This window comes from Staphylococcus hsinchuensis (assembly GCF_038789205.1).
Classification (GTDB): Bacteria; Bacillota; Bacilli; order Staphylococcales; family Staphylococcaceae; genus Staphylococcus; species Staphylococcus hsinchuensis.
In genome coordinates this window covers 1382707-1440377 of record NZ_CP128355.1, presented here as the reverse complement: position 1 = coordinate 1440377, position 57671 = coordinate 1382707, and the positions used below count along the sequence as shown (strand labels likewise).

Here is a 57671-nt window from a genome sequence, read left to right as displayed (position 1 = left end):
GGCTCATTTGTGGTTAATTTAAAACAATAAAAAGAACCCTAAGTTCAATTAACAAGGACGATCGATTAACCGCGTTACCACCCTGATTAACTCAACTTAGAGTTCTCTCATTACAATTTATATTTTGAATAACAGTGATATAAATAACATACATATGAAAGGCTCTCACCATCCCTAACTCGCTTTGATATGTACCATGTTACTTACGCGTCTGTTATTAACGTGTATTATTTTTTATCTGTATCGTTATTCGTGTTTGTATTAGTATTAGCATTGTTTTGTTGTGTCTTATCAGTTGAATCAGTAGTTTGTTTATTTTCTGCTTCAGCTTTTAATGCCTTTTCTTCATCTGTTAAATCTCTTTCATTTAAATGATTTACATTTTCTTCTGTAACTTGCTGTGCATCTAAATCATAATTTAATAAATAATCCCAATCATCGTTTTTCAATAAGTCCAACTGTGCTTCAACTAGCATACGGAAACGTGATCTGAAAATCTTTGATTGACGTTTCATATCTTCTGTTTGGAAAGATAGTCGACGTGATTTCTCGACAGCATCATTCACAATACGGTCAGCTTCTGCTTGTGCTTTAGAAATTGTAGCTTCTGCGTCTTTCTTTGCAGCAGCTTTCGTTTCTTCACCACTTTGTTTCGCTTGAATTAGAGCGTCACTAACTGATTGATGCACATCTTTGTAAGACTGAATGTTCGTTTTCTTTTCTTCAATGACCTTTTCTAATTGAATCTTATCTTCTTTTAAACGTTCAATCTCATTACTAAGTTGCTCTAAATAACTTTGTACTTCAGATTCAGAAAGACCATTTTTTTCACGATTAAATGTTTTATTCTTAATTTCACTTGGTGTAAAAGGCATGTTTTATCCTCCCTATATCATACACTATTTCAGCGTTTCATTAAACGCATAAAATAATATTCTTTGAGTTGTGTGTTTGAAATAACTTAATATTGTGAATTTCGTGTCACGTCATCACTTATTACATACATCATACATTATAACATCATTTGAATAAAGTTTCGTATGAAATTCTCACTTTATCTTTTTTGGTTTTGCCACCTAGTTCAGTGATCTTTGCTCTACCAAAACCTTGAATTGACAATAAATCATCATTATCTAATTGGAAGTCAGTCTGCTCGATAATCGTGTGATTCACTTTCACCCGTTTTTTATCAATCAGTTGTTTCGCCACTGTACGCGGCTTACGTATAATTTCTTTCAGCACGACGTCTAAACGCAAACTACTTACTGTCGTATTGAAAGATTTCCATTGCTCATTTGATTGTATCATATCTTTAATTGGAAAAGAATTAAGTTTAACTTTAGCCCCTCGAATGCGTGTTAACTCTTGGATTATGTATGGTTCTAATTGCTTTGATACCGTCATTTGTATTCTATTATTAACGATAATATCACCCAATTGTTCACGCTCAATACCTAATGACATCAATGTTCCTAAAACGTGTTGGTGTTGAATCGTGACAAACTTTTGTGGGTAATCTATTTCAAGTAACGCAATTTCGAAATCCTCTTCTGGTGAATAATAATCAGGTGCAATGATTGCACGTTTACGTTCAGCAATTGGTCCACCAAAGAAATTTACTTCAATATCTTCAAAACTTCCCACAACTACGTTTAATATATATTGACCACGGGGATCTAAAAATGCTGTTAATACAGGTGCATATTGCTCACTAGCTTGGCGACATTTGTCTATGAGCATATCGATGATTGTATGTTCTTCTCGCCTAAAGTGTTGATAAATATCGATGTTAACCACTCCAATATAATATAAAGCACCTCCCGTTTAATCACGTAAGGTGCTCAATAAGTTTTCTTTTATATAAATCATACTATTTTACTTCAAATTCCTACATCATACTTTTCAAAATAAAATCAAAAATGCTTTCTAATCCCTTTTGGAAAAGTAACAATACGATAATAGCGGCAATAGATGATATATCTATCATACCTATCGGAGGAATTATCTTTCGGAAAGGTTCTAAAAACGGTTCGTAAATCTTTTGTAAAAACTCACCGAATTTACTTTCACGTGCATTTGGGATCCATGAAAGGAAAAAGTATAATATCATTCCCCAATAATACACCGATACCAAGAAAATAATAAATTTAAAAATAGTGCTTAGTAAACCAATATCCATATTATTCCCTCTATTCGCCTTGGTATTCCATGTTATCAATTTGGTCTGTTATGTTACCAGATACTTCTACGTTATCTGGCGTACATAGGAATATATCACTACCTACGCGTTGGATATCTCCACCAATTGCATATACAGTACCACTTAAGAAATCAATAATACGTTTGGCTGAAACTTTATCAATGCGTTGTAAATTTACAAGTGTTGCACGACGATTCTTTAATTCATCAGCAATATCTTGTGTGTCCGAGAATACGCGTGGTTCAAATAGACACATTTTTGAACTTTCTTGCATTTGATTGAAGCTTGATTGATTTTGATTGTTCATGTTCACAACATTTCTTGTGTTGTTTCTAGGAACGTTTTGGTTCATTTGATACTTCCTTTCACCAGTTGATGACTGTAATCTAGATGACTGTGATTGTGGTACGGATTGTATCGATTGGGATTGTTCAGAATCTACATTATTTGACGCTTGCTCTGAATGATTTGATTGTGCTTGCGCCTTATTATTATGCTTTCTGTCGTTGCGATCTTCCTCTGGTGGCGCTTCTAGTTCGTCATCTTCTTCCTCTACTACGAAAAAACCATTAAATAAATCTTTTAATGCCACGTGGGTCACTCCTCTTTTCCTACAAGTTTTGTACCAATTCTTACAAATGTAGCACCTGCTTCGGATGCGATATGATAATCATTACTCATACCCATTGAAAGCTCTGTACATGGTGCGTGTTTTAAATTTCGTTTCTTAATTTCATCTCTTTTTATTCTTAATGATTGAAATAAATCTTTAATATATGACTCATCATCTGTAAATGGTGCCATCGTCATCAGTCCAACCACTTTAATTTTTTCAAATTGTTCAAGTTCATCAATAAAATTGTCGACTTCTTCAAGTGTGATACCTTGTTTAGATGACTCACCTGAGACATTCACTTGCACAAAACATTTTATTTCGTGTTGCGCTCTTTTATTAATTTCACGCGCGAGCTTGAGTCTATCTAAAGCATGAAAGTAGTCAACATCATTGATGACTTCTTTCACCTTTCTTGTTTGCATTGTCCCGATAAAGTGCATAACCACGTCATCAGGTAATGCGTCATGCTTTTGTTGAAAACCTTCCAAACGATTCTCACCAAAATGTCTAATTCCTGCTTCATATGCATCATTAGCTCGGTCTATTGTAACATACTTTGTCACAGCAATCACGTTAGGCAATGTAGAAACCTCGCCTTTTTTACAATGTTCAGTTATTTGCTGATTGATTTGTTCTAAATTTTGTTTGACGTTCATGTTCGTAACACCTCATTTTCATTGTCCTATAAAAGCTAACATTCTTCCAGTATTCCCTTTCTCTACTCTATATGAGAAAAATAGTGATAAATCTTCGGAAGTGGCATATTCAGTAATATAAATATTATCATGTGGCACACCTTGTTGCTCAAGCAATAGAGCGTTCGCTTTCTTTAAATCAATGCGATGTCTATCTTCAGCAACTGTTTCAATATATTGTGTGTGGTCGATTGGTAAAGTTTCGAATTTACTTTTAATATCGTCATTTATTTCATAAGACATAGATGTTGCAGGTCCAATTACAACCTGTAAATCATCGTAATTAAAGTTAATTTGCTTTAACATTTCGCAAACAATTTGTCCTACTGTACCTCTCCAACCCGCATGTGCCAATCCAATGTAATGGTGCATTTCACTGTAAAAATAAATGGGTACACAATCTGCATAACACATAGTTAATAATAAATTTGAATCATAAGAATATATGCCATCGATACTATGTAATGTTTGTGTTAATGCATCAATATTTGATCCTCGATCAGCTTGTGTCACCTCTACCACATTATTTTCGTGTGTTTGAATCGGAAAAACCCATTGGTCTCTTGAGTAATTAATGACTGAAGCAAGTTGTTCTTGATGTGTCGTGATATTTTGACTGTCATCATCTATGTATCTCGCCATATTAAATGCGTTTTTAGGATAATCACTCAAACCGTCTTCTCTTGTAGTCATTCCTATTAGGACATTGTTAAGTGACTCGTCTTCATATTTTAAAATATGTGGATGTTTTTTAAATTTGTCTTGCATTAAAGGCACCTCCATTTAAATTTACCATCTTATTTATTTCTCACTCAGTAGTATATCACGGAAGATTATCAATAAAGTTAAAAGTATTTGATTTTAAAAAAAGTCATCAGATCATTTGACCTGATGACTTTTTCAATATGTTTCACACTTATAAGTTATGAACATTCAACTATAAAGTTATTATCTTCTAGTTCTTCTTGAACGTCTCTCTTCTCTATTTCTGATGAAACTAGGAATATCGTCATCATTCGTGCTATGGCTTCTTCCTTCACTTTTACTTGGTTGTGAAAGTGAATCAGATGATGATTTAGAAGCGAATGATGATTCTTCTTTAGCTGAAGTGGTTCCAGCAACGCTACCACCAAAGCCAGTGTTTGAAGCTTTACGTCCTTGAGCTGAAGGTTTATCTTCAAAACCTGTTGCAATAACAGTTACAACAATTTCATCTTGTAATTCTGGATTGATTACTGTACCAAAAATCATATTTACATCTTCATCAGCTGCATCTTGTACAATATCTGCTGCTTCTTGAGCTTCAAATAGTGATAATGATTCTCCACCAGTAATATTCATAAGCACACCTTGAGCACCAACAATTGATGTTTCTAATAATGGAGAAGAAATTGCTTTTTTAGCAGCTTCAACCGCACGATTTTCACCAGATGATACACCGATACCCATTAATGCTGAACCTTGGTTAGACATGATTGTCTTAACGTCTGCAAAGTCAAGGTTAACCTCACCTGATACGGCGATTAAATCTGAAATACCTTGTACACCTTGACGTAACACGTTGTCTGCTTCTTTAAATGCTTCCATCATAGGTGTAGATTTGTCAACGATGTCTAATAAACGATCGTTAGGGATAACGATTAATGTATCTACTGCAGCTTTCATTGATTCAACACCTGCAGCTGCTTGCGTTTGACGTTTACGACCTTCAAATCCGAATGGACGTGTTACAACACCAACTGTTAATGCGCCCATTTCTTTAGCAATCTTAGCAACTACTGGCGCTGCACCAGTACCTGTACCGCCGCCCATACCAGCAGTTACGAATACCATGTCTGCACCTTGAATTGCGTCCTCGATTTGTTCACGTGATTCTTCAGCTGCTTTTTTACCAATTTCAGGGTTGGCACCAGCACCTAATCCACGTGTTAATTTTTCACCAATTTGAATCTTAGACTCAGCTTTAGATAAGTTTAAAGCTTGTCCGTCAGTATTGATTGAAATAAATTCTACGTTATTCATACCATGATCAATCATTCGGTTTACAGCGTTGTTACCGCCGCCCCCTACACCGATGACTTTTAACGTCGCTAAATGATTAAATCCTTGTTCAAATTCTAACATTTGTATTTCCTCCTAGTTTTAATGGCCAATCATTCGAATAGTGATTTCATCAGTTTTTTAAATTTACTATCTTCTTGGTTATCATTTTGTTGAGGTTTACTTTCAGAGTCTTGATCGACTTCTGTATGTTTATCATATCCCTCATCTGAATCGGAACGAGTTTCTACTGAATCATTATCTGAAGGTTGTTTGCTTTCTGATTTGTTTGATCTCTTCTTAAACCAATCAAATCCTGATGATTTTGTCGTATTTGAGTTATCTTCAGATTCAATAACTTCTTCCTCGAATTCTTCACTGTCATGATTATTTATTGTAACATAATCAAGTAATTCATCGAAAGTAATGCTACTAGAAATCGTAGATATTGCAGAAGAATATTCAGGTTTTCTAATACCCATTTGTGATGGCGTATGTACTCTTACCTTTTCATTAACTAAATCTTGTAACAATTCTTTAATTCCTAATAAGTTCGATGATCCACCTGTAACAACGAATCCACCATTAACTTTCGTCAATTGTAATGCTTGCAATACATCAAATACTTCAAAGAAAATATCTTCAACACGTGCTTCCACAATATCTGCAAGATCTTTTTGAGTGAATTGTGCGTCTTCGTCTCTATCAACTTGATCCACACTAAACACATCTTGATCTGAAGCAGAATCATAAAATGCATGGCCGTATTGATGTTTAATCTTCTCAGCTGTTTCGTATGAGGTATTTAAACCTTTAGCGATATCTTCTGTAATATCTCTACCTGCCATTTCAACCGCGTCACCATCAACAAGTTCACCGCGCTCATAAAAAGCAAGTTGTGTAATATCTTCACCGATATCAATAACGCATGCGCCAAGTTCTTTTTCAGTTGCTGATAAAATAGAACCATAGTTATAAGCATCAGAGTATACATCTAATACATCAACACCACATGCTTCGACACATTTTATCATGTTTATTAAGATTGATTTCTGTATTGCAATGACACCAGCTTCTACTTCTAAACTGTGTCGTGCAATAAGTTCTTTTGGATCTGAAACTTCATTATCGCCATCTACAATAAATTGTATTGGAAACGCGTTTATAATTTCAGTTTCAGGTACGTCGTTCTTTTCGCGTATACCTTCTAGTACACTTTCAACATGTGTACCATCTAGTTCTGTATCTTCTTGAAATTCAATTTTATTTGATTCATCAAATACTTCAGTTCCGATAATTGGAAGTTTTAAAAACACTTCTTTAATATCTATACCGGAAGCAATAGAAGCTTTTTTTATAGTATCTTTGACTGCTTGTTTCGCAACGTCAAAGTCATCGATTAGTCCATTTTTTATCCCACTCGTGTAGGTTTGTCCTGTACCTATCACATTGATGCCATTGTGAAATTTCTCGCCTACTATTGTTTTAACACTTGATGAACCAATATCTATACTTACATAATAATGCTCTTCCATAGATAGGCACCTCCTGACAATTACTTATTAAAATTCACACTACCTATAGTTTACAATAGGTTGCAATGCTTGTGAACTATAAACACATACATTTGTCTAAATTTTAATTATTTTTGTCCGTTTTCTTTTTAATATTATTTAATGCATCTTGTAATTGATTTTTAGCTTTATCTTGTTGTTGAGATCCTTTTTCTACATTTTGATCTGTGGCTGATCTTGAATCATTTTCTCCAGCGTTACTATATGGAATAAATGAAGCGCCAACCGATAAATCTATGTAGCCTGAATTTTTAAGCTCTCCCGTTTCATCACGCTCTAATGATTGTGACATTTGAGGATAATATTTCATCTTGTTTCCGAAAGTATTCATATCTCCGACAATTTGAAGTCCATCTGTTGTATATATTTTAATTTGGTTAGTTGATTCTGAATCTTTATCGTAACTTACTTCAGAAATTGATGATCTAATATTAACTGGGATTTTTGCTAATTGTTTAATAATAAGGTTTTTTTGCTCATTATCAAACCCATCTAAAATCGGACCATCATCAGAAACATCGGATTTGTAATTTTCTAGCTCAGTTCCATCTTCAGTAATTGGAACATATTTATCTTTTTTGTTAATTAATCCAACGACTTGGTCTTCGGTAACTTCAACTGTCAATTTGTTGGGCAAATGCTTTGTGACTTTAGCTTTTTTCATTAATGTTTCTTTTTTAAGTCTTTGCTCAGCACTTGAAGTACTGTACGTATACATTCGCGAATTGTCATTCACTTTAAGCGCTTTTTTAATATCACTATTTGAAACATTGTGATTACCTTTAATTTCAATATTGTTAATCTTACTTAATGGTGTAAACATATAAATTAAAATTAACAAAATAATTAAAAGTAACACGCCAAATATAGAGTATTGAATTTGTTTTTGCCTCTTTCGACGTTTCTCGCGTTTTTCTTTTAAGTATTCGGAATCAAACTTACTAACTTTGTCAGACAATATATTTCACATCCTTTAGAAAGACGGTAAATGCGCTTTGAAACGATTTATAAATTTATTTCCACGCTCTTCAAACGTAGAGTATTGATCCCAACTTGCACATGCTGGTGAAAGTAATACAACATCATTTGTTTCAATAATTTCTTGAATTTTGTCTACAGCGTCTTCAACATCGATGGCTTTAATTACATATTTACCTTGGCTTTCACCCAGTTTAACAAATTTATCTTGGGTCTCGCCGAAAGCGACCATCACTCTAACATTTTCCATGTAAGGAATAAGTTCATCGAAGTCATTACCGCGATCTAATCCCCCACATAACCAAATAATAGGTTTATCAAACGCATTTAAAGCGAACTGAGTTGCTAATGTATTTGTAGCTTTAGAGTCATTGTAGTATTTATTTGTTTTATTTGTACCTACATATTGTAATCGATGTTCAATACCAGAGAATGTTGTTAAACTCTCAATAATCGCTCTGACTGAAACGCCAGCAAGTAATGCTGCCAATACTGCAGCTAAAATATTTTCTAAATTATGTTCACCTGGCAATACGAGATCATCCGTATGAATGATTCTAAATCCTTTAAATTCAATATAGCCATCTTTTACATAAATACCATCAACTTCTTGTTGAGTTGAGAAGTATAATACTTTTGAATGCAGTGATTCGGATTCAATTAAATGACGTTGATGATAATTACAAATTAAATAATCATTTTCTGTTTGATTCTCATAGATACGCTTTTTAGCATTTTGATAATTTTCCAATGATTCGTGATAATCTAAATGTGCGGAATAAATATTCGTAATGATTGCTATATGTGGTTTATACTGTTCAATTCCTAACAACTGGAACGAAGAAAGTTCAGTTACTAAGTAATCGTTTTCTGTTACCTCTTGAGCAACTTTTGATGCCACAAACCCGATATTTCCGGATAAACGACCTGTTACTCTACTATTTTGAAACATGTCACCGATTAATGAAGTGACTGTTGTTTTACCGTTTGTACCTGTTACACCTATAATTGGCGCTTCTGATACAAGATAACTTAATTCAACTTCTGTTAGAATTCTTAACCCTTTGTCCATAGCAGCCTTGATTAAAGGTACCGTATAAGGAATACCAGGATTTTTAACAATAATTGGGTCTTTGTCTAGCAATGATAGTGGATGTTCTCCACCTATTACGGTAATACCCATGTTTTGTAAATCCTTTGCATGTGAATCATGACTTAAATCTTTACCATCATTGACAACCACTTTTGCACCGAGTTTATTCAATAACTTTGCAGCTTCATACCCGCTCTTTGCTAAACCGACGATTAATACATCTTTATCTTCTAATCCAGTGTAATTCAACAATTTAATTCACTCCAATCCATAAACCTAGCAATCCTGAAATTAGTCCCACTGTCCAAAACACTGTTACAACCTTTTTCTCATTCCAACCAACAAGTTCAAAATGATGATGCAACGGAGCCATTTTGAAAATACGTTTTTTCGTTAATTTATATGAAGTAACCTGTAGCATAACTGATAAAGTTTCTGCTACAAAGACCAACCCAATAAATATAAGTGACAATTCTTGGTTTAACATGATTGAAATCGTAGCAAAAATACCACCTAACGCTAAACTACCTGTATCTCCCATAAATACTTTAGCTGGATTTAAATTGAAAGGAAGGAAACCAACTAATGCGAAAATCATAATAACACAGAAGATACCAATAGATGACGCACCTTGGATATATGACATAATCGCAAACATTGTAAATCCAATGATAGATAATCCAGTTGCTAATCCATCTAAACCATCTGTTAAATTCACTGCATTTGAAAAGCCAACTTGCCAAAAAACAATGAATATAACGTAAGCTAATGAAAGTGGTACCTCAATACCAATAAATGGAATATGAATACCTGTAGAAAAATCAGTTAAGTTAAATACTTGGCTCAGTATAAAAAAGATAACTGCAATCCCAATTTGTGCGAAGAATTTTTGTTTACTCGTTAAACCTTGGTTATTTTTCTTAACTACAATAATGTAATCATCAATGAACCCGATTAAACCAAAACCAATTGTCACAAATAATAATAAAATCATAGGATTAGAATTGTCTGTGAATATAATTGCGAGTAAAGTAGTAATAATAATACTTATCAAGAATGTCAGGCCACCCATGGTTGGTGTGCCGGTCTTTTTCATGTGACTTTGAGGCCCTTCTTCTCTAATACTTTGGCCAAATTTCATTCTTTTTAGAGTAGGTATAAGTACTGGGACTAATACAAATGTAATGATAAATGCAATGATTGCGAGTAAATAAATCATATTATGCTCCTTTTTATATTTAATTGGATTATGTCGAAATGCACTTGTCGTATACTGTAATTTTAGTAAATGACGAAGTATATCAAAAGAAGTAAGGATGGTAACTCTAATGAAAAGACTGGCCCGAAATGAACCCGTCAAATCATTAAATGTTACCCCTGACCTCTTTCAAATTACTCCTAGGTGTGCGCTGCGTTTTCAAAGTTCTGCTTTAATTATTTCCATTCTCGGTTGATTGTGTTTCGGTTGAATTGCTATTAGATGTATTCTCTTCGTTTGATTGATCTGTTTCATTTGATGGTTTTTCTTCAGATTGTTGGTCTTCAGAAGATGAATTATTGGTTTCATCTGCTGTGTTGCCTTCGTTTGAATCTTTATTCACTGATGCATCATCTTTCTCATCTTCTTTTGACTTATCTTTATCATCTTTTTTCGCTTTATCTTTCGATGACTTTTTAGGTTGTGGTTTAGTTTCACCACTTATTTGTTTTGATGAAAGTGTAACTTCAATTTTGTCATTCTTACCGATGTTTTGACCTTTATTTACAGATTGTTTTGACACAAATCCGCTACCTTTCATTGTAACTTTCGTATGCGTCATTTTTTCAAATGCGACTACTTCTTCTTTAGTCCAACCTGACATATCAGGCATTGTTAAATCTCCATCAGTTAGCAATAATACCTTACTATTTGGAAGTATCTGTTTATTCGCTTTAACAGACTGTTCTTGAACTTTTTCTCCGTTACCGATAACAACTGGCTCAAGTGATTTGCCGTTAATTGTGTTTTCTGCTTTATCTACGCCTTGGCCTTCTACACTTGGCACCTTACTATATTTAACGTCAGCTTTACCTTTTGATTTTTCATCTGTTTTTAAGTAGTTAAGTGTATTTTTCATGATTGGTTTAAATGCTTTACTTACACCCATTTCATAAGCTTCTTTATCATTTTTCTGAGCTAAACTCATACCAGCATAAACGATGACTTTTGGATTCTTCTTCGGAGCATCACCGATGAAGCTTACGAAGTATGGGTTTTCACCTTTAACATAACCGCCATTATCAGAGTCAGCTACTTGTGCAGTACCTGTCTTACCTTCCATATCGTAACTATCATCTCGATAGTTTTTAGCGTGACTATCTTTACTGTTAACTACTTTATCTAATTCAGTTCGAACTTTTTTAGCAGTATTCTTAGTAATTGGCTTGCCTGCAAACTGTTTTTTACCTTTATAAAATGTCTTATTACTTACTGGATTAGTAACACTGTTAACATACCAAGGTTTAAGCATTTTACCGTCATTTAAGAATGAAGATTGCGCTCTTAACATTTGTACAGGCGTAACTGTTGTTGATTGACCGAATGAAGTTGTTTTTTGCTGAGCTTCATTATCCCAAGCAATGCCACCTTCAGCTTCACTATCAAACATACCGTTTGTTGATTTACCGAAACCAAATTTTTCATACCAATGTTTCATCTTATCAGCACCAACGAGATCTTGTAAGTGCATCATTAATGTATTTGATGAGTAAGTAAAACCAAGTGTCATTGGGATATCGCCCCAACCGACTTTATTCCAGTCAGAGATTTCATCTCCCATAACTTTTCTAGGTCTCGCTTTATATTTCTTATTAGGTTTAAATTTACCTTCTTGAATTGCAGCTGCTAAACCAAATGATTTAAATGTAGAGCCTGGTTCATAGGTATTTTGATATAAATCATTTGCCCAGTTTTTACCAAAATCTTCACCTGTTTCAGGGTTAAATGTTGGTCGTTGACTATAAGCTAATATCTCTCCAGTTTTAGCATCCATAACTACTGCAAATAAGTCCTTAGGTTGATAGTGATCGACCATATCATTTAATGCTTCTTCGACGAACACCTGAATATTAGAATCTATTGTTAAATGCACGTCATCTCCGCGTTGTGGTGTCTTTTCTTTTTTAGAACTTGGAGCAATGTAACCCCAGATGTCGTGAATATAAGATAACGCACCTTTTTTACCTGCTAAGTTCGTATTAAATATTTTTTCAACACCCATAGCACCTTTAAGTTCACCGCTATCTGGGTCTTTTTGTGCAATACCAATTAGATGTGAAGCGAATTTACCATTTGGATAGAAACGTTCAGTTTCAGGATATAGCGTTATACCTGGTAAATGCATTTTTTCAATCTTTTGTTTATCTTTATATGTTAAATCTTGTCCTTTTCGACCAAATTCAACTTGGAATGCTTTTTTATTATTCAATCTTTTTTCTATTTCTTCTGGCGTCATGTCGATTACTGTAGATAGCTTTTTAGCTGTTTTCTTCTTATCAGTAACGTGTTTAGGTTTATCGCTACCTTCACTCGCCTTTTTATCAATGATTGCAACAAGTTTATATCTTTCAACGTCTTCGGCTAATATTTTGCCTTTTCTATCGTAAATTTTACCGCGTTCTGCTTGTTGTTGTTCTTTCACCATATACTTTTGGTTTGCTTTCATGATTAAATCTTGACCAGCTGCATGTCCAGTTAACATGATATAAGAATACCTTAAAACCAACGTAAAAAAGAGCAGTCCGAATCCAAGGATGAGTAGGACTGCCCCTATTTTATTTTGTTTTATAGGTAATTTTGGTTTTTTAAATTTAATTTTTCGCTTCGCCATTATTACGCACTACCTTTACATTATCGTTCTTAAGGCTCATACCTTGATCTTTAGCCTTGTCGTAAATGCGTTCATATGATGAGTTCTTTTTAATTTCAGATTCGATAGCGCTATTCTCACTTGCTTGTTTTTCGATTTTTGAATCTAAATCTGCAATTTTGCCTCGAGTATCATACGCATCCATTTTTAAAGATAGCATATAAATACTAATTAAAGCAATTAAAGTTATAAGTGATATGTATAACATCTTTTCAAATTTAGTAAGCTGTACAACGACTTTGCGTTTGACGCTCTTCTTTTCTTTTTGGGTATTCGGTTGCGAGTCCGGAATTTGATGTGCTGTATTATCGTACGGTTGATATATCTTTTCTACGGCCACTCTTTTCACTCCTTATTTTAATATTTCTGCTACTCGTAATTTTGCACTACGGGCACGATTATTATTTTCTAAATCTGTCTCACTTGCGACAATTGGTTTGCGATTTACTCTTTTTAACTTTGGCGTATATGTTTCAGGAATTACTGGTAAACCTCGTGGTGTTTCAGGCCCCTTTTCATATTCTTGAAACATTTGTTTACACAAACGGTCTTCAAGAGAATGGAAAGTGATGACCGATATTCTACCTTCTACGCTCACATGTTCAATCGCTTGCTCTAATGATTCTTCAAATGCCGCTAATTCGTCATTAACAGCAATTCTGATTGCTTGAAAGATTCTTTTAGCCGGGTGACCGCCTTTACGTCTTGCTTTAGCAGGTATCCCTTCTTTAATTACATCTACAAGCTCTAGCGTTGTTTCAATACTTTTAACTTCTCTATTTTGCTCAATTCGTCTAGCGATTTGTTTAGAAAATTTCTCCTCACCATAGCGGTGGAATATTCTTACTAAATCTTCAAATCGCCATTCATTTACTACTTCATATGCTGATAGGGATTGTGTTTGATCCATGCGCATATCTAATTTTGCATCTTGATGATAACTAAAACCTCTTTCAGGCACATCAAGTTGTGGACTCGATACGCCAAGGTCGTAATAGATACCATCCACTTTTTCAATATTTAATGATTTCAAAATGTTGTCTAATTCTCGGAAATTGCTGTGAATGAATGTTACTTTATCTAAATGGTCTTTCAAAACTTCTTTCGCATTTTCAATTGCTTGTGTATCTTGATCGATTGCAATTAGTTTGCCATTGTCATTTAACTGTTCTAGTAAATATAAGGCGTGACCTGCTCCACCTAATGTACAGTCCACATACACACCATCTTCTTTTATATTTAAGTAATCAATGGTTTCTTTAAGCATTACACTGACATGATGAAACACGTTAACGCCTCCGTTTAAAATTCAAAATCAATCAAATCTTCTGCAATATCTTCAAAGCTTTCTTCAGATTCTTCATAGAAATTATTCCAAGTTTCTCTATCCCAAATCTCAATTCGATTTGAAACACCGATAACTGTACATTCTTTGTTCAAATTGGCGTATTGTCGTAAATTCTGAGGGATGTTGATACGCCCTTGCTTGTCTAACTCCACCTCAACGGCTCCTGAAAAGAACATACGCATAAATTTACGTGCATCCTTTTTCGTCATAGGTAAGGTTTTCATGTTTTCTTCGATGACTTGCCATTCTTCTAAAGTGTAGCCAAACAAACATTTATCAAGGCCTCTAGTAATTATAAAACGTTCATTTAAGTCATATCTAAATTTGGACGGAACAATCATGCGTCCTTTTGTGTCCAACTGATGATCGTATTCTCCCATGAACATTTTATAATCACCTCACCTTCTTATATCTATAATTTACCACATCTCACCACTATCCTCCACTAATTATACAAAATTCCCCAAAATTTATCATAATACAAAAAAATAACCCGATTCATCTCGAAGATGAATCGGGCAAATCCCAACGCGCTCTAAGGTTTTATGATTATATGGTCAAAGGTGTAGGAAAGTGGAGGGTAGGTGGAGGGACTGAACACATCCAGCCCAAATTCATTTAAAATTTGGAGCGGATTCCATATTCTTTCTTGCAAACCACCCATTGGATGTAGCACATGTTTAATTTCTCTAAAATGTTTCATACTTACATCATTTTCTCTTTCAATATTAAGCAAATACCTTTTTAGCAAATAATCGAATTGTTGTTGATGAATTTCATTATTTTTAGCGAGTAAATTTTTATTATCATTATTATTCTCTACTTTGGATTCTAATGATTGATATAAGTTCGCTTGTTCTTCTTTTAAGGCACTCACACGCTCAATAAAATCTGTAGAAGCTCTAGCTCTAATAAATTTATCTTTATCTTCTACTATGCCATTTTCGATAATTTGTGCTGTATTGAGCTCGTACTGGGAAATTAATTTTTCAATTCTTTCATTTAAATAGCTAATACGTAGACGTGGCATTACGATTGGCAAAGGTATATTTAACAGAGTGAAAATATCATTTAACTCTGTCCAATATTTTATTTCACTTGGACCACCTACAAAGGCTACCGTGTTAAATAACCATTCTTCCATTAATGGTCGGGTCACAACGTTATTTGAAAAACGGTGAGGTTCTTCATCTAATATTTTGAAAAGTTGTTCCTTCGTATATTTCTCATCCGATTTAGACAAATAATAGTAGTCATTTTCAAACGTCAATAGTTGACGCTTCTCATCTTTTTCTAAAAATAGATGTACATTACTATCAGTTTGAATCATTTGTTCGATATTATTTGCCATCGTATCCTGCTGTGTCTTTCTAAATGTTGAATCAATTTGTTGATGATTTTCAATTATTGTTTTGAAAAATGGACGTTCAAATGATCTTAACTTTTTATTATTCGCATCAATTAATAAGAGACCGTAATCTTTGAACACTTCATGGATAAGCGCCTTAAACATATCAGACCAATAATCATAACGCTCGATAATATTTGTACATATCTCAATTAATGGCTTTGTATGTTTCGTTTCTTTTAATTCTTTAAAGAAACGGTTCAAACTATTTAATAATTCGTCCTTGTCCGGCTTATAATTGGAAACGCCATTTTCTGGTGGTTCTAACGTATGATATTTAACTTTTTTCAACTCTGCTTTCTGCCGATTGTATACATTGAAATGGTTAACTTCTTCGAAATCATGATCTTCTCCAGCTATCCAAAATACCGGTACAACATTGAAATCATACTCTTTTGAAAGTTGCTGACTTAAAGTAATAATGGAAAAGATTTTATGGAAAGTATATAACGGTCCACCAAATAGTCCAGCTTGTTGACCACCTATTACTACTTTAGCGCCCTTAGACAAGGATTGAATATGATCTTTTTGAAGTTCAGTAAGGTCTAAATCATTCATATAATCGTTAATAATATTCGCTAACTTTTGTTCCCTACCATTATTTTCGCTTTTTAATTTATTGAGATAATCGGTTGAATGCATCGCATTATAATGAAAAAACTGAGTAACCTGTTTATCGTCTTGTTTTATTTTAGAAATAAATTGATCTTTTTCATTAAGTTTCTTTATCAGACAATCCATTTATATATTTCTCCTTATGTAATCTGTTCTTAATTAGTATAAAGCGTAAGGCGTTTATTGACAATTTAACGGCTTAAATTGACTTTTAAAACTTAAAATCTTATGAATGTCTAAAAATCTAAACAAGTATTTATGCAGTGAAACTATAATTTTGGAAAATGAAGTAAGTTAGTTAAACAGTAATTATTGTGAAATTCGCTTAAAAATCATGTATAATGGTAATATGATAACGAAGGGGGAACGTCTATGAGTAATGTAAAACGTCTTGATATTAACTACAAAACAGACGAGCTTTTTAAAGACTTTAGAAATTTTGGAAATGAAAATTTATACTTTGTCGATGAACTTCGTGGTGAAATGATCGACGCAAGTTCAGAGTCACCTTTCTATGGAATTTATGTAGGTGATCGATTAGGTGCAAGGATGGCCTTATATAGAAAAGGCGAAGTCGAAGAACAGCACTTCCCTGATTTCGATGATTATAATATCCTTTGGAAACTCGAAGTATTAAAAAATTTCCAAGATAGAGGATATGGTACAGAATTAATTAATTTTGCAAAAGAACAAGGACGCCCAATTAAAGTGATCGCTCGTAACCAATCAAAAGATTTCTTCATTAAACATGGTTTTGAAGATTTAAATAAGAAGAATAAAGATGATCACGACATCTTAATTTGGACTCCATAATAGAGTTGTGCTATGTAATTAGCACAACTTTTTTACTTTATATATGCTTAACTTTTGTATATATAATGGTAGAAACGCGACACAGCCATTATTATTTATAGCAAATCATTGTTAAAATCTATTGATTTCGCTCTAAATGTACAAGCGAGTTTTTCTTAGAACACAAATAGTCCATCTAATTTAATAGATGGGGTTGTAAATGTAAAGACGTTAAATATTACATAAAATTGGATAGGTTAATCATTCCAAACTCCCATCATCCCCATAAAAATTTTTTTAATACAAAAAAACGACCAAGGTTATTACCCTGGTCGTTGCTTATATTAATTCAATCTTATAGTCCGAATGCTTTTGAGATTAAGCCAGCTGCGTTTTCGATGATTCCAACGATGCTTGTACCTAATTTAGCGTTGTCTCCTGCTTTACCTGCTTCGATTGCTGCTTTGATGTTTTCGATTAATTTTTCCATGATTAATAACTCCTTTATTTTTTATTTTAATTTAAAGTGTAACTTATAGTCCGAATGCTTTTGAGATTAAACCTGCACCAGCTTCAACGATGCTTACGATGTTTTTACCTAAATCTGCACCGTTACCTGATTTTGCCGCTTCTACTGTGTTTGCGATTGCTTCTGCTAATTTTTGCATGTTCATTACTCCTTACGTTTTAAATTTTTTAATTATATCTTATAGTCCGAAAGCTTTTGAAATTAAACCTGCACCAGCTTCAACGATGCTTACGATGTTTTTACCTAAGTCTGCACCGTTACCTGATTTTGCCGCTTCTACTGTGTTTGCGATTGCTTCTGCTAATTTTTGCATGTTCATTACTCCTTACGTTTTAAATTTTTTAATTATATCTTATAGTCCGAAAGCTTTTGAAATTAAACCTGCACCAGCTTCAACGATGCTTACGATGTTTTTACCTAAGTCTGCACCGTTACCTGATTTTGCCGCTTCTACTGTGTTTGCGATTGCTTCTGCTAATTTTTGCATGTTCATTACTCCTTACGTTTTAAATTTTTTAATTATATCTTATAGTCCGAAAGCTTTTGAAATTAAACCTGCACCAGCTTCAACGATGCTTACGATGTTTTTACCTAAGTCTGCACCGTTACCTGATTTTGCTGCTTCTACTGTGTTTGCGATTGCTTCTGCTAATTTTTGCATGTTCATTACACCTCTGTTTATAATTTTAGTTTTTAATTAATTATTGACCAGTTGCTTTTGAAATTAAATCTGAAGCTACTTCTGCACCTTTTGTTACGATGTCTACAATGCTAGTTCCTAATTTAGAACCGTCACCTTTGATTGCAGCATCTACAGTGCTTCTAATTGCATCGAATAAACCTTCCATTATAAACACTCCCTGTAAATGTTATCTTAATGACAATAAATGTTAAAAACGAAGCTGAATCATTAATTTGTTTAGCTATCGTTTCGACAACTATAATATAAAATATTTGAGACAAATTTTGGTCAATTATTCCTACTTCGGTACATTTTAGCAATTTCTGTACACGAAATTAGCGCAAAGTACAGTTTTGAATGCCTAACTGTATTTTACGCCATTCAGTTTCATGCAATTAAGTTAACGAATTATTAATTGAATTTTGCGTGATTGTAAATATCGTCATAATTTTCAGATTAATATAAGGTTTGATATGTTTTTCTAGATATAATCGGCTATTTCGAGTGGTTTTTCGTGTGGTTTACCAAATTGTAAGTAATTTGATTTATTAAAAAGAGTGTTGAGAAGGTTTTATATGATAAGTAATCGCTTTCATTTTCTTCATACCTTTTAAGTTAATGGATTAAACATTTTTTATACATTTAATATAAAAAGTGCAAAAATCTTTAATTTTATCCCCATTAACTCGAGGTTTGGCGTAACTTTGAATACATAAATTGACGCCTAACTGTTATAGAAGAACAGTTAGGCGTATATAAATGTGTTGAAAGGTTTAATTAATAACTTCATCGACGAATGCTTTATTTGCAGTAATGACTAATCCATCTTCTGTTATAAGTCTAGGAATGCCTTTTTTAGTAAATTCAGTATCAACTATATTAACAGTATCGCCAATATTTACTTCGTGATTCGTTCTATGTTTAAACTCTATATCTTTATATTGGTATATTTTTTTAATAACTTTAACTTTTAATGGTTGATATTTAAAATATTGAGCAGGTTTTTTAGATTTTGTTTTTTGTTTATTTAAAAACTCTGCCTTAAACTTTTGTCTTTTCAGTTTAGTATTTTTACTTGCATTAGGCATATTCATATTAACAATACATGGTTTATACTCATCGTGAATAATATTAATATTAAAATCAAAATCACATTGACTGAGTGTCTCAGAATCTAAATAAATATAGTTTCCTTCTTGTGTATATGGAATTTCTTGTTCATTTGGTTCATTATAAAGTTCCATTAATACAACTTTATTTATATGAACTTGGCTATTTTTATAAATCCTTATTACTTCTTTTAGAGAATGATCTATAAAATGTGTACCCTCATATACTGCAAACATTTCTTCTTTAACTGGTATACAATGACGTAAATGTTCAGGCATCGCAAAATAAATTTGATTATCTTTTACAAACTTATTAGCATTCCCACCTTTTGTTAACAATTTTACGTAATCATGTAACAAGTCATATTCCTTGTTTATAAGGAATTGATAAATATTTTTATATTTATCAGCTGTTATATAGTTCTTACCGTTTTTATTATATCTATCTAGGATAGCTAGCATTTCATCAAAAAGTTGATAAAATATTTCCTTATTTGGATGTTTTAAAAATCTTTTCCTATTAAACAGTCTTGCTATAAAATCGACTTCTATAATTCTGCTTAAAGCTTGAAACTCAGTAGATTTTGGTAAAGATAATTTCAACACTTCTTCCAATATTTCCAAGTTACATTCTGTTTTTTCTATAATACTTGTTTCACCTACAAGTGATTCATTTTGACTAAAGCGATTGACATGATATACAGGCATTGGATTCATAGAAGCGTTTCGACACTTTGAGATTGCTTCGATAAAAAATAGCTTATCTTCTCCAAATTTATAATGTTGAAACTGAATATGATTTTGTTTCAATATATCTGTTTTTATAATTTTTCCAGGAGGCCCTACCGCTCTGAATATTTTATTAATCTCATATGGAACGAGATGATTTGCTTCTTTATACGAAGTAAATCTTCCTAACTTCGTCACTGCTTTTTCAGTATGTTTGATACTGTGGCCAAAAGCCACATCTGCATCATTTGCTTGTGCCTGTTTAACTAATTTTGGTAATCCAGTTTCATCAAGCCAATCATCTGCATCGAGGAAGGTAATATATTTACCTTGTGCATCGTTTATACCAATATTTCTCGGTACTGCAGGACTACCTGTATTTACTTCCATGATCACTAATTTTAAAAAGTCATATTTATTTAAATATGATTTAATTATTTGTTGTGATTTATCATTTGAACAGTCATCAACAAATATCGCTTCTATTTGGTTTTTATCTATATTTAAATTATTAATTGATTCAATACAATTTTTTAAAAACAATTCCTTATTGTAGACCGGTACAATAATTGACAATAATTTTTCCAATTGTAACTTCCCTTCTTACTTTAAGCAATTTACAAATCCGAAATGAGTTAGTAATTTATTTTTTAATTTAACTTCCCACATTAAATTAAAATACACTCAAATATTCTTTGTTTTTGCAATTTTCTAAATTTTAATTAAAGTATTTATATATTAATAAAACCACCTAATATTGCCCTGGGTGGTTCAGTGAATATTGAACTAGCAAAGTAACAAAACGTCTTTCATATCATTAAAGTTATATAACTTTTACGATTCTTTATCTGAATTTGATTTACTGTTCTTTTTCAAGAACCCCATTGCTTTATCGATGTATTTTGAATAATCTTTACCTTTTTTCTTTTTAACTTGATCATTAACTTTATTTAATCCTTGCTCAAGTTTCCCGTTTTCGACATATTTATCAACTTGCTTTTTCACATCGTCTTTATTCACTTAAAATAACCTCCTATAAAGAATTTTTTATCATTTACCCACGTCAAACAATAGTAAAACGGGGTAATTTCATATCATTTTATATTAAACCGTCGCATATATTCAAATAATTTCATATACAGATAAAGACCTTTACAGGAGTATTTTATCAAAATGATGATAAAAACACCAAAATAGTGAAAAATCATATATATTTTTGAATCTCATAGTATTGCTTTATAAAGCTAGTTTAGATATAATAATATTTGTGTTAAAAAATCATGTCCTGGTAGCTCAGCTGGATAGAGCAATGGCCTTCTAAGCCATCGGTCGGGGGTTCGAATCCCTCCCAGGACGTTTATAAGTTTCCTATATTAGCTGAAACCCCATAACTAAAGGGATTCAGCTTTTTTATTTACTAACTAAGCCTAATAAAATACAACTAAATTCACATATCTTTGTCACGTGCATGACACAAAAATAACCACCTAGTCGTTTAGGTGGTTCCTCGCATATTCATATAATTTTTCGGTTGTTCTTAATTTTTGATTATCATATCTCGACTACCATTTCTAATTGAAGCTAGTGCATTATGACTAACTCCAATGTATTTATGAATTAAAAAACTTTTTATTACTTCCATCAAACTTGTAATAGTTTAGAGGTATTTACCCAAATTACCTTTGTCCGTTGTTTTTAACTTTTTAGTTTTTCTTAATTATTTTTAATTTTTTTATTACACTTCTCATTAGAAATATCGTTGCTAAAATATTAGTAACAATACTTATTATCGTTAGTATCTTATCTGTTTTATCCAAAAATCTCAGCCCTATTTACTAAAAGTAAAAATCCCAATTAATCAATATGAATCTCCGATTTTATATCAAAAGTTTTTAAATGATATTTAGTATGAGATTCACAAATGAAAGAATTAAAGTAATTATCATGATAATTAAAGTTGATTTCTGTTTCTTTTCTTGAGTCATAAATAATTCCCCTTTATTAAAATGAACCTTGAGTGCAATTAACTATTCGAATTCTATTTCTTTTGAGCTAAATGCAATAGGTTTTGTAAAACTAATTATACCACAATATTTATTGTATAAACTATTGTGTTAAAATTTAACTACAAATCTTTTATATGGAGGAATTAATTGTGTCTTTAATCCTTTATATCCTTTTAATTATTATTGGTGTTTTTGGATTTATCTTTTTAATAGATTATTTCTTTAATAAACGAAACTAACAAAACTGTAAGGTCTGTTTTTATTTGTAAATATTCATGTTTTAATGTAACTAACAAAAGTTTGTTAAAGGAGTGATTGTAAATGAGTTTAGCCGCTTTATTCATTTTATTTGTGGTAATTTTAACTATTGCGGTAGTTTTAGGCATTAAAAATGCTTAATTTTAGTTAGAAAGTTATTTGATAATATCGATAAGTTCTTTTTTGGCAGCTGCACGTGCAGGTACCCATCCGAATATTATACCTATGAGTGTGGAAACACCTACCGCTATAAGTATTGAACTAAAACTCACCACACTTGTAATATATTTTGGCGTCAATAAATCAATAAGTGAAGCGAATATTATTCCTAATGTTAGACCAATTACTCCGCCTAAGACACATAGAACCACACTTTCTATGAGAAATTGCAACTCTATATCTCGTGCTTTTGCTCCGAAAGCCCGTCTTATTGCTATTTCTTCGGTACGTTCTGATACAGAAATATACATGACGTTCATTACACCAATACCAGCTATAAACAGAGAAATACCTGCGACAGCGGCTACAAAATATGTAATTGCGTCAAACACTTTACCAATACCTTTTAACATGTCTTCAGTATCATTATAACTGTAGCTACCATTTCCGCTTCCAGACCCCTTTTTATTTAATTGTTTAACTACTTGATTAGCAATCTCTTTTTTAGAAGAACCATCTGTAACAGTTATTTGTAGGGTTTGCATTGCTTGGTTAAGGTTCACCAAATATCTATTAAAAGTTTGGCTAGGCATTTGAATTAAAGCTTCATCCATCGGGTCACTTTCAATACCTACAACTTCAAACCCTTGATTTTCTATAAAAATAATCTTTCCTATTGCATGATGTTTAAAGATATTTTTCGCAATATCCTTACTTATAATGACAACTTTCTTGAATAGATCATTATCCTCTTTACTAAAGCCTTGTCCTTTTTTTTAATATTTACTTCACCTATATGTTGAGGATTCGTCATTTTTGCACTATAACTTTCGTCCTTATCAACTTTCAATTTAGCTTCTGAAACGCCTTCTATTTGTTTTACTAAACTTAAATCTTCTTGTTTAAAAGGATTCTCTTTTGTATCTTCTCCATCCTCAGTCATAAAACTAATTGTAGCAATATTTTGAGCAGCCCCAGAATCTTCAAATTCCTTTGTTGTCGTTTCCTTAAATCCATTACCCAAAGACATAATCGTTATTACTGCCGCTATCCCAATAATAATACCTATCATTGTAAAGATATTGCGACGTTTATTTTTCAAAATCGATTTTAAAGAAATTATTATAATGTTAGTTAAACGTGTCATCCAACCACCTCTTCTCGCTGGATCTGCCCATCATGTATATGAATAATACGATTTGCTTTTTCGGCAACTGCTCGATCATGTGTTATCAATATAATCGTCGTCCTATATAGCTTATTTAACTTAATAAACAAATCAATAATATCTTTTGAGGTTTTAGAATCGAGTGCACCGGTTGGTTCATCAGCAATAATAAATTTAGGACGATTGATGATTGCACGTGCGATAGCCACGCGTTGTTGTTGACCGCCAGATAATTTATTAGGCACGAGATGTTCTTTTTCCACTAGGCCTACATCATTTAAAGTTTGTATCACTTGTGCATGAAATTTCTGTACATTATGTCCTGAATACATAAGAGGAATACATACATTTTCATAAATTGTGTTATTTTGTATTAATTTGAAGTTTTGAAAGACAAACCCTACCGTTTTATTTCGAATTTCGGCGAGTTGATTATCGGTACCCGTTTTATAATTTTCACCGTTAAAAATATAATCTCCTTCATACCCACGATCAATCAAACCTATAATATTGATGAGCGTACTTTTTCCTGAACCAGATGGACCCATAATCGCAATAAATTCTCCCTCTTGGATATGCAAGTTAACATCTTTCAATATATGTTTTTGTTCACTGCCATTTTGAAAGAATCGATTGATATTTTTAAGATTTATCATGATGATACCTCAACTTTGTCCCCATCATTCATCGTTTTCGCAGGTTTAACAATTAGCTTTTCACCAATTTTCAAGCCTTTTTTTACGAAAATCTCACCATTTTTACGTTCAATGAGAATATCTCTTCTTTCAACTGTATGATCCTTTTTAAGGACAAACACATCATGATTTCTATTAAGTACTGATCTAGGTAACTTTATCGTCTTTAAAGGGACTTTAATTTCTGTAGAATATCCTGAACGAATCGACGAACCGAGATCTCCAATCACAACATTATATTTTGAAAGATCGTTGTTATCACTATTAGAAGTATCATTTAATTGAATACCCGATAGCTGGTCGCTACTTTGACTACTCTGGTTCATATCATTATCTGCTAATTGTGTTGATTCTTCGTCGTACGAAGTTGGCAATTGAGAAATTTTCTTTATTTTTCCTACTGTAGATTTATCTGTACTTATAACCTTAATTTTTACTTTCTTTCCTACTTTCAATTTTTTTAAATCGAATTCCGAAACAGGTGTAAAAATTTGAGTTTCAAGTGACACTAACTTTAGTATTGGCGCACCTACAGCGATTTCTTCGTTACTATTTAAATCAACCTTTCCATTAAACGGGGCATATATATTGGCATTAACTTGTTGGTCAAAGTGATTTAATTGACGTTGTGCTTCAAACAAGGATGATTCATCACGATGTAACTTATTTTGTATAAGTTTACTATTGGGTTGATGGTTTAAACGTCTATAATCAATATTTATTTTATTTTGTGCATTATTTATCTTTCGTTGAAGTTCTTCACGGTGAATATTATTTATTTGGTAATTGATTAATGGCATCCCTTGTTTGACCGATTGACCATTCGTTACTTTCGTATTGATAAATTGCCCTACTTTAGAATTATTTCTAAATGTTTTGATGGCTTGTGGTGATGCTTTACCTTTTAAATTGATTGGTGGATCGTATGCTACTTTATATGTTTGATATACTTCTTGTTTATTTGATTCACCTTTACTTAGTTTTAAAATAAAAGCAATAATTAAGAGTATGAGAATTGATGCTACAATGATCCAAATATTTTTGTTTTTCATAGTTGTTTTCTCCATTCTTCTAATTCCATTGCAATAACATATACAACCTTTGTTATTCCAACTTTGTAGAAAATAAGTTATGCATTTATTTACTAAAGTAATTTTTAAAAAACAGACTACCACTTACCTCAGTAATTGTAGGTTCTGGTAGCCTGTCTGACTTAAATTATTTATTTTTATTTCATATTAATTGTCAAAACAGGAGGTAATCAACATTAAAATAAAAATAACTTAATCCGAGTTATGCAAGCTATATTAATTGAATGAAGCTCCTAAAATAGCTAGTCCCATACTTATAATTAAATACAAAATACCAAAGATGAGAGATGTTTTTTTACTAAATCTACACGTTGCAAATAAAATTAGTCCGAATAGATAGGCAGATAGTATAGTTTGTAAATTGATTGCACCTAAAATTTTATTTCCTTTATCAAAAATATTTAAGCTTGTAATTGTATAATCCGTTAAGGATAAACCGAAAACTAACTGTATAGTAATGAAAACCAGACTAAATATCGTAATAATAATGGATTTTAAAATAGCAGCCGAGAAAATACTCGTTCCTGAGACTTCATATTTCGCTATCTTAGAAATAATAACTATGAGTATAAAAATACTTAAAAGTGATACCAAACTAGAAAATATACCACCTATAATCGCACCATACATCATGATGTTTTTTGCATTGTCCAAATCTTTACCAACAATATCATTTTTTTGTAATGTCTTATCAAAATCTAAACCCATTGTAGTTACAACAGTTAACAAAATAGTAAGTATAATAAATATTAATAATTTTAATGCCCATTTACGATGTTGTCTTAAATTATAAAAGTGTTTTGCGAAAGGCAAAGAAGAATTTTCCAATAAATTGAACCTCCAGTATTTAATATTAACTTTACTATTGATACTAAAATTAGGTGAACCCTTTTAATACATAAATATCGTTGATAAAAACATGAACAATATTTCCTTATTCTATTACAATATTCATAATCATAATGGTTATGAGATTGATCTAGAAACCTCTCTCTTGGCTTTCTTCAAATAAACTATGTATGCGATATATATTTGTATAGTTAAGAAAGCAGAATTAACAATCCAATATAAGCCAATTGCAGATGGGAATATCATGCCCCACCATATGTAAATAGTTGGTGTTAATAATAGAGTGAACTGCTTTGATTGTCGTTCTTGTTTAGACTCTGTAAGTAAACTCGATAATGTTTGTGTGAATTTAAAAAAACCTGCAAGTAACGCAATATAAAAATCTGGTTCTTTCAATGAAAACCAAAGAAACTGTGTGTGTGACAAATTCTCACTATAATGTGGGTACTTTAATGCAAAAAATAGACCTATAATTATGGGTAGTTGCAAAATAATCGATATAAATGTAAAAGCATTTTTCGCATAACTAATTTGGTGCAGTTTATAAAGCTTATGTTTTTCCTTTTTTAATTTAATCATTTCTTTGAAAGAATCTGCAGACTTCATCTTGTTATCAATTTTTATTAATTCTGGTTTTAATCTCTTTTTCTTTTCACTATTAAAGTACATATTCTTAACGCTTATTAACATGAATGGTAAAAATATTATCCTCATTATGATAACGAGTAAAATAATCGCCAAACCATAACTGTTATTTAAATATTGACTTATATAATGCAATGTGGCATCCATCGGTGCAACGAACGTACGGTAAAAGAAATCGTTATGACTTTCTTCGTTTGAATAATCACAACCACTTAAAATCAAAACTACAGAAATTAATAAAATAAATTTCTTCATATTTTCACCTCAACTTTAATTACCTCCCACATTAATTTATCATAGTTTCAATTATTTTTATATCAACTAAAATAAATTTACTATATATTTTTATTACTAATGAGCGGAGTATATTTACTTTTAAAATGAGGATGCATATACTTACTTTGAAGAAAGGAGGGATCAATGATGTTTGAATTGTACAAAAAAATTAGATGGACTGGTATTTCAAAAAACACTGTGAAATCATTCATTAATGCTTTAATTCACGGTAATAATATTTGGACTGCACTTCAAATTGCCGGCGTAGTATTTTCTGGTGGTGTGGCAACAGCAATTTCTGTTATTGGAAGAGTTGCAATTGTAAAATTCGTTAAGCGCTATGGCATTAAAAAAGCGATTGCTTGGTAAAATATATAATATAACTAATATTGAGGTCTTCTATGTAAATATAGAATTAGAAGGTCTCTTATCATTTTTAAAGGAGTTTTATATGGGTTACATTTTAAAAAGGTATATTATCTTTAATATTTCCTATTATGTAAAGCGTAAGTTTGAATTTATAAAATACAAAAAGATTAGAGAACTATACAAACTTTTATTCGTCCTTTCATTATTCATATCGACTATAGGTATGTTGAGCTTAGGCTTAGTGCTTGGTAGCAGTTTTATACATAATATGACTGAATTGTTATTTTATTACCTATTATTTACATTTCTATCTATTGTTTATTTACCTATTTATTCAAGAACTATGATAATGATAGATCCTATGGATAAAGAATTGTTGTATAGAACCAAACTGTCAAATCAGTCGTTATTTTTACTCATTTTTATTACTGACGCAATAAAAAAATCACCAACATATGTAAATATATTTGCATTAGGTTTAGGTATTTCGATAGCAAGTCACGACACATTTATCAATATCTTAAAAATTATTGCTAGCATTTCCCTATTTCTAATTATTTCTTTTATCGTGCAAGTCCTTTATATCAATCTTAAAGTTAAAAGTATGAAGAGGTTGTTTAGTTTTCAATATCTTATACTAAACATAGTTATTGGCTTTTTATTTTCTATTATCGGATTTTACGTGAGTCAATTTTTTGTTAATTTCATCGCTAAACCATTTATTCAATTTATTATTCAAACTGCACATAACAAAACTTCTTTTTCTTGGCCCAAGTATTACTCAAATTTAAAAAGCAGTTTAACAGAGATTCATATACATACTGTACATATCCTTAATACAATTTCACCTCATTTTATTTTTTATAAATTTAATTTAATTGCAACGATTGAACTTTTAATTCTTTCTATATTGTTGGGTTATTTAGTTTTTCGACAAAAGATTGGCTTTTGGTACAGATACGATCATGAATTTATTAAATCAATTAAACCCCAAAGTTTACCTATATTATTTAATAGGAAAGATGTTTTAACTCACATCCAATGGAACAACTTATTTAAAAATATTGAAGAATGTCAGTTACATAAATCATTCTTTTATATCAGTTATACGATTTGGTTTCTTTTTGGTGGTAGTTACTGTTTAAGTTTATATAATCATCATCCTTTAGTTAATGCTTTTATAGTTATTATTTTAATCAACAATATAGTAAGGGATGCATTTTCTTCAGGTGTTGACTTCTTCACAAAAACGTTACGGTTCGACGCTGAAAGAGAGAGTATTGCACTATATAGAATGAGTAATACAAACTTTGAAAAGTTATATCATGCCAAAATCAATGTCATCAGAGAACTAGGTTTTAAAGAAGCGCTTTTAACTATCATCATAGTTTTAGTTTTTTTCGATTTTGATTTTTACTTAACTATACTTTCTACAATTGTAGTTTTAATCAATATGGTATTTATTCCACATTTGGAATTACTTCCATCTTACCTATCGCCACATTTTAATCATCAGCATTACTCTGAATTTGAAAGTTTTGAAGATCAACATATTATAAATGAAACATTATTTGGCAAAATAAAAGATGGTATATCACTTTCATATGCATTTATCTTTTTAGTCGGATTTATTGGAAATAGAAGTTATGAAGATATTCTAATTTTCTTGATATGCTGGTCAATTTGTATGTTAATTGCACTGTTTATATTTATTTTATTATCGAAAAAAGCAATTACTAAAAAATGGGAAAGCAGGGATCTCTATTTATAATATAAACTTCAAACAAATCGTGCTTGTTTGTCTCTCTAAATTTTTTATTGGAATTCTAATTGGGGTGATGTTGTATTATTTTTCGGGGATTAACCTTGGTCATATGTATCTAAATAATGACTTAAATTTTATTGATATTTTACTAAATAACTTACTGTATTTTTCTATTTCTACCTTTGGTTTCTTAACATTGGGTTTAGCAAACGTGTTTTTATTACTTTTGAACGGTGCACTGATAGGTTTTATTTTTGCGCATTGTTTCAAGACAAATCAATTATTACATGCATGTATTTATCTTGTACCACATGGTATTTTGGAAATATGCGTGCTGATACTCACTTAGACCTTTTCTTATTACATCATTTTAGTGGGCTATAATAGGTTTATTAAAAAAGACTCTGCCAAAAGTCACATAATTAAGTTTTTCACCTTCACTATAGGAGTTTCAATTTTTTTGCTAATTATTGCAGCGACGATAGAAACTTACTTTAAACCACTTTAATTTAGGAGGTTTCAATATTGTTAGAATTAAAAGACATAAGTAAAATTTTTGAAAGTGAGCATGATGTATTAAATAACGTTAATGCAACCTTTCGAGATGGAACGATAAATTGTATAGTTGGTAAAAATGGTGCAGGTAAAACAACCTTGCTCAATATATTAAGTAGTATAATAATGCCAACTGAAGGAGTTATTTACTATAACAATAAAAATATAATAGAAAACACAAACCTCAGAAAACAAATATTTTATATCGCAGTCAAACCATTTTTCTATGAAAAGTTGACCGCTCAACAAAATGTGGAACTCATTTGTAACTTGTATGAAGTACGTGTAACGCGAACTGAAATTAAACATACTTTCAACAAAGTTGGACTAGATGACGGAGATCGAAAGAAAGCTGTAAACACATTTTCTTCAGGAATGAAGCAAAAGCTAAATTTTGTTGCAATGTTATTGGTTAACGCGCCAATTGTTTTACTAGATGAGCCGTTTAATGCTTTAGATACACAAACTCAAGATTTGTTTTTAACACTACTTAAAACACTCGCTGACCATAACCATACTATTATTTTCACGAGTCACATTACAGAAACAATTTTCAAATTAGCTGAAAATATTTGTGTATTAAAAGAAGGACAATTTCAAACAATTGAATCTGCTTCAATATTTGAAAGCACAGAACAGTTAGAACAATGGATTAATAATCATATTTACGAAAATTTCGAAGAAAGTTAAATGCGAAAAAAGAGTCTGAACACTTACTAAATGTTTCAGACTCTTTATCAACTTGGCAGTAGATGTCTGAATTGAGAATGCACTTATTTCAAGCTTTTTCAATCCTAGTCATCCTTGCCGGAGTGGGACTACAAAATCTCCATTAGAAAATTCGATTTCTGTCCCACTCCCAAATTAAGTTAGATGTGGGAGTTATTATTTCTCAAATCATTTACTTATAATTCAAATGATTCACTATCAATTTCTTTATGCTCTCTATTACGGAATACGACAGTTGCCTTTTGTTCTGTTTCATCGATGCGTATTTCAGCATATGTTTCTTCAATATTACTGCGTGATTGTGAAATACTACCTGGATTTATAACATGTACGCCACCGATATTTTCATATTTTGCGACATGTGTATGACCATAAAATGCGAATTGGCAACCTAATGATTTTGCTTTTTCTGCTAATTTCATTCTTGTCGCATTTACACTATATAAATGCCCATGTGTATAAAAAGCTTTAACACCGTTATTCTCAGTAATCTCTTCATTTGGGAATTCCGGGTAAAAGTCTGTATTACCTTTCACGCGTTTATAATGGCTTAGTTCTGTATCATCATAAGCAAACTCAGAATCACCTAAATGTATAGCTACGTCTGCATCTTCATGTTCGTTTATAACATCAAATAAAATACCTTGTTCACTATGGTTATCACTGATTAAAATCCATTTTGTCATTATTGATCATCCTTAAAATGAGCTTTTAATTTTTCAATCGCTTTGGCACGATGACTAATTTCATTTTTATCTTCTGGTGAGATTTGCGCCATTGTTTTATTTTTTTCAACAACATAAAAGATTGGATCATAACCAAAGCCATTTTCACCAATTTTATTTAAAGTAATTTCACCTTCAATAATTCCTTCAAATAATTGCGTTTCTTCGCCTGGTGCACTCATACTTACTAAACAAACGAAACGAGCGCGTCTGTCTAATTCATTGTCTAAGTTTTCTAACAACTTATCGATATTCGCATCATCATCTTTACCTTCTCCAGCATATCTACCAGAAAACACACCTGGTTCACCATTTAGCGCAAAGACTTCAAGTCCACTATCATCTGCAATCACACGTTTGTTTAACGCACGTGCCGCAGCTTCCGATTTAAGTTTTGCATTTTCTTCAAATGTTTCACCGGTTTCTTCTACATCAAAGTCTTCAATGAGATCAGAAATACCGATTACATTATATTCTGGAAATATGACTTTAAACTCATTTATTTTACCTTTATTATTTGACGCAATAACTAAATCTTCCATTTATTTCGCTCCTCACTTTATAATACTATTCTTTCAACTTTTACAGTCATGTTTAACCATTCTTGTATAATACTTTCAATTTGTTCTGTATTACCTGTTGAGAAAAATTGATGTTTGGGTTGTTTTTTGTAACCAGCATGTTCATTACTAAAAGTTAATAATGCACTAACTTCACGTGCAGTTTCTAAACCAGATGAGATAACTACTTTTTCTTCGCCAAAGTATTCGTAAATGTATTGATATAGTAAAGGATAGTGTGTACAACCTAAAATAACAGTATCTGCTTCGCTATTTCTCCATTGTTTTAAAGTTTGATGCATAATAATACTAGTTATCGTCGGATCTTTATATCTCATTTTTTCAACGACTGGTACAAAGCCAGGGCATGCTACTCCTGAGACTTCAACTTCAGGATTGATATTTTTAATATGGTTACGATATGCCTCTGATTTTATCGTACCTTCTGTACCAAGAATTAAAACTTTTTTATTATTTGTAGTCATAATAGCTGTTCTTGCACCTGGCTCTATTACCCCAATAACGGGAATCGGTAAAATATCTTGTAAATGTTTTAAAGCAACAGCAGTGGCTGTATTACATGCTATTACTAACATCTTTATACCAAAACTCATTAATTTAGTAGCCAATTCTGTAGTAAAGTTCTTTACTTCTTCAGGTTCTCTTGGACCATATGGGCAACGTGCGATATCCCCAAGATAATATATAGTTTCATTTGGTAATTGGCGCATAATTTCTTTGGCTACTGTTAATCCACCAACGCCCGAGTCTATAACTCCAATCGGTTTATCCATTCGTCTTCATCCTTATTTATATTACTTGTTTTTTATTTTAGCATAGTCGACTTTTGAACGTCATTAAGCATGTTTATATTCAAATTATTATTGAATAGGATGAAGCTGTTATAAGCTATTTTTAAAAATCACTCGAAAATAACATTACCGAAAGAATAAAATAATTTTCTTCCAATGCTATTTTATATTTTCTATTACTCATTTACCTTAGTAGCTAGTTAGAGCCATGATCTTGAAATATACCTCATTTCCTAGAGTGTCTAGAAAATGATAATGAGACGTTATGGGAATATCTTTAATAAAAAAGCGGGAAATCATTACAATAATGATTTCCCGCTTTAAATACTTCCATATTTTTTATTAATTTACTTGATGGTCTGAACCGAAGAATGATTTGAACATATGGAATGAAGTTTCTCTGTTTAATGCAGCGATTGATGTTGTCAATGGAATACCTTTTGGACATGCATTCACACAGTTTTGAGAATTACCACATTCTTGTAATCCTCCGCCGCCCATTAAAGCTTCTAGACGTTCGTCTTTTGTCATAGAACCTGTTGGATGTAGGTTGAATAATCTAACTTGTGAAATTGCTTGTGCCCCAACAAAGTCGTTTTTAGGTGTTACGTTTGGACAAACTTCTAAACAAACACCACATGTCATACATTTTGAAAGTTCGTAAGCTGTTTGACGTTTTTTCTCTGGCATACGAGGACCAGGACCTAAGTCATAAGTACCGTCAATTGGTACCCAAGCTTTCATACGTTTCAAGTTGTCGAACATTCTTGAACGGTCAACTTGTAAGTCACGAATAACTGGGAACGTACTCATTGGTTCTAATTTGATTGGTTGTTCTAATTGGTCAACGATCGCTGAACAAGATTGTCTTGCTTTACCGTTGATAACCATTGAACAAGCTCCGCAAACCTCTTCTAAACAGTTCATGTCCCAAATTACTGGAGTTGTTTTTTCACCTTTACTGTTTACAGGGTTACGTCTAATTTCCATTAGACATGCAATAACGTTTAAATTTTCACGATAAGGGATTTCAAATTCCTCTTCGTATGGTTTTGATTCTGCATTATCTTGACGTTTTATGATTAATTTAATTGATTTTTGTTTTGGTTGTTGTTGCTGTTGTTGGTCTTGCACTTCGTTTGTTTCTTTAGTTTCAGGCATGATTATTTACCTCCTTTTGATTTAGCAGAGTAATCTCGCTTACGAGGCGGGATTAAACTAATATCGACAGGTTCGTAAGTAAATTTAGGTGCTTCATGTTTTCCTTGATAAGATGCCAACGTTGTTTTTAACCATTCTTCATCATTACGGTCTGGGAATTCTGGTTTGTAGTGTGCACCACGTGATTCGTTACGGTTGTAAGCACCGATTGTAATAACACGTGCTAACTCTAACATGTTCCATAATTGACGTGTGAAGAAAACAGCTTGGTTACTCCAAGTTTGTGTATCTTCGATGTCGATGTTTTTATAACGTTCCATAAGATCAAGGATTTTCTTGTCTGTTTCTAATAAATTCTTGTTATCACGAACAACTGTAACGTTTGCTGTCATGATTTCACCTAGCTCTTTATGAAGTTTGTAGGCATTTTCGTCACCTTTCATATTGAGCAATTCATTGAATTTATCTTGTTCAGCTTTAACGTGTTTTTCATAAATGCTGTCATCTAAATCAGTATATGATTTTTCGATGTTTGAAATGTAGTCAATTGCATTTGGTCCTGCAACTGTACCACCGTAGATTGCAGATAATAATGAGTTCGCACCTAAACGGTTACCGCCGTGTTGTGAGTAATCACATTCACCTGCTGCGAATAAACCTTTAATGTTTGTCATTTGATCATAATCTACATATAATCCACCCATTGAATAGTGAACCGCTGGGAAGATCTTCATAGGTACTTTACGTGGGTCATCACCAGTGAATTTCTCATAAATTTCGATGATTCCGCCTAATTTAACATCTAATTCATGTGGATCTTTATGAGATAAGTCTAGGTACACCATGTTTTCACCGTTAATACCTAATTTTTGGTTTACACATACATCGAAGATTTCACGTGTCGCGATATCACGTGGCACTAAGTTACCATAATCTGGATATTTTTCTTCTAAGAAGTACCATGGTTTACCATCTTTATATGTCCAAATACGACCACCTTCACCACGTGCTGACTCACTCATTAAACGTAGTTTGTCATCACCAGGAATGGCTGTTGGGTGGATTTGGATGAACTCACCGTTCGCATACATAGCACCTTGTTGATAAACAATTGATGCAGCTGAACCAGTGTTGATCATTGAGTTCGTTGTCTTACCGAAGATTATACCTGGGCCACCTGTCGCCATAATAACCGCATCTGAACCAAATGATTGGATTTCAGAGTTTGTCATGTTTTGTGCGACAATTCCACGTGCCATATTGTCATCATCTTTAACAATACCTAGGAATTCCCATCCTTCGTATTTTGTTACTAAACCGTCAACTTCATAACTTCTTACTTGTTCATCTAACGCATATAGTAACTGTTGACCTGTCGTTGCACCTGCATATGCTGTTCTGTGGTGTAAAGTACCACCGAAACGTCTAAAGTCTAATAAACCTTCGTTTGTTCTATTAAACATAACACCCATACGATCTAGTAAATGGATGATTTGTGGTGCAGCTTCAGTCATTGCTTTAACTGGTGGTTGGTTAGCTAAAAAGTCCCCACCATATACTGTGTCATCAAAGTGAATTGCTGGTGAGTCACCTTCACCTTTCGTATTAACCGCTCCGTTTATACCACCTTGTGCACAAACAGAGTGTGAACGTTTAACAGGAACAAGTGAGAATAAATCAACATGTGCTCCTTTTTCTGCAGCTTTGATTGTTGACATGAGACCAGCTAGTCCACCGCCGACAACAATAACTTTCTTCTCTGCCATAAAATGTCACTCCCCTAAATATAAAAACTATGTCTTCTTAAATTATAAAAATGCAAACGTAGCACTTAAACCGATATATGAAACAACGATAAACACGATTAATGAAACCCATGTGAATACGCGTTGTGATTTTTTAGATTGTAATACACCCCATGTTACTAAGAATGACCATAAGCCATTTGCAAAGTGGAATGTAACAGCAATTAAACCGATAATATATCCAATTAAGTTTAATGGATTAGTTAAAATTTCGTGCATCATATCAAAGTTTGGTTCTTTACCAAACAATAATTGAATACGTGTTTGCCATAAGTGAATTGCAATAAAGATAAACGTGATAACACCTGTAACACGTTGTAAAAAGAACATCCAGTTTCTGAATCTAGAATAATGTCCAATGTTTTCCTTTGCTGTGAAAGCAATATGTACACCGTAAACTGCATGATATAAAATCGGAATGTAAATTAATAAAAATTCCAATACAATTAAGAATGGTAAAGATTCCATAAATGCAGATGCTTGGTTAAATGCTTCTGCACCTTTAGTTGCTTGGTGATTGACAAGCAAATGCACTAATAAGAATCCACCTATTGGAATAACGCCTAGTAATGAATGTAAGCGTCTTAACATGAATTGATTTTTCGAATATGCCAAAAGGAAGCCCCCCTGTGAAACAATTAAATTATTTGGTGTTCTTTCTTTGAATTTGTAATTTACGTATACTTCATTCAACTAATTTCAGTTACTATAATTGTTTATGTCGTATGGTAATTGCAAAGAAATGTCGTTAATAAATATTATCTCTACGTTAATTGTTTGCAATATAGGGTCATGTAACTAAAAATTTTAAATGATAACATTTATCAATTAGTAAACGCTTCCATATACAAACAAAAAAAGAACGCCTGTTATTTGTTATTGTAACACTAAAATATAATTTTTTGGGCATGAGAATGATTCTCATGCCAAAAAATTGCCACATCTCTATTTTTTTAGTGCCTCCATCAGATTTTTAGCTACTTTTTCTGGTAGCCCACTCGCTCTAAAATCTTCAATTGTAGCTTCTTTCATCTTTTTTATTGAACCGAATGTACGCAGTAATTTAGTCTTACGTTTTGATCCGATACCATCAACAGTATCTAACACAGAATGAAGACCCGTTTTCTGACGTGTTTGTCTGTGGAATGTAATTGCAAAGCGATGTACTTCATCTTGTATTCTATGCAATAAGTAAAATGCTTGGCTATTTTTCTTCAATGGTACAATTTCTGCATTTTCACCATAAAGGATTTCAGATGTTTTATGTTTTTCATTTTTACGCAAACCAGCTACAGGAATATCTAATCCTAGCTCGTTTTCAAGCACATCGATAACGCCTGACATATGACCTTTACCGCCATCAACGAGTATTAAATCTGGCAATGGTGAGCCTTCGTTTAATACACGCGTATATCTTCTACGCACTACTTCTCGCATCGATTTATAATCGTCTGGGCCCTCTACTGTTTTAATTTTATATTTGCGATAACCTTTTTTATTCGGCTTACCATCCACAAATGAAACCATTGCTGATACAGGATCGACACCCTGAATATTAGAATTATCGAACGCTTCAATTCTTATTGGAGTTTGAATACCCATGGCCTCACCGAGCTCTTCGATTGCTTTTACTGTACGAGACTCATCTTTTGATATCAATTCGAATTTGTTTTCAAGTGTTACTTTAGCATTATGACTCGCTAAATCGACCATTTCTCTTTTCTTGCCACGTACAGGTTGTACAATCTTCGTATCAACAACTGACTGAATGACATCTGGATCTAACTGTTTAGGCACATGTACTTCTTTCGGTAATAAATGTTGATTTAAATCATAAAACTGTCCAATAAACGTATAAAATTCTTCTTCCGGTGTTTGTTGGATTGGAATCATCGTTGCATCTCTTTTGATCATGTCGCCTTGACGAATAAAGAACACTTGCACACACATCCAACCTTTAGAAACACTATAACCGAATACATCTCGCACTGTATTATCAGTTGTGGTCATTTTTTGTTTCTGTTTCTTAGTCAAATTCTGAATATGTTGAATTAAATCACGATATTCTTTTGCCCTTTCGAAATCAAGCTCTTCACTCGCAGCATTCATTCGTTGTTCCAAATTGTTAAGAATCGTTTTATCTTCACCATTTAAAAATTCAGTTATTTCTTTCGTCATTTGGGCATATTTATCTAAATCAACTGGATAAACACATGGCCCCATACATTGACCGATATGATAATACAAACACAATTTATCTGGCATTTTATCGCATTTTCTAAATGGATAAATGCGATCCAATAACTTTTTCGTTTCTTGCGCTGAATATGCGTTAGGGTACGGGCCAAAATATTTACCACTATTTTTCTTTACTGTACGGGTAACCATAAGTCTTGGATGCTTTTCTTTCGTTATTTTTATAAAAGGATAACTTTTATCGTCTTTCAATAGGATATTATAACGAGGTTGGTATTGTTTGATTAAATTTAGTTCAAGTAGTAGAGATTCGGTTTCACTCGAAGTAACGATAAATTCAAAATTGCGGATTTCTCCTACTAACCTAGTAGTTTTAGCATCATGTGCACCTGTGAAATAGGATCGTAAACGATTGCGTAATTTTTTCGCTTTCCCTACATAGATGACTTGATTTTGTCTATCTTTCATTAAATAACAACCTGGTTCCATTGGAACGACTGATAATTTTCGCTTTATTTTTTGGTGAGTTTCCGTATCCATCATATAATTTCCTCCTTTCTTTGAAATTGGTTATTGTAATATTTAATATGTATCGTTATAAGATTTGCATACATTTTCGTAATTTATTCAATATTGATATTCAATCGACACTCAATATTTTTTCTAAAAAATGGAAAACTGGGACATTAATTTAATTAATGTCCCAGCTAATCTTAATGAATTTTATAGATGTTTATCAATCACTTCAGCTAAGTTTTCTTTAGGTTGGAAACCTACGATCTTATCAACTGGTTCACCGTCTTTAAATACGAGTAATGTTGGAATACTCATTACTTCAAATTTGGCAGCTGTTGATGGGTTTTCGTCGACATCTAATTTTAAGATATCTGCTTTACCATCGTAATCTCCTGCTAATTCTTCTAAAACTGGCGCAATCATTTTACATGGGCCACACCAAGTTGCCCAGAAATCTACTAATTTAACGCCAGATTGGATATTTTCATCAAAGTTTGAATCTGTTACTTTTACAAGTGCCATATATGCCAATCCTCCTTAATATTCAAATGATGAGGAAATTATAACAGACTTTTTATAAATCTGCATACCTCTTTGCTCATTATTATTTTAACGTTGCTACTGTAACGCCAAAACCACCTTCACTAGGCATGCCGTTTCTAAATGATGACACATTTTTATGTTGTTTTAAATGATTTTGCACACCTTTTTGTAAAGCACCGGTACCCTTACCGTGAATAATGTAAACCTGTTCGTAGTTACTCAACACAGCTTGATCTAAATATTGGTCTACTGCAACCATTGCTTCATCGTAACGATAACCACGTAAATCTAGTTCCATTTTAATGCTTTGTCGATTTTGACGTTTAACCATTTTTGTTGGTTGTGGTTTTGTTTTCTTCGTTTTCTCAAGATCTGATAACGGTAATTTCATTTTGATAATACCCATTTGAACAACCGCTTCGTCATTATCTACAAGTTCAAGCACCTCGCCTTTTTGTCCATATGTGAGTACTTTTACTTCATCGCCTGCTTTGATTTCATCATATTTTTGTTTTTGGACTTCTTTTTTAATTGATTTCGCTTCATATTGATCATCTAGTTGCTTTTTCTTATCGATTAATTCGTGTTCTTTCACGTCAGCGCCTTTTTTATCACGTAATTGTCGTAATTCTTTTAATATAGTATCCGCTTCTTTAGTTGCTGTTTTCACGCGTTGATTAGCTTTTTCTTTAGCTTGTTCGATGAGTTGCTTTTGGTAATTCTGGTACTGACTATATTGTTTAGCTAAATCATCGTGTACACTTTGGGCTTCTCTTAATAGTTGATCTAACTCGATGCGTTGTTCGTCTACACGTTTTGAATTATATTCTAATGATGCAATCATTTCGTTAATTTCTTGTTCGTCTTGACCAATCATAGATTTGGCTTTTTGTATTATTTTAGTTGTTAAACCTAATTTTCTGGAAATATCGAAAGCGTTTGAACGCCCTGGCACACCCATCAATAACTTATATGTTGGACTTAGGCTATTTACATCAAATTCTACACTTGCATTCATAACACCTGTTCTATTGTAACTATAGGCTTTCAGTTCTGGATAGTGCGTTGTTGCCATCACAAGTGCACCAATTTCTTGGACATAGTCTAATATACTCATCGCAAGAGCCGCACCTTCACTTGGGTCTGTTCCTGCACCTAACTCGTCAAATAGAATAATGCTTTGTTTATTGGCATCTTGTAATATTTCTACAATATTTTTCATATGTGATGAGAATGTAGATAAAGATTGCTCGATAGATTGCTCGTCTCCGATATCACAATAGACATTATCAAATACGCCCAATTTACTACCATCTAATGTCGGAATTAACAAACCTGATTGAGCCATTATAATGATGAGCCCCAACGTTTTAAGGGTTACCGTTTTACCACCTGTGTTTGGCCCCGTTATGATTACGGTATTAACGTCTTCAGCAAATTCAATCGTATTTGCAACAACAGTTTCTTGATCTAATAAAGGATGAAATGCTTTAGGTAAATATACAGATCTTTCTTCTGTAAATTGAGGTTTTGTACCTTTAATATCACGTGCATAACGTGACTTGGCAGTTAAGAAATCAATTTGTCCCATAATTGATTCAGACGTTAAACATTCCTCTGCATTTTCGGCTACAAGTGCAGTGATTTCTGTTAAAATTCGTTCTCGTTCTGCCGCTTCATCATTTTTTAATCGACTAATTTGATTGTTCATCTCAACGATAGAAGTGGGTTCGATATATAAAGTTTGACCTGAGGCAGATTGGTCATGCACAATCCCTTTAAAATCTTGTCTATACTCTGCTTTGACAGGAATTACATTACGTTCATTTCTCACTGTGACAATCGCATCAGACAGTTTCTTCTGATTTGCTTGGCTTTTAACGATTTTATCAAGATTTTGTTTGATGCGTTGTGTCGTAGTTGAAATCTTACTTCTTATACCTTGTAATTCATAACTAGCATGATCATACAAATCATGGGCATCACATTTTTGATGAATTTCTTGATATACATTTGTTAATACCGGTAGTTGATTCATTCGTTCATCTAGAATAGGATATTTAACTTCTTCATCTTCTTCTAATAAGTTATTGTAGAATGTTTTATATTGATTTTGTACTTGAATAAGTCGTTTGATTAAATTAAGTTCACGAACATTGAGTACACCACCGATAGTTGCTCGGTGAATGTAGTGAGAAATTTTTGATAGACCGCTTAAGCTTGGTAAGCGATGTTTATTATAGATTTGTGCAATTTCATCAGTTTCATTAATCTGAAATTCCACCGTTTTAATATCTGTAGCTGGTGACATTGCTTTGATTTTTTCAACACCGATATCACTCATTGCTTCTTTTTCTACCAGTGCTTTAATTTTATCGAATTCTAAGACATCTAATGATTTCTGTCTCATACAATCCCTCTATTTCTTCAATTTAATGTTATTTTCAATGAAATCTTTAAAATCTTCACGAGATAAAGTATTAATAACACGCTCTTTATGCACAAATCCTTTTTGAGCAGTAGCCACACCATATTCCATAAATTCTAAATGATCTACATGGTGAGCGTCTGTATTAATCGTCAATCGAATATTCGGATGTTTACGTACAACTTCAGCGTTTAAATCTAATCGTTTCGGATTTGCGTTTATCTCTAATATTGTGTTTGTTGCCTCCGCCATTTCACACAATTTGTCTATATCAGGTTCATAGCCTGGTCTTTTACCTATAATGCGACCGGTTGGATGTGCAATATGACGTACATATGGATTTTTGCAGGCATTTTCAAGTCGTTTCATAATTTCTTCCTGAGGTTGATTAAAGCTTTGGTGAATTGCTGCAATCACATAGTCTAATTGAGCTAATACCTCATCGCTATAATCCAATTCTCCATTAGGTAAGATATCCATTTCAATACCTGAATAAATATCAATTTCATCATATTTATCATTGAGCGTTTTAATTTCTTCATTTTGACGTAATAGTTGCTCGACTGATAACCCATTCGCAACCTTTAAACTTTGTGAATGGTCAGTGATAACCATATATTGGTAACCCTTTTCAATATTTGCTTTCACCATATCTTCTATACTAAATGCACCATCACTAAAGGTTGTATGCATATGCAAGTCACCGTTAATATCGTCTAATTGAAGTATATTTGTAAGTGATTTATCAAATTCACTACCATCTTCTCTCATAGCAGGTGCAATCCAATTCACTCCATAATGTTCATATATTTCTGCTTCACTTTGATATTGAATCAACTCACCATTTTGCTGTTCTATACCGTATTCACTAATTTTTTCATTTCTTTCTTTAGCTAATTGACGAATACGAATGTTGTGATCTTTAGAACCCGTGAAATGTTGTAACGTATGATAGTACGCCGATGGTTCAATAAGTCTAAAGTCCACTCCAATTGTTTCATCGTCGTATGAAAGTTCGAGCGATATTTTAGTATGTCCTATCGCTACTTCTTTAACTTTATTTGGTATTTCTAACAATGCTTGTTGTACTGTTTCAGGATCATCGGTACTAATAATATAATCAATATCTTTACTAGATTCTTTAAAACGTCTAAAGCTACCTGCTACATTAAATTGATCAATAGCTTCAATCTCGGACAAATAGCTATCAATTTCTAGACTTAACCCAGCAATTTGGTCAATCGGATAACGATCTTTTTTAGCACCCAAAGCTTTAACAGCTTCTAATATATTTTGTTCTGTCTTTTTAGCAAATCCACTTAGTTCGCTCACTTTTCCTGCCTCACAAGCTTGTTGTAAAGCATCCTTACTATCGATACCAAGTTCTTTATATAACTTTGCTATTTTCTTACTACCAAGACCTTGAATTTTTAATAGTGGGATTAAACCAGCAGGTACTTCATCTTGTAGCGCTTCAAGAGTTGTTGATTTACCTTGTTCTCGATATTCATTAATTACTTCGCCTACACCTTTTCCAATGCCTTTAAGTTCCGTCACGTCATCAATTTCATCTAATGGACGTTCATCCGTTTCTAAACTTTGTGCTGCTTTACGATATGCAGAAACTTTAAAAGTGTTCTCCCCTTTTAATTCCATATATACAGCTATTTTTTCTAGTAATTTTATAATTTCTTTCTTTGACATGACATTCCCTCCATAAAAAAAGGGGCAACAACAATTACTGCTTTAAATTAACCAGTAAATCGAATATGCCCTTAAAGTAAAATATGTTCAAAATACGAAACATGACATTTTAACAATAGTGCTTACTATTATAGTTCGTTAATAAATTGGGATAATAACGGTATATGATTTACAAAATGTCTCGCAATTAATGAATTTGATAATTGTGATTGGAAAATATCTAAAGGATACAGTGATATGCAATATAAAAATATCACACTAAAAATACAAGAAGATATAAAACTTAATGCAATACCACCATAACGACTAAATTGTGTAATCGACAATTGCTTTAATACATAATCAAACGATACAATCATGCAATAACAAATTACTTTCGTTAAGATAAATATAATGACAAAAGCAATAATATGATTAAACCTTGTCTCAATTTCATCATAATGAAATGTATAAGTCATGTGATATGCATGTGTTATTGGAAAAGGAATAAATAAATCTAACCTCGCTGCGACTAGATTATATAATGTTGAAGATAGCCACAATGCAAACAATGTAGAACTTAAGTGTAAGGCACTAAGCCATAACCCTCTCCTAAAACCAATCACACCTATGTAACAAATAAACAATATAACAAGTAAATCAAGTAGCATGGTTTACTCTTGATTTTTTAATTTCTTAATTTCTTGTTGTAATTGGTAATTTTCTTCTTCTACTTGAACTTTTTCATGCATGATATTCACTGCAGTTAATATTGCTTTTCGTGTAGTATCAAGCCCTGTACTCATTCTACCTAACTCTTTAAGTCTATCATCTACTAAATGTGCAACATAGCGAATATGTTCAGGGTTGTCTTCACCGACAATTGTATAATGCTGATCGTTGATAGTTACATTAATTCGATTTTTAAACTCACCCATATTATAACTCCTGACTTTAAATATATTTCCGAACAATCTCATTCATTCTTTTAGTATTATACTATTTTAGAATATTTATCACGAACCATTATACACGAGTCATTATTATTTTGTAAGAGGTGTGAATTGTTATATTTAAATATTTTATTACTATTTTAACTAGAAAACTTTAATTTCCTTTTAACTATTTAACTACATTTTATAACTATTTCGTATATGAATTCACACGTGATATGATGTATATTGTTTAATTTAAAGTATATGGATTAAAGAGAGGCTAAACAATGACAAACGTTGTACTAAAATTATCCGAATCTGAGATACAGAAACTTATCTCTAAATTATCATTTGAACAAACTCATCTGCCACAAGGCATGAAAGCGAAAGTAAAACATCAAGGCACATCAATTTCGATTTACAATTCGAATAAGGTTATGTTTCAAGGCAAAGATGCTCAAACGATTGCATCACAATTATTACCAAACCATACATCTGAGAAACCATCGAAAGAGTCATCAATTAAAAATAACACTCCAAAATATAATCAATATCATTGTATCGGTAGTGATGAAGCTGGTAGTGGTGATTACTTTGGTCCTTTAACTGTATGTGCAGCCTACATTTCTAAAGAGCACGTCGAGTTATTAAAAACATTAGGCGTTGATGATTCTAAAAAATTAACCGATAAAAAAATTGTAGAAATTGCTGAACAACTGATTACATTTGTTCCCCATTCGTTATTAACTTTACAAAATGATAAATATAACGAAAGACAAAAATCGGGTTGGTCACAAGTTAAAATGAAAGCAGTGTTACATAACCAAGCTATCCTTAATGTTACACAAAAAATTGATAACGAAGCATTAGATTACATAGTTATCGATCAATTTGCACAACCAGGTGTTTATAAACGATATGCATTAACCGAAATACCTTTTAGTGAAAAAACAAAATTCGAAACGAAAGGTGAATCTAAATCTTTAGCCATTGCTGCTGCGAGCATCATTTCTAGATATGCATTCGTTAAATATATGGATCAAATTGCTAAAGAAGCTCACCTAGAGATACCAAAAGGTGCGAGTAAAAAGGTAGACCTTGCCGCTGCAAAAGTGATTGAACGCTACGGTATCAATTATTTAGATAACATCTCTAAAAAGCATTTCGCAAATCGTAATAAAGCTCAAAACTTAGTTCAACAAAAGCATAAATAATTATTATAAACAAAGTAACCCAACTTACTATATTTCACCCATAAATATAAAATCCCCCCGTTAAGGGTTTGTTTCCTTAACAGGGGGTTATTTATAAATTCATCTATCTAATTGTAGCACCAATTTCTTGTAAAGAAGTTAAAATTTCTTCATGTACTGCATTAACTTTTTCATCAGTTAACGTTTGTTCTGTATCTAAATATGAAAGTCGAATAGCAATTGATTTTTCATCTTCAGCAACATGTTCACCTTCATAAACATCAAAGACTTCTGCATTTTGTAAAATATCACTACCATGTTCACGGATAACTTGAATTAAACTTGATGATGGCATTTGACGATTAACGAGTAATGCAATATCTCTAGATACACCAGGATATCTTGGGATAGGTTGATAATTGATATATCCAACAGACACGTCCATGAGCTTATCGTAATTTAATTCGAATACATACGTTCTATCCAAGTCATTCTCTTTAGCAACACGAGGATGTAATTCACCGATAAACCCTACTGTTTCGTTATTCAACTTGACGATAGCAGTACGTCCTGGATGTAAACCATCCACTTCACCAGCTTCGTATTCAAATTGTATATCAAGCTTTTCAGCAATACGATCTACAACACCTTTAGCAACGAAGAAATCAATCTGTTCCTTCTTACCTTGCCAAGTATTCCAAGTATAATCACCTGTTAAAATACCACTTAAATATTCTACTTCATCAGGTAATTGGCCTTCCCCATTACTAAAGAATACGCGTCCTAGTTCATATAGGCGAACATTTGTATTTTTACGGGCCACATTGTAAGCTACAGCGTCAAGTAAATGTGGGATTAAACTTTGACGTAATACTGCATGCGCCTCACTCATTGGCATTAACAATGAAATTGTAGATCTATCGACTAACGCAAAATCTTTCGCACGATTCTCATCAACTAATGAGTACGTAATAGCTTGACTTAAACCAGCACCTTCTAAAGATGCTTTAATGACACGTGATTTTGATTGTCTATCTGTTAACGCACCATTTGTTACTTTATTGAATGTTGGTAATGTAGATGGTAATGCGTCATAACCGTAAATTCTTGCGATTTCTTCAATTAAATCTGCTTGAATTGTAATGTCTTTACGTCGTGATGGTACATACACTGTTAATGCTGAACCATTACGTTTTGTTTCAAATCCTAATTGTACAAAGATTGATTCAATTTCATCTTCTGATAGAGATAAACCGATTGTCTGATTAATTTTGTCTACAGTTATTTGAATTGGTGTCGTAAATTCTCCTAATTCACCTTTAGCTACACGTCCTTCTGTGACGGTGCCACTCGCATATGTTTCTAATAAATAGCATGCTCTGTCAACCGCTTCATCAACGAATTCTGTAGCGATACCTTTTTCAAAACGACTTGAAGATTCACTCTTTAAGTTTAATCGTCTTGATGTATGACGAATTGATACTGGGTCGAATATTGCCCCTTCAATCACTACATTCTTTGTATTCTCTGTAACTTCTGAAAAATCTCCGCCCATTACACCAGCAATCGCAATAGGTTTTTCACCATTTGTAATTACGATATCTGAATCTACTAATGTTCTTTCTTGGTCATCCAATGTAGTAATTTTTTCATTGTCATCAGCTCGTCTTACCTCAATCACTTCTGAACCAATTTGATCTTTATCGAACATGTGTAATGGTTGACCATATTCTAGAAGAACATAATTCGAAATATCTACGACGTTATTAATTGGTCTGATACCTGCTTTGATTAATCGCATTTGCATCCATTCTGGTGATGGACCAATTGTTACGTTTTTAACTACTCTTGCACTATAGTATGGAACTTTATCTGTGTTCTGAACATTTACAGACAATGTATTTGATGCTTCTTCAGATGAAGCTTTACTTGTTGTTTTAGGTTTAGTTAATGGTAAATTGTATAACGCCGCTGTTTCGTATGCGGTACCAATCATACTTAAAGCATCGGCTCTATTTGGTGTTAAATCAAATTCCATCACTTGATCATTTAAATAAAGTGCTGTTAACGCATCTGTACCTGGTTGAACTTTTTCTGAAAATACATAAATACCATTTTCAAATGCTTTTGGAACTAAGGCAGCTGGAATGCCTATTTCTTGAAGTGAACAAATCATACCTTCAGAGCGTTCTCCACGTAATTTAGCACGTTTAATCTTAATGCCACCAGGTAATCTACCCCCTACAGTAGCTACAATAACTGTTTGACCTGCATCCACATTTGGTGCACCACAAACAATTTGTACAGATTCTTCTTCACCGATATCGACTTGGCAAATGTTTAATTTATCTGCATCAGGATGTGCTTCGATTGATTCAATATAACCGACAACAATATTCTTTATATCTTTTGTATAATCGACGATATCATCGACTTCAATACCTGTGCGTGTAATTTTCTCAGCTAATTCATCGACAGGTTGATCGATATTTACGTACGTTGACAACCATTCTTTTGAAATAATCATTATTTTTCACCTCTATCTTCTACTGCTTTAAATTGATCTAAGAAACGAATATTATTCGTGTAAAAATGACGGATATCTTCTATACCATATTTCAACATAGCAATACGATCAGGTCCCATGCCAAACGCAAAACCACTATATTTATCTGAATCGAATCCTGCCATTTCTAATACATTTGGATGGACCATACCAGCACCTAAAATTTCAATCCAACCTGATTGTTTACATACGTTACAACCTGATCCACCACATTTGAAGCATGATACATCAACTTCAACTGATGGTTCAGTAAATGGGAAGTAACTTGGTCTTAGTCGAATTTCTCTATTTTCACCAAATAAGTGCTTTGCTAACAATTCTAACGTTCCTTTTAAATCGCTCATTTTAATATTTTCATCTACGACTAAGCCTTCAATTTGCGTAAACTGGTGACTGTGTGTCGCATCATCTGAATCTCGACGGTAAACTTTACCAGGGCACAAGATTTTCACCGGACCTTCGCCATTACGTTGTTCTAGCGTTCTAGCTTGTACTGGTGAAGTATGTGTACGCATTAAGATTTCTTCAGTAATATAGAATGTATCTTGCATATCTCTAGCTGGGTGTGATTTCGGTAAGTTAAGTGCTTCAAAGTTATAGTAATCTTGCTCAACTTCATAACCATCAACGATTTCGAAGCCTAGACCTAAAAATAAATCTTCAATTTCTTCAATCGTACGTGTTAATGGGTGTTTCGCACCAATCGCTACTTTACGACTCGGTAAAGTGACATCGATTGTTTCACTTTGCAATTGTTGTTCTAATTGTTGATTCGCTAATAGTTCACGGCGTGCTTCAATTTCTCCTTCAATCGTTTGTCTTACTTCATTTACCTTTTGACCATAAGCAGGCTTTTCTTCATTTGGTAAATCTTTCATATGTTTCATTAATCCTGAAACAGAACCTTTTTTACCTAAGTATTTAACTTTTACATCTTGTAATTCTTTTTCATTTTGAGCTTCATTTATGTCTACTAAAGCTTGTTGTTTAAGCTCAGTCATTGTCTCAGATTGTGTCATCCAAAATCCTCCTATATTTAAAATGTATGACTTAACATCTATATGTAATCATTAAAAAAAGACTTCCATCCCTGAAACTGGGACGAAAGCCTTCCGTGGTACCACCCAAATTTATGCATATGCATACACTTGATATCTTTGATAACGGAAATGATTTCCGACTTAAATTTCTTTAAATAACCAAAAAGATGAAAAAAACTAATCGCAAAGGAATCGCTTTCAGTCTATGGCTCTTCTCCCTTTCACACTTGCTGAATATCAGTTTACGTCTTTTTCTCGGTTTATATTTGTTTGTCTTTAGTCATAATATCAACTTTATTATATACGATTTTAAATGTAAGGGTCAACCTTTCAAATGATACATCATAATACTTCCAGCAATAGCTACATTTAAACTTTCAGCTTGACCATATATTGGAATAGTTAGATTTTTTGTAGTGTGTTCAAGTAAATCTTGGTTAACGCCTTCTCCTTCGTTTCCTAATAACAAGGCAAAACGATTTTGACTTTCAACTTGACGATAAGATACCGCACCTTCAACTGTTGTACCATACACATCACCATCAAATTCGTCCATGAATTGTTTTAAATCCGTCGTAATTATCGGTATATGGAAGACACTACCTTGACTTGCACGTAACACTTTATCTTGATAAGGGTCAGCAGTCCCCTTTTCTAGAACGATTAAATCTAACCCTACTGCATCAGCTGTTCGAATTAACGTTCCTAAATTACCTGGATCTTGTATGCGATCAATTAACAAGACTTGTTGATGTTCATCTGGTGCAAATTGCGGTTTCTCGATGACCGCGAATAAACCTTGAGGTGTAACTGTACCTGATAACACTTCAGCAACCTTTAAGTTAATTTCATACACTTCTTGGGCAGCTTCAAGGAGTTCACCATCAATACGGTCTATATCTATTATAAATAATTGGTTAATGACAATATTACTTTTGGCAGCTTCTTCAATGAGATGGATACCTTCTATTAACGCGTTTCCAGTTTTATCTCTTTCACGCTTCTTTTTTAACTTGTTTGCTTGTTTAATTTTACTATTTTGTGCTGAAGTAATAGATTCCATTTTCATACCTCATTTATAATTATTATCTTTTATTCCATGTTTACATTGAGCGACGGACATATGCTTTCCAACATAGAAGTCGGATATTCCACTTATATAATATATAAAAAAATCGTTCAAAAATTATTTCACAAATAATTAATGAACGATTATACAATAGCTTATACTAGCCATTAAAATTATTTAGATACAACTTCTTCACCATTGTATGATCCACAGTTTTTACATACGCGGTGAGATAATTTGTATTCGCCACAACTTGGGCATTCTGTCATACCAGGTACAGAAATTTTAAAATGCGTACGACGTTTATTTTTTCTTGTTTTTGACGTTCTTCTTTTTGGTACTGCCATGATTAATCCTCCTTATTTTTCAATTACGCAATAATTCTACTCGAATCCAATAATCTATTATACTATAAAATATTTAGATTCGCTATTACTCTTTGTCATATAATTGTTGCAGTTTTTGAAGCCTAGGGTCGACCTTTTGAGAACTTGCATCCTCATCGTCATTCTCATTAGCGATTTCGGCCGCTTGTTCTTCGTCAATAACTTCCCAACCATTACCTTCTGTCAACATTTGGTCACTATCTTCAGATACAACGCGCATTGGTTTCTCAATAATAACGAGTTCTTCTGCAATGTCTTTAAGATTAATCATACCATCTGATGCATCGTGATAATGTTCATCTTCTTCGTCATCACTACCAAATTGCTCGTATCCTTCTAAATCGAAAACTTCTTGAGAATATATATCTAAAGGTACATTAACAGGAACTAATGTACGTGCACATGGCATTGTATAAGTTCCTTTAATATAAATATCTGCAATAACTTCATTAGATTTCACGGTTAATTCACCGTCTACATTTATCTCAGATAAATCAATTAAATCCAATGTTTCTACAAGATGATCAAATTTCACCGTATGGTGGAATTCGAATGGTTTATCTTGGAATTTTCTTAATTGTGTTATCGACCATTTCATCTGGCTTCACCTCTAACAAGCACAAAATTTATTTTAACTTTATAGATATAAGTTGTCAAGATTTTTTCTTAACACATTATCATCTGTTACAATATCTATAATGAATACTGAAAGGAAGAAATGCAAATGAAAAGTGTCGCACTAATCACTGAATACAATCCTTTCCACAATGGACACTTATACCATGCAAAAAAGGCAAAGTCAATGACTGATGCCGATGTTTCTATAGCTATCATGAGTGGTCAATTTGTTATGCGAGGCGAACCTGCCATTTTTAATAAGTTTATTCGGACAAACATGGCACTTCAAGCGGTTGACTTAGTTGTAGAATTACCTGCACTTGCATCACTTTCAGCAGGTCCTTATTTTGCTACTTCAGGCGTTAAAATTGCGGATTACTTAGAGGCCAATCACTTAGTCTTTGGTAGCGAATCAGGCGATATCGACGCATTTAAATCATTAAGTACAGAATTGAGTCACATTGAACAGTCAACCGAATTTCTAAAAAAATCCAAAGAAGGTAAAAGCTATCCACGAATCATTGATGAATTAATGCCAGATACAACGTTACTTTCTTCTCCAAACAATATTTTAGGACTATCCTATGTCAAGGCGATCAACAACGAAGAGTCTGAAATGAAACCATGGACGATTAAACGCGTACACAGCGACCATCATAATTCAACTATTGCTAATAATACTTTTGCCAGTGGAACTGCGATACGCAAATCTATATTTGATGGTAATGAGCTTTGGCAACATGTTACTCCTTTCCCACATACGCTCATAAATTCAGCACCGCCTATCACATCTGAAGACACTTTTAATTTTTTAAAATATGCAATCCTCACTCATAGTGTAAACGAACTTAAACAAATTTATACGATGAGCGAAGGGTTCGAATATCGTCTTAAGGGATATATTAAAAAAGCCAACTCCTTTGGTGAATTGGTCAACATGTTGAAAACAAAACGTTACACTCATACACATATTCAACGACTGTTAATGAATGTTCTGTTAAATAATCAAAAAAATGACTATCTTGAAGTCATCCCTGCCGTTAGAATATTAGGTATGAATGCTACTGGGCAAGCTTATTTAAAATATTTAAAGCAATCATTTCCAGAAAGAAATTTTATTACTCAAGTGAACCAGAAAAATAATCATTTCTTTAAAAATGAAATTCATGCTACAGAAATTTATAATTTACTTTCACCACAATTGGAGCAAACTGACTTCAATACACCGGTGATACGAAAATAAACATTACCTGCAACAATTTTAAATAAAAAAGTACCAGCCTCTAATTAAATTTCCTCTATTTAGGGCTGGTTTATTATATTAATTAAATTTCTTGTCTAAGGCTTTAGCGACGTGTGGAGGTACAAAATTGGACACATCGGCTTTATATGCAGCGACCTCTTTCACAATACTTGAACTGATAAATGAATAATTAGTACTAGTCATCATATACATCGTTTCCACATCATGATTTAGTTTCTTATTCATTGAAGTTAACCGTAATTCATATTCAAAGTCACTTACAGCTCTCAAACCTCTTATAATTGTTTCTGCACCAATTTCATTACAAAAATCAACGAGCAATCCGTTAAAGTGATGCACTGTTACATTATCTAAATGTTTAACAGACTCCTCAATCAGTTCAATACGTTCTTCAACGGAAAAAGTACCCGACTTACTACTATTTCTTAATACACAAACATGTAACTCATCAAATCTGTTGGCACTTCTATCAATAATATCGATGTGACCGTATGTTATTGGATCAAAACTCCCTGGGATAACTGCTTTTGTTGTAGACATATTAATCTCCTTTTTCTAATAACAATGTATCTGTTAAACCATAATGATAACGCTTTATTTCTTGGAAAGGCGCTATTTCTATCTCTTCTTGATGCTTGAACTCACACACGATAATACCATTTTTCTTTAATAAATCAAACTTAGCAATACCTTCTAAAGCGAAATCAATGAGCCCCTTTTCATAAGGTGGATCTAGAAAAATGATATCAAACTGAATATCTCTTTTTGATAAAGCTTTTAATGCACGATCTGCATTATTCTTATATACTTCTGCATGAGATTCGATATTTAAATTTTTTAGATTACTTTTAATGACTTTAACTGCTTTGAAGTTTTGGTCTACGAAAATCATTTTCTCCATACCTCGAGATAAAGCCTCGATTCCTAAAGCGCCACTACCAGCGAATAAATCTAAGCCAATACCTGAAATATCCTGTAAGCTATTGAACATACCTTCTTTTACTTTATCCATAGTCGGACGTGTATTGCGACCTTCTAAACTTACAAGGGGTTTACTTTTATGGATTCCTGAAATTACTCTCATTTAATTTACACTTCCAATCTTATAACATATTATATATATTGTTTAGTTTAAAAGGAGGTCAACAAATTGAAACAATCATTCATCCCGTTAGGCGAAGGGCTAACAGATTTATTTGAATTTACTACGCTAATTGAATATAACCACCAACGCATCAATCATATCGTTTATTTCCATACTCCTGAGTCAAATAAACGACTTTCTTCTGTTGCCATTGTCATGGAACCAACGAGTGGCAAACATTTTCAAGCAATGTATATTATGGTCAATGCTTTAAATTACCCACACCCTGAACCTAATAAAAAATATAACATCATTAATAAGCAAGCAGAACAGTATAATGTAACTATCAAAGAAATAGATGTTCAACCACCTGAAACATTTCACCAAATTGAACTATATTTCAATTATTTAACGAGTGTAATACGTCTCCAAAGATGGATTCCACCCTTACAATAATTCATCTATACCGAGGCCATTAAAAATACTATACCATTATACAATTTCTAAACTGAACATCAGTCTAATAGCTTTCTATCCCCCGATCAAGCTTGAATTAGGAATATTCGTGGCGTTCACGTTCGTAGTTCTTTTTCAATGTCTTGTATGGGGATCCTTCAATTTGCATGACATACTTTAAGCCCATGAGTTTGCTTACAATTTGATCTGCATCTGATTCATTAATATACATAATGACGAAACGTTTTTGTCTATTACTATGAACGATATGGCCAAACTTTCGAATTTGTCTTTCATGTTTCATATGCTTCAAATATATAATTAAACTTGTCCTAGATATTATCTCCATATTTATCACTCCATCTATTAGCCCTTATATAATATCATGGTCACTCTTATTAATAAATGACAATCGTTTTAAAGTTTGTGAAACATTTGCTATATTTATGAATATACACATGTTAATAAAGGGGACTGACCATGGCAACAATCAACAAATTCTTTAAGCACACATTTCTTGGCATCACAGGCATTGTTAGCAGTCTTTTATTTATCTCCAAGTATAAAAATAAACCGAAACGTCTACAAATCCCACCGTTTTTCTCTAAACCAGCTCCATATTTTTTTGCTCATATTGGCGGAAATCACCACGTTCCTGGTAATACGAAACTAGCCTTCCATCATGCAAATAAACATAAAGTAGATGGTTTTGATATCATTTTAAGAATTACTAAAGATCATCATTTCATTGTATTTAACGATATAGACTTGGATGCTTCTACGAATGGGTCAGGTAAGGTTTCAGAACATACACTTGCTGAATTACAAACATTAGATGCAGGATATCATTACGTAGATATCAATGGTAATAAACCATTCGTAGGACACCCAGATGCTAAATTACAGACTTTGGAAGAGTTATTGCAAGCTTTTCCCGACAAGCGATTCATTATTCATATTAAAGATAATGAAAATGATCCAGAAGGACTTCCTGTCCCTGAATTATTGCTTGATATTATAAAGAAGTATCAAGCAGAATACCGGGTCTTAGTTACGAGCGAACATGTAAAACAACTCGAACGTTTCAAAGTCATCAGTGAAGGTCATATTGCATTAGGTGCGAGCCAAGGTGAGATATTAGAAGCCTTTGTAAAATATAGATTCGGTGCGAGCAATTTATTTGAAGCACGTAGTCACGCATTTCAAATGCCAATCGAAATACAAGGTATTAAAATAACATCACCAAAATTCATTTATTGGTTAATCGAACGAAACATTGTCCCTGGTTTTATTCATATTAATAATTTAGATTTAATCGATGATTTAATAGTGCTTGGCGTACATACTATTATTACCGATCGACCAGACCTCGTCGATCGATATAAACAATCAAATTACTAATTGAGAAAGACTAGAAAAAGCACTCAGTACAAATGTACTAAGTGCTTTTTTGAATTTAAAATTTGTCTGTGTTTTAGTTCTATACCGAACAGTTACATGAACCTCCAGTTGAACATCCGCTTTCATCTTTTTGGAAAAATGGATTTCCTGTTTCAATTTTTACATTATCTGAAACTGCATAAGCTATTTTAACAATGACTTCGTCTATTAAATTTTGCAGAGCTACTTCTTTTTGTTTGTATTCGATAACAACTGGTAACATTTCATAAGCACGTTTTCTCTTTCGTGTTTCGAGCATAATTTGACGATAATCGGGATGATATTTACCGAAACGCATCACTTCATCGTATTGACCTTTCGACTTCAGAAACGCTTGATATAATAAGTGCGCTTCTTCATCAGATTCTAAGTTGCTTTCAGCTGTTTTGAATTCCATGAAAATACGTGAAGACATGATCTTATCTCCTAGTGCTTCAATATCATCAAGTATTGTCAGTGTTTCTTCTGTAATCATCAAATGCGCTCCTTTCTATTTTTCCTTTACAAATATAAGTGTATAGTAACCATCCATTACTTCGCCACCCATTGAATTGTACTTGGAGTTAAGGATTCTTGATCTGTGTATGTCAGAGTTTAACCAATTATGCATAAGTGTAGGTACATCATTAAAGTCGTAGCCGACATTTTGGCTTGCAGAAGTGAATGAAACATGTTGATTATTTAATTGTTGTTTTAAAGCATTTTCTGTGAATTCAACACTTTTATTATCAGTGGCTTCATACAAGTTAAATGAGGCGATATGTGCTATTTTATTATTTATTGTTAAAGGTTTTACATGTTTTAACTTACGCATTTCATTTGTAATCTCATATAAAGTAATGAGTTGATTTGAATTTTGTTCATAAGGCACATCATTATTGTCATTCTTAATTTCTTTATTTCCTCCAGAAGCTACCATCCGATAAGGTTTAATCGTTGCTAGAGCATCACTATCTAAATAGCGTACAGCAACAATTTTATTAGATTGCTGATCCATAAATATTTGTGCGTAAGTATCGTCAAACTTTACTAATGCCTGTGTTTTCATATCTGAATCAGATAATTCTAAATCATAACGCTTACCGTTTGACTTCACTGTTGGTTCAGGATTTACACTGAATTTTTCAAAAACTTTAGATGCCTCATCATTAATATGTATTGGATCTACATGTGCCCCTTCTCCAGTTGCATAAACAGATTTAATAATTCCTTTTTTCGCTGAAACGATATAATAAGAATCTTTATTTTTAAATACGTAATTTTTATATTTCTTCTGATATGGATATACTCGGTCAGCTTGGCCGTAACGTTCAGTCAATTTGCTCACGTGTTGGCCTACCCACGTCCCCACACCTTTTTTAGGTTTTGGGTTATTTTCTGTGACATCACTCTTTTTCAAATCCTTCTGTTGATTCTTATTTGTCGTTGTTTCGTTTGGATTTTCTAGTACATCAAACTGTAAACGTGGTGAGTAAAATAAATAAATTATGAAACTCATCAATAGAAGTACACCAATAACTTTAATTATTAGCTTTGTCATCGCCCACCCACCTAAACATTCTTTCGTTTATTGTACATGTATCTTGTTCAAACAAGCAAGACAAGTCTATGTAAATTTTTTATAAACTTTTGATTTATTATTTTTTCAACTTTTACTAAAGTGACTAACATTTCAATTTCGGGTATACACATCAGTGTGAGGTGAAAGTTTATGACATCAATTAATATACAAGGTGCCAAGCAAAATAATTTAAAAAATATTTCAGTGGATATTCCCAAACATAAAATAACTGTTTTTACAGGACGTTCTGGTTCTGGAAAATCTTCATTAGTGTTTAATACAATCGCTGCTGAATCAGAAAGATTATTAAATGAAACATATTCTACATATATTCAACATCAGTTAACTCAATATGCAAAACCTAATGTAGATCATATTGAAAATTTACCGGTAGCTATGATTATTAACCAAAAGCGCCTAGGTGGTAATTCACGTTCTACAGTGGGCACAATTTCCGATATTTACGCGTCTGTACGCTTACTTTGGTCACGAATTGGTGAACCATTCGTAGGCTACTCCGATATCTTCTCCTTTAATAACCCGAAAGGTATGTGTGAACAATGTTCAGGTTTAGGTTATGTGGAAGATATTGATTTGAACGAGCTATTAGATTTTGACAAATCTTTAAATGAAGATGCGATACGATTCCCATCATTTAGACCAGATAGTTGGAGAGGTAAAAGATATGTATATTCTGGTTTATTTGATAATGATAAAAAACTCAAAGACTATACTAAAGAAGAGTTAGA

The 57671-nt window shown here is 32.7% G+C and carries 60 protein-coding genes, 1 tRNA gene and 1 pseudogene (1 of these 62 running past the window's edge); 11 read left to right on the top strand and 51 right to left on the bottom strand.

Features of this window, described 5'->3' with window-relative positions; all coding sequences use genetic code 11:
- Nucleotides 1-227: 227 nt before the first annotated feature.
- From QQM35_RS07240 to bshC, 16 genes are all read right to left on the bottom strand, one after another.
- Nucleotides 228-875, bottom strand: coding sequence for a DivIVA domain-containing protein (locus QQM35_RS07240; protein WP_251516295.1), 648 nt, complete (start codon nucleotides 873-875; stop codon nucleotides 228-230).
- A 145-nt stretch (nucleotides 876-1020) separates the two neighbouring features.
- A complete protein-coding gene (locus tag QQM35_RS07235) occupies nucleotides 1021-1797 on the bottom strand; it encodes an RNA-binding protein (protein ID WP_342610299.1) in 777 nt (258 codons plus the stop codon).
- Nucleotides 1798-1888: 91 nt separating this feature from the next.
- Complete coding sequence (locus tag QQM35_RS07230; protein WP_251516290.1) at nucleotides 1889-2179, bottom strand: YggT family protein; 291 nt, start codon at nucleotides 2177-2179, stop codon at nucleotides 1889-1891.
- A gap of 10 nt (nucleotides 2180-2189) precedes the next feature.
- Nucleotides 2190-2792, bottom strand: a complete 603-nt coding sequence (locus QQM35_RS07225; protein WP_251516288.1) for a cell division protein SepF — start codon at nucleotides 2790-2792, stop codon at nucleotides 2190-2192.
- 5 nt (nucleotides 2793-2797) lie between these two features.
- The gene (locus QQM35_RS07220) at nucleotides 2798-3472 is read right to left on the bottom strand and encodes a YggS family pyridoxal phosphate-dependent enzyme (protein ID WP_251943108.1); all 675 of its coding nucleotides are present in this window, start codon (nucleotides 3470-3472) and stop codon (nucleotides 2798-2800) included.
- Nucleotides 3473-3490: 18 nt separating this feature from the next.
- On the bottom strand, nucleotides 3491-4279 hold the full coding sequence (gene pgeF / locus QQM35_RS07215) for a peptidoglycan editing factor PgeF (RefSeq protein ID WP_251516283.1): 789 nt from the start codon (nucleotides 4277-4279) through the stop codon (nucleotides 3491-3493).
- 180 nt (nucleotides 4280-4459) lie between these two features.
- The gene (gene ftsZ / locus QQM35_RS07210; protein WP_251516280.1) at nucleotides 4460-5635 is read right to left on the bottom strand and encodes a cell division protein FtsZ; all 1176 of its coding nucleotides are present in this window, start codon (nucleotides 5633-5635) and stop codon (nucleotides 4460-4462) included.
- A 29-nt stretch (nucleotides 5636-5664) separates the two neighbouring features.
- On the bottom strand, nucleotides 5665-7086 hold the full coding sequence (ftsA, locus tag QQM35_RS07205) for a cell division protein FtsA (RefSeq protein WP_251516277.1): 1422 nt from the start codon (nucleotides 7084-7086) through the stop codon (nucleotides 5665-5667).
- 103 nt (nucleotides 7087-7189) lie between these two features.
- A complete protein-coding gene (locus QQM35_RS07200) occupies nucleotides 7190-8083 on the bottom strand; it encodes a cell division protein FtsQ/DivIB (protein ID WP_251516274.1) in 894 nt (297 codons plus the stop codon).
- Nucleotides 8084-8098: 15 nt separating this feature from the next.
- Entirely contained in the window at nucleotides 8099-9448 is a 1350-nt protein-coding gene (gene murD, locus QQM35_RS07195) for a UDP-N-acetylmuramoyl-L-alanine--D-glutamate ligase (RefSeq protein ID WP_251516271.1), read from the bottom strand.
- A 1-nt stretch (nucleotide 9449) separates the two neighbouring features.
- Nucleotides 9450-10415 carry a phospho-N-acetylmuramoyl-pentapeptide-transferase gene (gene mraY, locus QQM35_RS07190; protein ID WP_251516268.1) on the bottom strand — a complete coding sequence of 322 codons (966 nt, stop codon included), beginning with the start codon at nucleotides 10413-10415 and terminating at the stop codon, nucleotides 9450-9452.
- Between the two features lie 211 nt (nucleotides 10416-10626).
- Nucleotides 10627-13065 carry a penicillin-binding protein gene (locus QQM35_RS07185; protein WP_251516265.1) on the bottom strand — a complete coding sequence of 813 codons (2439 nt, stop codon included), beginning with the start codon at nucleotides 13063-13065 and terminating at the stop codon, nucleotides 10627-10629.
- Nucleotides 13046-13444 carry a cell division protein FtsL gene (gene ftsL / locus QQM35_RS07180; protein WP_251516262.1) on the bottom strand — a complete coding sequence of 133 codons (399 nt, stop codon included), beginning with the start codon at nucleotides 13442-13444 and terminating at the stop codon, nucleotides 13046-13048. The genes QQM35_RS07185 and ftsL overlap by 20 nt, the downstream gene beginning before the upstream one ends.
- A gap of 12 nt (nucleotides 13445-13456) precedes the next feature.
- On the bottom strand, nucleotides 13457-14392 hold the full coding sequence (gene rsmH / locus QQM35_RS07175; protein WP_285813480.1) for a 16S rRNA (cytosine(1402)-N(4))-methyltransferase RsmH: 936 nt from the start codon (nucleotides 14390-14392) through the stop codon (nucleotides 13457-13459).
- A 14-nt stretch (nucleotides 14393-14406) separates the two neighbouring features.
- The gene (mraZ, locus tag QQM35_RS07170; RefSeq protein WP_342610298.1) at nucleotides 14407-14838 is read right to left on the bottom strand and encodes a division/cell wall cluster transcriptional repressor MraZ; all 432 of its coding nucleotides are present in this window, start codon (nucleotides 14836-14838) and stop codon (nucleotides 14407-14409) included.
- A gap of 149 nt (nucleotides 14839-14987) precedes the next feature.
- Complete coding sequence (gene bshC / locus QQM35_RS07165; RefSeq protein WP_251516256.1) at nucleotides 14988-16601, bottom strand: bacillithiol biosynthesis cysteine-adding enzyme BshC; 1614 nt, start codon at nucleotides 16599-16601, stop codon at nucleotides 14988-14990.
- 246 nt (nucleotides 16602-16847) lie between these two features.
- On the opposite strand from bshC, the gene QQM35_RS07160 reads away from it, so the two are divergent.
- Entirely contained in the window at nucleotides 16848-17288 is a 441-nt protein-coding gene (locus QQM35_RS07160) for an N-acetyltransferase (RefSeq protein WP_251516253.1), read from the top strand.
- A gap of 334 nt (nucleotides 17289-17622) precedes the next feature.
- Here the strand turns inward: QQM35_RS07160 and QQM35_RS07155 are convergent, their stop codons facing one another.
- The 8 genes from QQM35_RS07155 to QQM35_RS07120 all read right to left on the bottom strand — a co-directional run bounded on the left by QQM35_RS07155 (nucleotide 17623) and on the right by QQM35_RS07120 (nucleotide 21336).
- Nucleotides 17623-17757, bottom strand: a complete 135-nt coding sequence (locus tag QQM35_RS07155) for a beta-class phenol-soluble modulin (RefSeq protein WP_251516251.1) — start codon at nucleotides 17755-17757, stop codon at nucleotides 17623-17625.
- Between the two features lie 43 nt (nucleotides 17758-17800).
- Nucleotides 17801-17935, bottom strand: coding sequence for a beta-class phenol-soluble modulin (locus QQM35_RS07150; protein WP_251516249.1), 135 nt, complete (start codon nucleotides 17933-17935; stop codon nucleotides 17801-17803).
- Nucleotides 17936-17974: 39 nt separating this feature from the next.
- On the bottom strand, nucleotides 17975-18109 hold the full coding sequence (locus tag QQM35_RS07145; protein WP_251516249.1) for a beta-class phenol-soluble modulin: 135 nt from the start codon (nucleotides 18107-18109) through the stop codon (nucleotides 17975-17977).
- Between the two features lie 39 nt (nucleotides 18110-18148).
- The gene (locus QQM35_RS07140; RefSeq protein WP_251516249.1) at nucleotides 18149-18283 is read right to left on the bottom strand and encodes a beta-class phenol-soluble modulin; all 135 of its coding nucleotides are present in this window, start codon (nucleotides 18281-18283) and stop codon (nucleotides 18149-18151) included.
- 39 nt (nucleotides 18284-18322) lie between these two features.
- The gene (locus QQM35_RS07135) at nucleotides 18323-18457 is read right to left on the bottom strand and encodes a beta-class phenol-soluble modulin (RefSeq protein WP_251516249.1); all 135 of its coding nucleotides are present in this window, start codon (nucleotides 18455-18457) and stop codon (nucleotides 18323-18325) included.
- A 40-nt stretch (nucleotides 18458-18497) separates the two neighbouring features.
- A complete protein-coding gene (locus QQM35_RS07130) occupies nucleotides 18498-18644 on the bottom strand; it encodes a beta-class phenol-soluble modulin (protein ID WP_251516247.1) in 147 nt (48 codons plus the stop codon).
- 607 nt (nucleotides 18645-19251) lie between these two features.
- Nucleotides 19252-20904, bottom strand: a complete 1653-nt coding sequence (locus QQM35_RS07125; protein WP_342610297.1) for a glycosyltransferase family 2 protein — start codon at nucleotides 20902-20904, stop codon at nucleotides 19252-19254.
- A gap of 246 nt (nucleotides 20905-21150) precedes the next feature.
- The gene (locus tag QQM35_RS07120) at nucleotides 21151-21336 is read right to left on the bottom strand and encodes a hypothetical protein (protein WP_251516240.1); all 186 of its coding nucleotides are present in this window, start codon (nucleotides 21334-21336) and stop codon (nucleotides 21151-21153) included.
- A 262-nt stretch (nucleotides 21337-21598) separates the two neighbouring features.
- On the opposite strand from QQM35_RS07120, the gene QQM35_RS07115 reads away from it, so the two are divergent.
- Nucleotides 21599-21672, top strand: a tRNA-Arg gene (locus QQM35_RS07115).
- Nucleotides 21673-22735: 1063 nt separating this feature from the next.
- Here the strand turns inward: QQM35_RS07115 and QQM35_RS07110 are convergent.
- The 5 genes and pseudogenes from QQM35_RS07110 to QQM35_RS07090 all read right to left on the bottom strand — a co-directional run bounded on the left by QQM35_RS07110 (nucleotide 22736) and on the right by QQM35_RS07090 (nucleotide 27442).
- Nucleotides 22736-23886 (bottom strand): annotated as a pseudogene (locus QQM35_RS07110) (ABC transporter permease).
- Nucleotides 23883-24563, bottom strand: a complete 681-nt coding sequence (locus QQM35_RS07105) for an ABC transporter ATP-binding protein (RefSeq protein WP_251516238.1) — start codon at nucleotides 24561-24563, stop codon at nucleotides 23883-23885. Before QQM35_RS07105 ends, QQM35_RS07110 begins: the two are co-directional and overlap by 4 nt.
- The gene (locus QQM35_RS07100; RefSeq protein ID WP_251516235.1) at nucleotides 24560-25654 is read right to left on the bottom strand and encodes an efflux RND transporter periplasmic adaptor subunit; all 1095 of its coding nucleotides are present in this window, start codon (nucleotides 25652-25654) and stop codon (nucleotides 24560-24562) included. The genes QQM35_RS07105 and QQM35_RS07100 overlap by 4 nt, the downstream gene beginning before the upstream one ends.
- A 255-nt stretch (nucleotides 25655-25909) precedes the next feature.
- Nucleotides 25910-26521 (bottom strand): hypothetical protein, encoded by a 612-nt coding sequence (locus QQM35_RS07095; RefSeq protein ID WP_251516232.1) that lies wholly within the window; start codon nucleotides 26519-26521, stop codon nucleotides 25910-25912.
- 138 nt (nucleotides 26522-26659) lie between these two features.
- A complete protein-coding gene (locus QQM35_RS07090; RefSeq protein WP_251516229.1) occupies nucleotides 26660-27442 on the bottom strand; it encodes a YidC/Oxa1 family membrane protein insertase in 783 nt (260 codons plus the stop codon).
- Between the two features lie 165 nt (nucleotides 27443-27607).
- On the opposite strand from QQM35_RS07090, the gene QQM35_RS07085 reads away from it, so the two are divergent.
- From QQM35_RS07085 to QQM35_RS07075, 4 genes are all read left to right on the top strand, one after another.
- The gene (locus tag QQM35_RS07085; protein WP_251516226.1) at nucleotides 27608-27832 is read left to right on the top strand and encodes a putative cyclic bacteriocin; all 225 of its coding nucleotides are present in this window, start codon (nucleotides 27608-27610) and stop codon (nucleotides 27830-27832) included.
- Nucleotides 27833-27914: 82 nt separating this feature from the next.
- Nucleotides 27915-29603 carry a hypothetical protein gene (locus tag QQM35_RS07080; RefSeq protein WP_251516223.1) on the top strand — a complete coding sequence of 563 codons (1689 nt, stop codon included), beginning with the start codon at nucleotides 27915-27917 and terminating at the stop codon, nucleotides 29601-29603.
- Between the two features lie 19 nt (nucleotides 29604-29622).
- Entirely contained in the window at nucleotides 29623-29946 is a 324-nt protein-coding gene (locus QQM35_RS11450; RefSeq protein ID WP_425356343.1) for a stage II sporulation protein M, read from the top strand.
- Nucleotides 29947-30122: 176 nt separating this feature from the next.
- Nucleotides 30123-30842 carry an ATP-binding cassette domain-containing protein gene (locus tag QQM35_RS07075; RefSeq protein WP_251516220.1) on the top strand — a complete coding sequence of 240 codons (720 nt, stop codon included), beginning with the start codon at nucleotides 30123-30125 and terminating at the stop codon, nucleotides 30840-30842.
- A 215-nt stretch (nucleotides 30843-31057) separates the two neighbouring features.
- On the opposite strand, the gene QQM35_RS07070 is transcribed toward QQM35_RS07075, so the two are convergent.
- The 12 genes from QQM35_RS07070 to zapA all read right to left on the bottom strand — a co-directional run bounded on the left by QQM35_RS07070 (nucleotide 31058) and on the right by zapA (nucleotide 44248).
- Complete coding sequence (locus QQM35_RS07070; protein ID WP_251516217.1) at nucleotides 31058-31567, bottom strand: YfcE family phosphodiesterase; 510 nt, start codon at nucleotides 31565-31567, stop codon at nucleotides 31058-31060.
- Complete coding sequence (locus QQM35_RS07065) at nucleotides 31567-32148, bottom strand: XTP/dITP diphosphatase (protein WP_342610296.1); 582 nt, start codon at nucleotides 32146-32148, stop codon at nucleotides 31567-31569. The genes QQM35_RS07070 and QQM35_RS07065 overlap by 1 nt, the downstream gene beginning before the upstream one ends.
- Before the next feature lie 17 nt (nucleotides 32149-32165).
- Entirely contained in the window at nucleotides 32166-32960 is a 795-nt protein-coding gene (gene racE, locus QQM35_RS07060; protein WP_251516211.1) for a glutamate racemase, read from the bottom strand.
- Nucleotides 32961-33320: 360 nt separating this feature from the next.
- Entirely contained in the window at nucleotides 33321-34139 is an 819-nt protein-coding gene (sdhB, locus tag QQM35_RS07055; protein WP_251516208.1) for a succinate dehydrogenase iron-sulfur subunit, read from the bottom strand.
- Between the two features lie 2 nt (nucleotides 34140-34141).
- Nucleotides 34142-35905, bottom strand: coding sequence for a succinate dehydrogenase flavoprotein subunit (sdhA, locus tag QQM35_RS07050; protein ID WP_251516206.1), 1764 nt, complete (start codon nucleotides 35903-35905; stop codon nucleotides 34142-34144).
- Between the two features lie 42 nt (nucleotides 35906-35947).
- Complete coding sequence (locus QQM35_RS07045; RefSeq protein ID WP_251516203.1) at nucleotides 35948-36559, bottom strand: succinate dehydrogenase cytochrome b558 subunit; 612 nt, start codon at nucleotides 36557-36559, stop codon at nucleotides 35948-35950.
- Nucleotides 36560-36889: 330 nt separating this feature from the next.
- A complete protein-coding gene (gene uvrC, locus QQM35_RS07040; RefSeq protein WP_251943948.1) occupies nucleotides 36890-38680 on the bottom strand; it encodes an excinuclease ABC subunit UvrC in 1791 nt (596 codons plus the stop codon).
- A 183-nt stretch (nucleotides 38681-38863) separates the two neighbouring features.
- Complete coding sequence (gene trxA / locus QQM35_RS07035) at nucleotides 38864-39178, bottom strand: thioredoxin (RefSeq protein ID WP_251516200.1); 315 nt, start codon at nucleotides 39176-39178, stop codon at nucleotides 38864-38866.
- Between the two features lie 82 nt (nucleotides 39179-39260).
- On the bottom strand, nucleotides 39261-41609 hold the full coding sequence (locus QQM35_RS07030) for an endonuclease MutS2 (protein ID WP_251516197.1): 2349 nt from the start codon (nucleotides 41607-41609) through the stop codon (nucleotides 39261-39263).
- Nucleotides 41610-41618: 9 nt separating this feature from the next.
- A complete protein-coding gene (gene polX / locus QQM35_RS07025; protein ID WP_251516195.1) occupies nucleotides 41619-43331 on the bottom strand; it encodes a DNA polymerase/3'-5' exonuclease PolX in 1713 nt (570 codons plus the stop codon).
- 128 nt (nucleotides 43332-43459) lie between these two features.
- On the bottom strand, nucleotides 43460-43981 hold the full coding sequence (locus tag QQM35_RS07020) for a CvpA family protein (protein WP_251516192.1): 522 nt from the start codon (nucleotides 43979-43981) through the stop codon (nucleotides 43460-43462).
- A gap of 3 nt (nucleotides 43982-43984) precedes the next feature.
- On the bottom strand, nucleotides 43985-44248 hold the full coding sequence (zapA, locus tag QQM35_RS07015; RefSeq protein ID WP_251516190.1) for a cell division protein ZapA: 264 nt from the start codon (nucleotides 44246-44248) through the stop codon (nucleotides 43985-43987).
- Between the two features lie 284 nt (nucleotides 44249-44532).
- On the opposite strand from zapA, the gene rnhC reads away from it, so the two are divergent.
- Nucleotides 44533-45459 carry a ribonuclease HIII gene (rnhC, locus tag QQM35_RS07010; RefSeq protein WP_251516188.1) on the top strand — a complete coding sequence of 309 codons (927 nt, stop codon included), beginning with the start codon at nucleotides 44533-44535 and terminating at the stop codon, nucleotides 45457-45459.
- A gap of 103 nt (nucleotides 45460-45562) precedes the next feature.
- On the opposite strand, the gene pheT is transcribed toward rnhC, so the two are convergent.
- From pheT to QQM35_RS06985, 5 genes are all read right to left on the bottom strand, one after another.
- Complete coding sequence (gene pheT, locus QQM35_RS07005) at nucleotides 45563-47965, bottom strand: phenylalanine--tRNA ligase subunit beta (RefSeq protein ID WP_251516186.1); 2403 nt, start codon at nucleotides 47963-47965, stop codon at nucleotides 45563-45565.
- Complete coding sequence (gene pheS, locus QQM35_RS07000; RefSeq protein ID WP_251516185.1) at nucleotides 47965-49023, bottom strand: phenylalanine--tRNA ligase subunit alpha; 1059 nt, start codon at nucleotides 49021-49023, stop codon at nucleotides 47965-47967. The genes pheT and pheS overlap by 1 nt, the downstream gene beginning before the upstream one ends.
- A 343-nt stretch (nucleotides 49024-49366) precedes the next feature.
- The gene (locus tag QQM35_RS06995; RefSeq protein ID WP_251516183.1) at nucleotides 49367-50107 is read right to left on the bottom strand and encodes a TrmH family RNA methyltransferase; all 741 of its coding nucleotides are present in this window, start codon (nucleotides 50105-50107) and stop codon (nucleotides 49367-49369) included.
- A gap of 179 nt (nucleotides 50108-50286) precedes the next feature.
- Entirely contained in the window at nucleotides 50287-50460 is a 174-nt protein-coding gene (gene rpmF, locus QQM35_RS06990) for a 50S ribosomal protein L32 (protein WP_002435373.1), read from the bottom strand.
- A gap of 85 nt (nucleotides 50461-50545) precedes the next feature.
- On the bottom strand, nucleotides 50546-51097 hold the full coding sequence (locus QQM35_RS06985) for a YceD family protein (protein ID WP_251516181.1): 552 nt from the start codon (nucleotides 51095-51097) through the stop codon (nucleotides 50546-50548).
- Between the two features lie 126 nt (nucleotides 51098-51223).
- On the opposite strand from QQM35_RS06985, the gene QQM35_RS06980 reads away from it, so the two are divergent.
- Nucleotides 51224-52360 (top strand): nucleotidyltransferase, encoded by a 1137-nt coding sequence (locus tag QQM35_RS06980; protein WP_251516179.1) that lies wholly within the window; start codon nucleotides 51224-51226, stop codon nucleotides 52358-52360.
- Between the two features lie 78 nt (nucleotides 52361-52438).
- Here the strand turns inward: QQM35_RS06980 and coaD are convergent, their stop codons facing one another.
- A complete protein-coding gene (gene coaD, locus QQM35_RS06975; RefSeq protein ID WP_251516177.1) occupies nucleotides 52439-52921 on the bottom strand; it encodes a pantetheine-phosphate adenylyltransferase in 483 nt (160 codons plus the stop codon).
- A 1-nt stretch (nucleotide 52922) separates the two neighbouring features.
- Nucleotides 52923-53465: a 16S rRNA (guanine(966)-N(2))-methyltransferase RsmD gene (gene rsmD, locus QQM35_RS06970; RefSeq protein WP_251516175.1), complete on the bottom strand. Its 543-nt coding sequence runs from the start codon at nucleotides 53463-53465 to the stop codon at nucleotides 52923-52925.
- A 66-nt stretch (nucleotides 53466-53531) separates the two neighbouring features.
- On the opposite strand from rsmD, the gene QQM35_RS06965 reads away from it, so the two are divergent.
- Entirely contained in the window at nucleotides 53532-53921 is a 390-nt protein-coding gene (locus QQM35_RS06965; protein WP_251516149.1) for a DUF7147 family protein, read from the top strand.
- 97 nt (nucleotides 53922-54018) lie between these two features.
- On the opposite strand, the gene QQM35_RS06960 is transcribed toward QQM35_RS06965, so the two are convergent.
- On the bottom strand, nucleotides 54019-54270 hold the full coding sequence (locus QQM35_RS06960; protein ID WP_251516134.1) for a YlbG family protein: 252 nt from the start codon (nucleotides 54268-54270) through the stop codon (nucleotides 54019-54021).
- Nucleotides 54271-54401: 131 nt separating this feature from the next.
- On the opposite strand from QQM35_RS06960, the gene QQM35_RS06955 reads away from it, so the two are divergent.
- Nucleotides 54402-55322 carry a glycerophosphodiester phosphodiesterase family protein gene (locus tag QQM35_RS06955; protein WP_251516131.1) on the top strand — a complete coding sequence of 307 codons (921 nt, stop codon included), beginning with the start codon at nucleotides 54402-54404 and terminating at the stop codon, nucleotides 55320-55322.
- 79 nt (nucleotides 55323-55401) lie between these two features.
- Here the strand turns inward: QQM35_RS06955 and QQM35_RS06950 are convergent, their stop codons facing one another.
- The gene (locus QQM35_RS06950) at nucleotides 55402-55836 is read right to left on the bottom strand and encodes a YlbF family regulator (protein WP_251516129.1); all 435 of its coding nucleotides are present in this window, start codon (nucleotides 55834-55836) and stop codon (nucleotides 55402-55404) included.
- A gap of 15 nt (nucleotides 55837-55851) precedes the next feature.
- Nucleotides 55852-56901 carry a CAP-associated domain-containing protein gene (locus tag QQM35_RS06945; RefSeq protein ID WP_251516127.1) on the bottom strand — a complete coding sequence of 350 codons (1050 nt, stop codon included), beginning with the start codon at nucleotides 56899-56901 and terminating at the stop codon, nucleotides 55852-55854.
- A 171-nt stretch (nucleotides 56902-57072) separates the two neighbouring features.
- On the opposite strand from QQM35_RS06945, the gene QQM35_RS06940 reads away from it, so the two are divergent.
- Nucleotides 57073-57671, top strand: the 5' portion of a protein-coding gene (locus tag QQM35_RS06940; RefSeq protein ID WP_251516125.1) for an ATP-binding cassette domain-containing protein. Its footprint extends 1660 nt past the window's final position; 599 of the gene's 2259 nt are visible here — the first part of the coding sequence; the start codon lies at nucleotides 57073-57075; its stop codon lies beyond the right edge, outside the window.

Excerpts from the sequence above, each read along its gene's own strand:
- QQM35_RS07160 (WP_251516253.1), top strand. The coding sequence starts at position 16,848 with ATGAGTAATGTAAAACGTCTTGATATTAACTACAAAACAGACGAGCTT.
- ftsZ (WP_251516280.1), bottom strand. The coding sequence starts at position 5,635 with ATGTTAGAATTTGAACAAGGATTTAATCATTTAGCGACGTTAAAAGTC.
- QQM35_RS07130 (WP_251516247.1), bottom strand. The coding sequence starts at position 18,644 with ATGGAAGGTTTATTCGATGCAATTAGAAGCACTGTAGATGCTGCAATC.
- zapA (WP_251516190.1), bottom strand. The coding sequence starts at position 44,248 with ATGGGTGAGTTTAAAAATCGAATTAATGTAACTATCAACGATCAGCAT.
- trxA (WP_251516200.1), bottom strand. The coding sequence starts at position 39,178 with ATGGCACTTGTAAAAGTAACAGATTCAAACTTTGATGAAAATATCCAA.
- ftsA (WP_251516277.1), bottom strand. The coding sequence starts at position 7,086 with ATGGAAGAGCATTATTATGTAAGTATAGATATTGGTTCATCAAGTGTT.
- QQM35_RS07230 (WP_251516290.1), bottom strand. The coding sequence starts at position 2,179 with ATGGATATTGGTTTACTAAGCACTATTTTTAAATTTATTATTTTCTTG.
- QQM35_RS07020 (WP_251516192.1), bottom strand. The coding sequence starts at position 43,981 with ATGCTACTTGATTTACTTGTTATATTGTTTATTTGTTACATAGGTGTG.
- QQM35_RS07080 (WP_251516223.1), top strand. The coding sequence starts at position 27,915 with ATGGGTTACATTTTAAAAAGGTATATTATCTTTAATATTTCCTATTAT.
- QQM35_RS07155 (WP_251516251.1), bottom strand. The coding sequence starts at position 17,757 with ATGGAAAAATTAATCGAAAACATCAAAGCAGCAATCGAAGCAGGTAAA.
- QQM35_RS06995 (WP_251516183.1), bottom strand. The coding sequence starts at position 50,107 with ATGGAATCTATTACTTCAGCACAAAATAGTAAAATTAAACAAGCAAAC.
- pheS (WP_251516185.1), bottom strand. The coding sequence starts at position 49,023 with ATGACACAATCTGAGACAATGACTGAGCTTAAACAACAAGCTTTAGTA.
- mraY (WP_251516268.1), bottom strand. The coding sequence starts at position 10,415 with ATGATTTATTTACTCGCAATCATTGCATTTATCATTACATTTGTATTA.
- polX (WP_251516195.1), bottom strand. The coding sequence starts at position 43,331 with ATGTCAAAGAAAGAAATTATAAAATTACTAGAAAAAATAGCTGTATAT.
- QQM35_RS07070 (WP_251516217.1), bottom strand. The coding sequence starts at position 31,567 with ATGACAAAATGGATTTTAATCAGTGATAACCATAGTGAACAAGGTATT.
- QQM35_RS07185 (WP_251516265.1), bottom strand. The coding sequence starts at position 13,065 with ATGGCGAAGCGAAAAATTAAATTTAAAAAACCAAAATTACCTATAAAA.
- mraZ (WP_342610298.1), bottom strand. The coding sequence starts at position 14,838 with ATGTTCATGGGAGAATACGATCATCAGTTGGACACAAAAGGACGCATG.
- sdhB (WP_251516208.1), bottom strand. The coding sequence starts at position 34,139 with ATGCCTGAAACTAAAGAAACAAACGAAGTGCAAGACCAACAACAGCAA.
- QQM35_RS06960 (WP_251516134.1), bottom strand. The coding sequence starts at position 54,270 with ATGGAGATAATATCTAGGACAAGTTTAATTATATATTTGAAGCATATG.
- QQM35_RS07065 (WP_342610296.1), bottom strand. The coding sequence starts at position 32,148 with ATGGAAGATTTAGTTATTGCGTCAAATAATAAAGGTAAAATAAATGAG.
- QQM35_RS07145 (WP_251516249.1), bottom strand. The coding sequence starts at position 18,109 with ATGCAAAAATTAGCAGAAGCAATCGCAAACACAGTAGAAGCGGCAAAA.
- rsmD (WP_251516175.1), bottom strand. The coding sequence starts at position 53,465 with ATGAGAGTAATTTCAGGAATCCATAAAAGTAAACCCCTTGTAAGTTTA.
- QQM35_RS06955 (WP_251516131.1), top strand. The coding sequence starts at position 54,402 with ATGGCAACAATCAACAAATTCTTTAAGCACACATTTCTTGGCATCACA.
- QQM35_RS07140 (WP_251516249.1), bottom strand. The coding sequence starts at position 18,283 with ATGCAAAAATTAGCAGAAGCAATCGCAAACACAGTAGAAGCGGCAAAA.
- racE (WP_251516211.1), bottom strand. The coding sequence starts at position 32,960 with ATGGATAAACCGATTGGAGTTATAGACTCGGGCGTTGGTGGATTAACA.
- uvrC (WP_251943948.1), bottom strand. The coding sequence starts at position 38,680 with ATGGATACGGAAACTCACCAAAAAATAAAGCGAAAATTATCAGTCGTT.
- bshC (WP_251516256.1), bottom strand. The coding sequence starts at position 16,601 with ATGGATTGTCTGATAAAGAAACTTAATGAAAAAGATCAATTTATTTCT.
- rnhC (WP_251516188.1), top strand. The coding sequence starts at position 44,533 with ATGACAAACGTTGTACTAAAATTATCCGAATCTGAGATACAGAAACTT.
- pgeF (WP_251516283.1), bottom strand. The coding sequence starts at position 4,279 with ATGCAAGACAAATTTAAAAAACATCCACATATTTTAAAATATGAAGAC.
- rpmF (WP_002435373.1), bottom strand. The coding sequence starts at position 50,460 with ATGGCAGTACCAAAAAGAAGAACGTCAAAAACAAGAAAAAATAAACGT.
- QQM35_RS07105 (WP_251516238.1), bottom strand. The coding sequence starts at position 24,563 with ATGATAAATCTTAAAAATATCAATCGATTCTTTCAAAATGGCAGTGAA.
- QQM35_RS06985 (WP_251516181.1), bottom strand. The coding sequence starts at position 51,097 with ATGAAATGGTCGATAACACAATTAAGAAAATTCCAAGATAAACCATTC.
- pheT (WP_251516186.1), bottom strand. The coding sequence starts at position 47,965 with ATGATTATTTCAAAAGAATGGTTGTCAACGTACGTAAATATCGATCAA.
- coaD (WP_251516177.1), bottom strand. The coding sequence starts at position 52,921 with ATGTCTACAACAAAAGCAGTTATCCCAGGGAGTTTTGATCCAATAACA.
- QQM35_RS06945 (WP_251516127.1), bottom strand. The coding sequence starts at position 56,901 with ATGACAAAGCTAATAATTAAAGTTATTGGTGTACTTCTATTGATGAGT.
- QQM35_RS07135 (WP_251516249.1), bottom strand. The coding sequence starts at position 18,457 with ATGCAAAAATTAGCAGAAGCAATCGCAAACACAGTAGAAGCAGCAAAA.
- QQM35_RS07085 (WP_251516226.1), top strand. The coding sequence starts at position 27,608 with ATGATGTTTGAATTGTACAAAAAAATTAGATGGACTGGTATTTCAAAA.
- QQM35_RS07150 (WP_251516249.1), bottom strand. The coding sequence starts at position 17,935 with ATGCAAAAATTAGCAGAAGCAATCGCAAACACAGTAGAAGCGGCAAAA.
- QQM35_RS07220 (WP_251943108.1), bottom strand. The coding sequence starts at position 3,472 with ATGAACGTCAAACAAAATTTAGAACAAATCAATCAGCAAATAACTGAA.
- QQM35_RS07090 (WP_251516229.1), bottom strand. The coding sequence starts at position 27,442 with ATGAAGAAATTTATTTTATTAATTTCTGTAGTTTTGATTTTAAGTGGT.
- QQM35_RS07100 (WP_251516235.1), bottom strand. The coding sequence starts at position 25,654 with ATGAAAAACAAAAATATTTGGATCATTGTAGCATCAATTCTCATACTC.
- QQM35_RS07030 (WP_251516197.1), bottom strand. The coding sequence starts at position 41,609 with ATGAGACAGAAATCATTAGATGTCTTAGAATTCGATAAAATTAAAGCA.
- QQM35_RS06950 (WP_251516129.1), bottom strand. The coding sequence starts at position 55,836 with ATGATTACAGAAGAAACACTGACAATACTTGATGATATTGAAGCACTA.
- QQM35_RS06980 (WP_251516179.1), top strand. The coding sequence starts at position 51,224 with ATGAAAAGTGTCGCACTAATCACTGAATACAATCCTTTCCACAATGGA.
- QQM35_RS07240 (WP_251516295.1), bottom strand. The coding sequence starts at position 875 with ATGCCTTTTACACCAAGTGAAATTAAGAATAAAACATTTAATCGTGAA.
- sdhA (WP_251516206.1), bottom strand. The coding sequence starts at position 35,905 with ATGGCAGAGAAGAAAGTTATTGTTGTCGGCGGTGGACTAGCTGGTCTC.